This is a genomic window from Pseudonocardia terrae, from assembly GCF_021343995.1.
Lineage (GTDB): Bacteria > Actinomycetota > Actinomycetes > Mycobacteriales > Pseudonocardiaceae > Pseudonocardia > Pseudonocardia terrae.
In genome coordinates this window covers 1-42,586 of sequence record NZ_JAJTTE010000058.1, presented here as the reverse complement: position 1 = coordinate 42,586, position 42,586 = coordinate 1, and the positions used below count along the sequence as shown (strand labels likewise).

The 42,586-nt window shown below is 74.8% G+C and carries 44 protein-coding genes and 3 pseudogenes; 33 read left to right on the top strand and 14 right to left on the bottom strand.

The genetic code is table 11. The annotated features are described in order from the left end of the window. Positions 1-62: 62 nt before the first annotated feature. From LWC33_RS28680 to LWC33_RS28670, 3 genes are read right to left on the bottom strand one after another with little or no spacing between them, the layout of a single operon-like run. Entirely contained in the window at positions 63-836 is a 774-nt protein-coding gene (locus LWC33_RS28680; protein WP_233307809.1) for a DUF3618 domain-containing protein, read from the bottom strand. Between the two features lie 9 nt (positions 837-845). Next, positions 846-1,454: a phage holin family protein gene (locus LWC33_RS28675; RefSeq protein WP_233307808.1), complete on the bottom strand. Its 609-nt coding sequence runs from the start codon at positions 1,452-1,454 to the stop codon at positions 846-848. Then, entirely contained in the window at positions 1,451-2,374 is a 924-nt protein-coding gene (locus LWC33_RS28670; protein WP_233307807.1) for a hypothetical protein, read from the bottom strand. Before LWC33_RS28670 ends, LWC33_RS28675 begins: the two co-directional genes overlap by 4 nt. Positions 2,375-2,627: 253 nt before the next feature. On the opposite strand from LWC33_RS28670, the gene fdh reads away from it, so the two are divergent. The 3 genes from fdh to nrfD are packed head-to-tail and all read left to right on the top strand — an operon-like array spanning position 2,628 to position 8,025. Next, positions 2,628-5,906 (top strand): formate dehydrogenase, encoded by a 3,279-nt coding sequence (gene fdh, locus LWC33_RS28665; protein ID WP_233307811.1) that lies wholly within the window; start codon positions 2,628-2,630, stop codon positions 5,904-5,906. Next, complete coding sequence (locus LWC33_RS28660) at positions 5,903-6,973, top strand: 4Fe-4S dicluster domain-containing protein (protein ID WP_233307806.1); 1,071 nt, start codon at positions 5,903-5,905, stop codon at positions 6,971-6,973. The genes fdh and LWC33_RS28660 overlap by 4 nt, the downstream gene beginning before the upstream one ends. After that, positions 6,970-8,025 (top strand): NrfD/PsrC family molybdoenzyme membrane anchor subunit, encoded by a 1,056-nt coding sequence (nrfD, locus tag LWC33_RS28655; protein ID WP_372476713.1) that lies wholly within the window; start codon positions 6,970-6,972, stop codon positions 8,023-8,025. Before LWC33_RS28660 ends, nrfD begins: the two co-directional genes overlap by 4 nt. A gap of 47 nt (positions 8,026-8,072) precedes the next feature. Here nrfD and LWC33_RS28650 read toward each other — a convergent pair whose 3' ends face one another. Further along, positions 8,073-8,459 carry an STAS domain-containing protein gene (locus LWC33_RS28650; protein WP_233307805.1) on the bottom strand — a complete coding sequence of 129 codons (387 nt, stop codon included), beginning with the start codon at positions 8,457-8,459 and terminating at the stop codon, positions 8,073-8,075. 345 nt (positions 8,460-8,804) lie between these two features. On the opposite strand from LWC33_RS28650, the gene LWC33_RS28645 reads away from it, so the two are divergent. From LWC33_RS28645 to LWC33_RS36290, 4 genes and pseudogenes are all read left to right on the top strand, one after another. Further along, on the top strand, positions 8,805-9,824 hold the full coding sequence (locus LWC33_RS28645; RefSeq protein WP_233307804.1) for an NAD(P)/FAD-dependent oxidoreductase: 1,020 nt from the start codon (positions 8,805-8,807) through the stop codon (positions 9,822-9,824). A gap of 105 nt (positions 9,825-9,929) precedes the next feature. Further along, positions 9,930-10,340 carry a pyridoxamine 5'-phosphate oxidase family protein gene (locus tag LWC33_RS28640; RefSeq protein ID WP_233307803.1) on the top strand — a complete coding sequence of 137 codons (411 nt, stop codon included), beginning with the start codon at positions 9,930-9,932 and terminating at the stop codon, positions 10,338-10,340. Positions 10,341-10,420: 80 nt separating this feature from the next. Further along, positions 10,421-10,801 carry an STAS domain-containing protein gene (locus LWC33_RS28635; protein WP_233307802.1) on the top strand — a complete coding sequence of 127 codons (381 nt, stop codon included), beginning with the start codon at positions 10,421-10,423 and terminating at the stop codon, positions 10,799-10,801. A gap of 7 nt (positions 10,802-10,808) precedes the next feature. Continuing rightward, positions 10,809-11,648 (top strand): annotated as a pseudogene (locus LWC33_RS36290) (GAF domain-containing protein); the annotation flags it as partial. A gap of 161 nt (positions 11,649-11,809) precedes the next feature. On the opposite strand, the gene LWC33_RS36285 reads toward LWC33_RS36290, so the two are convergent. Next, the gene (locus LWC33_RS36285) at positions 11,810-12,001 is read right to left on the bottom strand and encodes a hypothetical protein (protein ID WP_233307801.1); all 192 of its coding nucleotides are present in this window, start codon (positions 11,999-12,001) and stop codon (positions 11,810-11,812) included. Here LWC33_RS36285 and LWC33_RS36280 point away from each other — a divergent pair. The 7 genes and pseudogenes from LWC33_RS36280 to LWC33_RS28590 all read left to right on the top strand — a co-directional run. Continuing rightward, positions 11,940-12,224, top strand: a pseudogene (locus tag LWC33_RS36280) (PP2C family protein-serine/threonine phosphatase); the annotation flags it as partial. The gene LWC33_RS36285 and the pseudogene LWC33_RS36280 overlap by 62 nt on opposite strands. 241 nt (positions 12,225-12,465) lie before the next feature. Then, positions 12,466-14,010, top strand: a complete 1,545-nt coding sequence (locus LWC33_RS28615) for an FAD-dependent oxidoreductase (RefSeq protein WP_233307800.1) — start codon at positions 12,466-12,468, stop codon at positions 14,008-14,010. Positions 14,011-14,016: 6 nt separating this feature from the next. Then, the gene (locus LWC33_RS28610) at positions 14,017-15,639 is read left to right on the top strand and encodes an ATP-binding SpoIIE family protein phosphatase (protein ID WP_233307799.1); all 1,623 of its coding nucleotides are present in this window, start codon (positions 14,017-14,019) and stop codon (positions 15,637-15,639) included. Further along, a complete protein-coding gene (locus LWC33_RS28605) occupies positions 15,636-15,959 on the top strand; it encodes an STAS domain-containing protein (protein ID WP_233307798.1) in 324 nt (107 codons plus the stop codon). Before LWC33_RS28610 ends, LWC33_RS28605 begins: the two co-directional genes overlap by 4 nt. A gap of 136 nt (positions 15,960-16,095) precedes the next feature. Next, entirely contained in the window at positions 16,096-16,539 is a 444-nt protein-coding gene (locus tag LWC33_RS28600) for an Hsp20/alpha crystallin family protein (protein ID WP_233307797.1), read from the top strand. A 284-nt stretch (positions 16,540-16,823) separates the two neighbouring features. Continuing rightward, entirely contained in the window at positions 16,824-17,318 is a 495-nt protein-coding gene (locus LWC33_RS28595) for a hypothetical protein (RefSeq protein ID WP_233307796.1), read from the top strand. 270 nt (positions 17,319-17,588) lie between these two features. Further along, on the top strand, positions 17,589-18,425 hold the full coding sequence (locus LWC33_RS28590; RefSeq protein ID WP_233307795.1) for an MBL fold metallo-hydrolase: 837 nt from the start codon (positions 17,589-17,591) through the stop codon (positions 18,423-18,425). On the opposite strand, the gene LWC33_RS28585 is transcribed toward LWC33_RS28590, so the two are convergent. Continuing rightward, positions 18,322-19,308, bottom strand: coding sequence for a SigB/SigF/SigG family RNA polymerase sigma factor (locus LWC33_RS28585; RefSeq protein ID WP_233307794.1), 987 nt, complete (start codon positions 19,306-19,308; stop codon positions 18,322-18,324). The genes LWC33_RS28590 and LWC33_RS28585 overlap by 104 nt on opposite strands. Before the next feature lie 294 nt (positions 19,309-19,602). On the opposite strand from LWC33_RS28585, the gene LWC33_RS28580 reads away from it, so the two are divergent. After that, on the top strand, positions 19,603-20,007 hold the full coding sequence (locus LWC33_RS28580) for an anti-sigma factor antagonist (protein ID WP_233307793.1): 405 nt from the start codon (positions 19,603-19,605) through the stop codon (positions 20,005-20,007). Between the two features lie 4 nt (positions 20,008-20,011). Here the strand turns inward: LWC33_RS28580 and LWC33_RS28575 are convergent, their stop codons facing one another. Further along, the gene (locus LWC33_RS28575) at positions 20,012-20,221 is read right to left on the bottom strand and encodes a hypothetical protein (RefSeq protein ID WP_233307792.1); all 210 of its coding nucleotides are present in this window, start codon (positions 20,219-20,221) and stop codon (positions 20,012-20,014) included. 276 nt (positions 20,222-20,497) lie between these two features. Here LWC33_RS28575 and LWC33_RS28570 point away from each other — a divergent pair, with 276 nt between their 5' ends. The 4 genes from LWC33_RS28570 (at position 20,498) to LWC33_RS28555 (ending at position 23,096) form a co-directional block, all read left to right on the top strand. Then, a complete protein-coding gene (locus LWC33_RS28570) occupies positions 20,498-21,319 on the top strand; it encodes a SigB/SigF/SigG family RNA polymerase sigma factor (RefSeq protein ID WP_233307791.1) in 822 nt (273 codons plus the stop codon). A gap of 76 nt (positions 21,320-21,395) precedes the next feature. Further along, positions 21,396-21,698 carry a hypothetical protein gene (locus tag LWC33_RS28565; protein WP_233307790.1) on the top strand — a complete coding sequence of 101 codons (303 nt, stop codon included), beginning with the start codon at positions 21,396-21,398 and terminating at the stop codon, positions 21,696-21,698. A gap of 84 nt (positions 21,699-21,782) precedes the next feature. Then, positions 21,783-22,088, top strand: a complete 306-nt coding sequence (locus LWC33_RS28560) for a hypothetical protein (RefSeq protein ID WP_233307789.1) — start codon at positions 21,783-21,785, stop codon at positions 22,086-22,088. A gap of 183 nt (positions 22,089-22,271) precedes the next feature. After that, positions 22,272-23,096, top strand: a complete 825-nt coding sequence (locus tag LWC33_RS28555) for a SigB/SigF/SigG family RNA polymerase sigma factor (RefSeq protein ID WP_233307788.1) — start codon at positions 22,272-22,274, stop codon at positions 23,094-23,096. A gap of 95 nt (positions 23,097-23,191) precedes the next feature. On the opposite strand, the pseudogene LWC33_RS28550 reads toward LWC33_RS28555, so the two are convergent. Beyond that, positions 23,192-23,867, bottom strand: a pseudogene (locus LWC33_RS28550) (manganese catalase family protein). 21 nt (positions 23,868-23,888) lie between these two features. Here LWC33_RS28550 and LWC33_RS28545 point away from each other — a divergent pair. After that, positions 23,889-24,395: a hemerythrin domain-containing protein gene (locus tag LWC33_RS28545; protein WP_233307787.1), complete on the top strand. Its 507-nt coding sequence runs from the start codon at positions 23,889-23,891 to the stop codon at positions 24,393-24,395. Positions 24,396-24,479: 84 nt separating this feature from the next. Here LWC33_RS28545 and LWC33_RS28540 read toward each other — a convergent pair whose 3' ends face one another. Then, the gene (locus LWC33_RS28540; RefSeq protein WP_233307786.1) at positions 24,480-25,283 is read right to left on the bottom strand and encodes a sigma-70 family RNA polymerase sigma factor; all 804 of its coding nucleotides are present in this window, start codon (positions 25,281-25,283) and stop codon (positions 24,480-24,482) included. Positions 25,284-25,443: 160 nt separating this feature from the next. On the opposite strand from LWC33_RS28540, the gene LWC33_RS28535 reads away from it, so the two are divergent. Together LWC33_RS28535 and LWC33_RS28530 are read left to right on the top strand one after the other, a co-directional pair. Then, complete coding sequence (locus tag LWC33_RS28535; RefSeq protein ID WP_233307785.1) at positions 25,444-26,187, top strand: hypothetical protein; 744 nt, start codon at positions 25,444-25,446, stop codon at positions 26,185-26,187. A 118-nt stretch (positions 26,188-26,305) separates the two neighbouring features. After that, positions 26,306-27,022, top strand: coding sequence for an ATP-binding protein (locus LWC33_RS28530; protein WP_233307784.1), 717 nt, complete (start codon positions 26,306-26,308; stop codon positions 27,020-27,022). Positions 27,023-27,085: 63 nt separating this feature from the next. Here the strand turns inward: LWC33_RS28530 and LWC33_RS28525 are convergent, their stop codons facing one another. From LWC33_RS28525 to LWC33_RS28515, 3 genes are all read right to left on the bottom strand, one after another. After that, positions 27,086-27,484, bottom strand: a complete 399-nt coding sequence (locus tag LWC33_RS28525) for a hypothetical protein (RefSeq protein ID WP_233307783.1) — start codon at positions 27,482-27,484, stop codon at positions 27,086-27,088. Positions 27,485-27,512: 28 nt separating this feature from the next. Continuing rightward, a complete protein-coding gene (locus LWC33_RS28520) occupies positions 27,513-29,372 on the bottom strand; it encodes a CheR family methyltransferase (protein ID WP_233307782.1) in 1,860 nt (619 codons plus the stop codon). 82 nt (positions 29,373-29,454) lie between these two features. Further along, entirely contained in the window at positions 29,455-30,573 is a 1,119-nt protein-coding gene (locus tag LWC33_RS28515; RefSeq protein WP_233307781.1) for a chemotaxis protein CheB, read from the bottom strand. Between the two features lie 137 nt (positions 30,574-30,710). Here LWC33_RS28515 and LWC33_RS28510 point away from each other — a divergent pair, with 137 nt between their 5' ends. Beyond that, a complete protein-coding gene (locus tag LWC33_RS28510; RefSeq protein ID WP_233307780.1) occupies positions 30,711-31,709 on the top strand; it encodes a chemotaxis protein CheB in 999 nt (332 codons plus the stop codon). Between the two features lie 62 nt (positions 31,710-31,771). Here LWC33_RS28510 and LWC33_RS28505 read toward each other — a convergent pair whose 3' ends face one another. Continuing rightward, positions 31,772-32,842: a GAF and ANTAR domain-containing protein gene (locus LWC33_RS28505; protein ID WP_233307779.1), complete on the bottom strand. Its 1,071-nt coding sequence runs from the start codon at positions 32,840-32,842 to the stop codon at positions 31,772-31,774. Positions 32,843-32,971: 129 nt separating this feature from the next. After that, the gene (locus LWC33_RS28500) at positions 32,972-33,544 is read right to left on the bottom strand and encodes a DUF6328 family protein (protein ID WP_233307778.1); all 573 of its coding nucleotides are present in this window, start codon (positions 33,542-33,544) and stop codon (positions 32,972-32,974) included. A gap of 142 nt (positions 33,545-33,686) precedes the next feature. Between LWC33_RS28500 and LWC33_RS28495 the strand changes: the two genes are divergently transcribed. The 10 genes from LWC33_RS28495 to LWC33_RS28450 all read left to right on the top strand — a co-directional run bounded on the left by LWC33_RS28495 (position 33,687) and on the right by LWC33_RS28450 (position 41,941). Further along, positions 33,687-34,247, top strand: a complete 561-nt coding sequence (locus LWC33_RS28495; RefSeq protein ID WP_233307777.1) for a CinA family protein — start codon at positions 33,687-33,689, stop codon at positions 34,245-34,247. Continuing rightward, a complete protein-coding gene (locus tag LWC33_RS28490; protein ID WP_233307776.1) occupies positions 34,244-35,347 on the top strand; it encodes a spore photoproduct lyase family protein in 1,104 nt (367 codons plus the stop codon). Before LWC33_RS28495 ends, LWC33_RS28490 begins: the two co-directional genes overlap by 4 nt. 60 nt (positions 35,348-35,407) lie before the next feature. After that, positions 35,408-36,250 carry an oxygenase MpaB family protein gene (locus LWC33_RS28485; protein WP_233307775.1) on the top strand — a complete coding sequence of 281 codons (843 nt, stop codon included), beginning with the start codon at positions 35,408-35,410 and terminating at the stop codon, positions 36,248-36,250. Positions 36,251-36,320: 70 nt separating this feature from the next. Continuing rightward, positions 36,321-36,527, top strand: coding sequence for a hypervirulence associated TUDOR domain-containing protein (locus tag LWC33_RS28480; protein ID WP_233307774.1), 207 nt, complete (start codon positions 36,321-36,323; stop codon positions 36,525-36,527). Positions 36,528-36,621: 94 nt separating this feature from the next. After that, the gene (locus LWC33_RS28475; RefSeq protein ID WP_233307773.1) at positions 36,622-37,425 is read left to right on the top strand and encodes an SDR family NAD(P)-dependent oxidoreductase; all 804 of its coding nucleotides are present in this window, start codon (positions 36,622-36,624) and stop codon (positions 37,423-37,425) included. A 27-nt stretch (positions 37,426-37,452) separates the two neighbouring features. Next, the gene (locus tag LWC33_RS28470) at positions 37,453-37,887 is read left to right on the top strand and encodes a ChaB family protein (protein WP_233307772.1); all 435 of its coding nucleotides are present in this window, start codon (positions 37,453-37,455) and stop codon (positions 37,885-37,887) included. A 94-nt stretch (positions 37,888-37,981) separates the two neighbouring features. Further along, a complete protein-coding gene (locus LWC33_RS28465) occupies positions 37,982-38,542 on the top strand; it encodes a hypothetical protein (protein WP_233307771.1) in 561 nt (186 codons plus the stop codon). Between the two features lie 307 nt (positions 38,543-38,849). After that, complete coding sequence (locus LWC33_RS28460) at positions 38,850-39,806, top strand: SDR family NAD(P)-dependent oxidoreductase (RefSeq protein ID WP_233307770.1); 957 nt, start codon at positions 38,850-38,852, stop codon at positions 39,804-39,806. Between the two features lie 96 nt (positions 39,807-39,902). Then, positions 39,903-40,334 (top strand): SRPBCC family protein, encoded by a 432-nt coding sequence (locus LWC33_RS28455; protein WP_233307769.1) that lies wholly within the window; start codon positions 39,903-39,905, stop codon positions 40,332-40,334. Then, on the top strand, positions 40,331-41,941 hold the full coding sequence (locus LWC33_RS28450) for a phytoene desaturase family protein (RefSeq protein WP_233307768.1): 1,611 nt from the start codon (positions 40,331-40,333) through the stop codon (positions 41,939-41,941). Before LWC33_RS28455 ends, LWC33_RS28450 begins: the two co-directional genes overlap by 4 nt. Positions 41,942-42,586: the final 645 nt, after the last annotated feature.

Sequence of the window (42,586 nt, the reverse complement as noted above, 5' to 3'; positions counted from 1 at the left end):
CCCCCCCCCCCCCCCCCCCCCCCCCCCCCCCGCCCCCCCCCCCCCCCCGCCCGGGTCGCCGATCAGGACGGGCCCGCCTGCTCCTTCACGTTCCGGCTCGCGTCCTGGGCCCGGTCCTGGACCTGGCCGACGGCGGAGCGGCCCTCGTCGGCCACGGTGGAGGCCGCGTCCTGCGCCGTCTCCTGCACCGACTGCACGGCCTGCTGTGCCGGCTCGCGCAGGTCCTCGCCGATCTCCTTGACCTTCTCGCCGGCCTGCTGCGCGAGCGGACGGCCGACCTCCATCGCGGTGTCCTTCGCCCGGGCCGCGATCTCCTCCTCCTTGCGGGTCGCGGGCAGGAGGGAGGAGACGAGCCAGCCCGCGCCGAAGGCGATCAGCCCGGCGGCCAACGGGTTCCCGCGGGTCTGCTGCTTCACCCGCCGCGGGGCCTCGCGCGCGGTGTCGGCGACCGTCGATGCCACGTCGGAGGCCTTGTCGCCCACCGTGTCCGCCACCGAACCGGCCCGGTCCTGGGCCTGCCCGGCGAGGGAGCGGGCGGAGTCCGCGGCCTGGTGGGCGGTGTCCCGGGTGGAACCGGCAGGGTCGCTGCCCATCACGGCGTCCCGCCAGCCCGAGACCCGGTCGCGCACGCGGTCGACCCGGCGCTGCACGATCCGGCCGGGCGTGACCTTCTCGGTCAGGGCGTCGACGTCGCCGCTGAGTCGGTTCTGGGTCCGCTCGATCTCGCGGCGGATCGCGTCGGGGTCGTCGGACCGCGCGGCGGCGTCGTACGGAGCGTCGTACGGAGGGCCGTAGCGGGGGTCGTGGGGGGTGGGGCTGTCGTACGGGGTGGTCATCTGTCCTCCTCACCGGCCCTTGAGGGCGTCGGGAACCTGCTTGAGCGTGTCGACCGTGCGTTCGGGGGTGGGGTGGGTGCGTCGCGCGTTGTTGCGCCCGACGACGAAGGCGATCGCGCCGATCACCGCCCAGACCACGGCGACGATCAGCCCGGCCCAGCCGCTGTCCATGACGTTGCTCAGGCCGGCCCAGAGGGCGACCGACAGGAACAGCAGCACCATGTAGCCGGCGAACCCGGCGGCGCCGAACCCGCCGGCGGCCTTGCCCGCCTTGCGCGCCTCCTGCTTCAGCTCGGCCTGCGCCAGCGCGAGCTCCTGGCGCATCAGGGTCGAGAGGTCGCGCGAGACCCGGCCCATGAGGTCGCCGACCGACACGTCGGAGACGTCGGGCGGGCCGACCGGGCTCGCCCCGGCGGGGGACGGCGCAGGCGGCTGGTCGAACGGCCCCGGCGCAGGGGCCGAGTGCCGGCCCGCTGCGGGGTCCGGCGGCACGTTCGGCGGCAGATCCGGCGGCAGATCCGGCGGCATGTGCGGCGCCGCGTTCGGGGGCATGGTCGGCATGTTCGGGGGGTGGTCCTGCGAGAGGTCGCGCGGCGGGCCGCCGCCCGGCGCGGTCAACGCTCGTCCTGGTCGGTCACGCGCGGGTCACCGCGACGGCCCAGCTCGTCGACGTACTCGCCGACCGTCGTCGATCCCGGTCGGGGCGCGTGCGCCGGTGCCGGATCCGGGGGCGCCTGCGGGGGCACGACCGGCCCGCCGACGGGCGGGGTGGGTGGGTTCGGCGTTCCCCGTGCGATCGGTCCCTGCCCGATCGTGCCCGGCCCCGGCGGCACGGGCGGGGTGGAAGCCGGCCCGGGGGTCACGGGCGGTGGCGGTGGCGGGGCCGCCGGCATGCCCTGGCCCGCCACGCCGTACCCCGGGGGCATGCCCTGGCCCGGCACGCCGTAGCCCGGGGGCACGCCCTGGCCCGGCACGCCGTAGCCCGGGGGCACGCCGTGACCCGCGACGCCGGGGTGCGGTGCGGGGTGATCCGCCGTGGGGCGCGCGCCGTCGGCGTCCGGTCCCGACGACCCCTTCTCGGCCTGGACGACACCCCGCGTCAGCCGTCCGACCAGGACCCCGGCGAGGGCGGCGCCGGCCAGGAACGCCCCGGGGCGGCGCCGGGCCAGCCCGCGGACCTCCTCCACCAGGTCGCCGGGCTCGCGATCCTGCAGCCAGGAGGCGAGCCGCTCGGCCCGCCCGGCCGCCTCGTGCGCCAGGTCGGCGACGGGCCCGCCGTCCGCCGAGCCCGCCATCTGCCGGAGCTGGTCGGCCACTCCGCGGACACCGTCGGCGGCCTGGCGCTGCGTCGACCCGGCCTGCTGCCGGAGCCGGCCGCGCGCCTCGTCGACCAGGTCCCGGGCCTGCCGGCGCGCCTCGCCCGCCACGTGCCGGGCCTCGTCGGCGGCCGTCCCGGCCACCTGCCCGCCCGCCTCGGCAGCGGTGCGCCCGACGTCGGCCCCCTCGGCCCGGACGGTCTCGCTCGTGCTCTCCGCCATTGCGTCCTCCTTCCGTTCGGCGAGGGCGGCGATACCCGAGCCGGTGGCGCACGAACGCGGGTCGCGTCGCCGTGTCGTGAACCCACCCGGATGGCGCAGCGGGCCGGAACGGGGCGTGATCGGACACCTCGAGATGCCGAGGCCGGGCCGGGCGGCGATGATCTCCGGGCGGTTTCGCGCCCGGGGACCCGGGTAGTGACGCCGCAGGGAACGGGAAGGGGACCGGATTGGCGTGCGGACGTGGCTCGGGTCGATCGGGGCCTCGACGCCGTTGGGGTCGTGGCCGGTGTACCGGCAGCTCACGGGGACCGATCGGCTTGGCCGGGGTGCCGCCGCGCAGTCGCCGCAGCACGTCGGCCTGCGCCCGCGGACGGCCTCGGCGGACCGGGTGGCCGGGTCCGTGTGCCCGTACTGCGCCGTGGGCTGCGCGCAGAAGGTCTACGTGCGCGACGAGCAGGTCGTGCAGATCGAGGGCGACCCGGACTCGCCGATCTCACGCGGTCGCCTGTGCCCCAAGGGTTCCGCCAGCCTGCAGCTCGTCACCGGGCCCCAGCGGCTGGACAAGGTCCGCTACCGGGCGCCGTACGCCACCGAGTGGACCGAGCTGGACCTGCACGAGGCGATGGAGATGATCGCCGACCGGGTGGTCGCGGCCCGCGAACGCGGCTGGCAGGAGCGCGACGCGCAGGGCCGGCGGCTGAACCGCACGGTCGGGCTCGCCGCGCTCGGCGGCGCCACACTGGACAACGAGGAGAACTACCTCCTCAAGAAGCTGTTCACGGCGATGGGCGCGATCCAGATCGAGAACCAGGCCCGTATTTGACACTCCGCCACCGTCCCCGGTCTGGGGACCTCCTTCGGTCGCGGCGGCGCGACGGACTACCAGCAGGACCTCGCGAACTCCGACTGCGTCATCATCATGGGCTCGAACATGGCCGAGGCCCATCCGGTCGGGTTCCAGTGGGTGATGGAGGCGAAGGGCCGCGGCGCCCGGGTGATCCACATCGACCCGCGCTTCACCCGCACCAGCGCGGTCGCGGACACCTACGTCCCGATCCGCGCGGGCTCGGACATCGCGTTCCTCGGCGGGGTGATCCGGTACGTCCTGGACAACGACCTCGACTTCCGGGAGTACGTCGCGGCGTACACCAACGGGTCGTTCCTGGTCCGTGAGGACTTCGCGGACACCGAGGACCTCGACGGGCTGTTCTCCGGCTACGACCCGGGAACCGGCACCTACGAGCGCGACAGCTGGCTCTACGAGGGCACCGAGCCCTCGGGGGACGACGACGGGGCGCGGGCCAAGACCCTCAGCGAGCCGTTCCAGGCCGGGGCGAGCGGCGCGGGGGTCGGCGGCGCGGACCGGGCCGAGCGTGACCCGACGCTGCAGCACCCGCGGTGCGTCTTCCAGATCCTGAAGCGGCACTTCGCCCGCTACACGCCCGAGATGGTGGAGCGGGTCTGCGGCACGCCGCGGGAGCAGTTCCTCGACGTCTGCCGCGCCTGGACGGACCACTCGAACCGCGACCGCACCACCGCGCTCGTCTACAGCGTGGGCTGGACGCAGCACAGCGTGGGCGCGCAGTACATCCGGGCGGGCGCGATCCTCCAGCTGCTGCTGGGCAACATCGGCCGTCCCGGGGGCGGCGTGTTCGCCCTCCGCGGGCACGCCAGCATCCAGGGCTCCACGGACATCCCGACGCTGTTCAACCTGCTGCCGGGGTACCTGGCGATGCCCAGCGTGGAGCACACCGACCTGGACACGTGGCTCGCCGACCAGCGGACGGGCGGCCACAAGGGCTACGGCTACGACGTCGACGCCTACATGGTCTCGTTGCTCAAGGAGTACTTCGGCGACGCGGCCACCCCGGAGAACGACTTCGGGTTCGACTGGCTACCCCGTATCAGTGGCGACCACGGCACCTACCGCACGGTCATGGACATGATCGACGGCAAGGTGTCCGGCTACTTCGTGCTCGGCCAGAACCCCGCCGTCGGGTCGGCCCACGGCAAGCTCCAGCGGCTCGGCATGGCGAACCTGGACTGGCTGGTCGTGCGGGACCTCAACGAGATCGAGACGGCGACGTTCTGGCGGGACTCGCCGGAGATCGAGACCGGCGAGATCGTCCCCGAGCGGTGCCGCACCGAGGTGTTCCTCATGCCCGCGGCCTCGCACGTGGAGAAGGAGGGCACGTTCACCCAGACGCAGCGGATGCTGCAGTGGCGCACCAAGGCCGTCGAGCCGAGCGGCGACCGGCGCTCCGAGCTGTGGTTCGCCTACCACCTCGGCCGGCTGGTCCGGGCGCGGCTGGCCGGGTCCACACAGGAGCGTGACCAGCCGATGCTGAACCTGGCCTGGGACTACGCGACCGAAGGTGAGGGCGAGTGGGTCGAGCCGTCGGCCGATGACGTCCTGCGCCGGATCAACGGCCACGACCTCACGACCGGTGAACTGCTGCCGGACTACCTGGGGCTCAAGGCCGACGGCAGCACCTCCTGCGGGTGCTGGATCTACAGCGGGGTCTATGCCGAGGGCGTCAACCAGGCCGCGCGCCGCAAGCCCCACACCGAGCAGGGGCCCTACGACGCCGAGTGGGGCTGGACCTGGCCGTCGAACCGGCGTGTGCTGTACAACCGGGCCTCGGCGGACCCCGAGGGCCGGCCGTGGAGCGAGCGGAAGAAGCTCGTGTGGTGGGACGCCGACGAGCGGGCGTGGACGGGGCACGACATCCCCGACTTCCCCCGGACCACCCCGCCGGGGCACCAGCCTCCCGACGGCGCCACGGGGCCCGAGGCCCTGTCGGGCGACGACGCGTTCATCATGCAGCCGGACGGGAAGGCCTGGCTGTTCGCGCCGCACGGCCTGCTCGACGGGCCGCTGCCGACGCACTACGAGCCGCACGAGTCGCCGGTGCGCAACCCGCTGTACCGGCAGCAGGGCAATCCGACGCGGAAGGTGTACGGCCGGCCGGACAACCCGTCGAACCCGGCGCCGCCCGAGAGCGGGAGCGACGTGTTCCCGTACGTCCTCACCGCGGCGCGGTTGACCGAGCACCACACGGCGGGCGGGATGAGCCGGCAGCTGCCGTACCTGTCGGAGCTGCAGCCCGCGCTGTTCGTCGAGGTGTCGCCGGAGCTGGCCCGCGAGCGAGGGCTGACGCACCTGGGCGACGCCCACGTCGTCACGAGCCGGGCGGCGGTGCAGGCCCGGGTGGTGGTCACGGACCGGCTGGCACCGCTGCGGGTCGACGGCCGGGTGGTCCACCAGGTCTGGCTGCCGTACCACTTCGGACACACCGGCCTGGTGTCCGGCGACGTCGTCAACGACCTGTTCGGCGTCGTCGAGGACTCCAACGTGTTCATCCAGGAGAGCAAGGTCGCCACCTGCGACGTCCGGCCGGGGCCGCGGCCGCGTGGGCCGGCGCTGCGGGCGCTGCTCGACGAGGTGCGGGCCGCCGCCGGGATCACCGTCGCCACGGGGACCCGAATCGCCACCGCGCACGACGTGCGGCACACCGAGGAGACTTCATGAGCCGGTTGTACGGCCCTCTCGACGACGTCGCCGGCGACGCCGGGCACGTGGAGCACCCGCCGCGCGTCGGCTTCTTCACCGACACCTCCGTGTGCATCGGCTGCAAGGCGTGCGAGGTGGCCTGCAAGGAGTGGAACGCCGTCCCTTCCAGGAACGAGAACGACGGGGCCGGCCTCGACCTGCTCGGCATGTCCTTCGACAACACCGGGATGCTCGGGGCGGATTCATGGCGGCACGTCGCGTTCGTCGAGCAGCCGCGGCGGACGGGCCACCAGGAGCCGGGGTTCGCCGGGCTGCCGACCGGCCCGAGCGGGATCCCGGAGACGGCCGGTGCGGTCGAGCCGCGGCTGCAGGAGGCGCCGCGCGGGGGATCCGAGCTGGGCACGAATCCGTTGCCGACCGGCGCGCCGGAACCGCAGGAGCTGCGTCCGACCGAGAACCTGGGCATGCCCGGCTTCTCCCGGCCGGGTGACCTCACCGGGGCCGAGAGCCGGACCGACTTCCGGTGGCTGATGGCGTCGGACGTCTGCAAGCACTGCACCCACGCCGGCTGCCTCGACGTCTGCCCGACCGGCGCGCTGTTCCGCACCGAGTTCGGCACGGTCGTGGTGCAGCAGGACATCTGCAACGGCTGCGGGTACTGCGTCTCCGGCTGCCCGTACGGCGTGATCGACCGCCGGCAGCACGACGGGCGCGCCAACAAGTGCACCCTCTGCTACGACCGCCTCGGCGACGGCCTCGAACCGGCCTGCGCCAAGGCGTGCCCCACGGACTCCATCCAGTTCGGCGAGCTCGACGAGCTGCGCGAGCGCGCCGACCGCCGGCTCGCCCAGCTGCACGACCTCGGGGTGTCCGAGGCACGGCTGTACGGGCGCGACCCGGACGACGGCGTCGGCGGCGACGGCGCGTTCTTCCTCCTGCTCGACGAGCCGGAGGTGTACGGCCTGCCGCCGGACCCGCACGTCCCGACCCGGGACGCGCCGGCCATGTGGAAGCGGGCGGGACAGGCCGCGGCGGCGTTCCTGCTGGCGGGCCTGGCGGCGTTCGTGGCGGGAGGCCGGCGGTGACGGGCCCCGATCCCGCGGAGCTGCCCAGCGACGCCGGCGGCAGCGCCGCACGGTCCGCGGAGATGTTCCAGGGCGTCGGCCGGCGCGGTCGGCACCGACGCCGTGGTGGCGAGCCGACGGTCGTTCCCGAGGCGGAGTTCCGCTCGTACTACGGGCGCCCGGTGCTCAAGGCGCCGGTGTGGGAGTGGAAGATCGCGGCCTACCTCTTCTGCGGCGGACTCGCCGCGGGCTCGTCGGTCGTGGCCGCGGGTGCGGACCTCACCGGGCGGCCCGCGCTGCGACGGTCGAGCCGGCTCGGGGCCCTGGGCGCGCTGCTGGCCAGCATGTACTTCCTGGTCTCGGACCTGGGGCGGCCGGCGCGCTTCCACCACATGCTGCGGGTGCTCAAACCGACCTCGCCGATGAGCGTGGGGACGTGGATCCTCAGCGCGTTCGGCGCCGGGGCGGGCGCGGCCGCCGTCGAGGAGATGGTGCCGCGGCGCTGGCGTCGCACCTGGCCCGCCCGGCTGTTGCGCCGGCTGGCCCGGCCGCTCGGGATCAGCGCGGCCGCGACGGCCCCCGGGGTGGCGTCGTACACCGCGGTCCTGTTGTCGCACACCGCCGTTCCCGGATGGAACCAGGTGCGCGACGAGTTGCCCTTCGTCTTCGTCGGGTCCGCGGCGGCCAGCGGGGGCGGGTTCGGAATGCTGTGCGCGCCGGTCGCCGAGGCGGGCCCCGCGCGGGCGTTCGCGGCGGTCGGGGCGGCGGGCGAGCTCCTCGCGTCACGGGTGATGGAACACCGGCTCGGCCTCGTCGGCGAGGTCTACCGCGAAGGCCACGTCGGGCGGCTGCGGAAGGCCTCGGAGGCGCTGACGGCGGCGGGACTCGCCGGGACGCTGCTCGTCGCCCACCGGAGTCGGGTCGGCGCCGCCGCCTCGGGCCTGGCGCTGCTCGCGGGCAGTGCGCTGCAGCGCTTCGGCGTGTTCGAGGCGGGCGTGGCGTCCACGAAGGACCCGAAGTACGTCGTGGTCCCGCAGCGGCAGCGGGTGGATGCGAGGAACACGGCCTCCTGAGGCCCGAAGGGCCTCGCCCTCCGCGTTATGACTCCACAGTGGAGCGGTCAGAGGGCGCGGAGGGCGGCGTCCAGGCTCGGGTAGCGACTCGTCCGGCCCACGAGCTGGCGGGCGGGGAGGGCGAGGCGCCCGGCGACGGCGTCGAACCCCACGAGGTGCAGGCCCAGCCCGTAGCGCTCCGCGGTTCGGGCCGCGCGGGCGAGCGTCTCGACGGCGGCGGTGGTGGCGGAGTCGACCGCGCTGAGGTCGAGGACGATGTGCCGCGTCGTCGCGCCGCTGACGCCACGCAGCCGGATCCGCGCATCGACCAGGCGCAGGAGACGGGTGCTGACGACCGGGTCGAGCGCCCCCGCGAAGGCGATGACGTGCACGTCCGGCCGCGGGCCGGAGATCGCCAACCGGCCGGGTCGGATCGGGGCGGCAACCACACTCACGGACTGCTCCTTTCCTCGTGCCTGTCCTCGGCGTTCCCGTCGCGGAGGACGTTCATGCCTCTTCCGCGCGTCCCGGCTCGAACCGATCCGTCCCGCTCGATCCGTCCCGCTCGATCCGCCCTGCTCGACCGCCCCGCCGCCCCGCTGCGCCGCCGCCCCGCTGCGCCGCCGCCCCGCTGCGCCGCCGCCGCGCCGCCGCGCCGTCGCGCCGCTGCTCCGTCCGCGAGTCGGGTTCCGTTCGTCGTCCCGCGGGCCGGACCTCGCACCTGCTCCCTTGCTGAAGCGGCAAGGGAACTTGCCACTTGAACCTCTCCGCGCGCACTCTCGCCACCGGAGGTGGTCGAGATGACCGATGAACTGGGGACGGACTACGACGTCGTGGTGATCGGCGGCGGGGCCGCGGGCCTGAACGGTGCGCTGATGCTGGCGCGATCGCGCCGGTCGGTGGTGGTGATCGACGCCGGCGAGCCCCGCAACGCGCCGGCGACGGGCGTGCACGGGCTGCTGGGCCGGGAAGGGATGCCCCCGGCCGAGCTGCTGGAGCGGGGCCGCACGGAGGTGCGCGGGTACGGCGGCGAGGTGGTGACCGGCGAGGTCGCCGAGGTGACCCGCGACGGCGACGAGTTCCGCGTCGTCCTCGAGGACGGCCGGATCACCTGTGCCCGCCGGTTGCTCGTGACGACCGGCCTGGTCGACGAGCTGCCCGATGTGGCGGGGCTGCGGGAGCGCTGGGGTCGCGACGTGCTGCACTGTCCCTACTGCCACGGCTGGGAGGTGCGGGACCGCGCGATCGGCGTGCTGGCGACGGGCCCGATGTCGGTGCACCAGGTCCTGCTGTTCCGGCAGCTGAGCGACGACGTCACGTTCTTCACCCACGCCTCGTCGCCGCTGACGGACGAGGTGGCCGAGCAGCTGGCCGCGCGCGGCGTGACCGTCGTCGACGGCGAGGTGGCGTCGCTGGAGGTCGTCGACGACCGGCTCGCCGCGGTGCGCATGGCCGACGGCCGCAGCGTCCCGCGCGAGGCGCTCGCGCTCGCCACGCGGATGGTGGGGCGGGCGGGCTTCCTCGAACGGCTGGGCCTGCGCACCGTCGAGCACCCCAGTGGGGTGGGCGAGCACCTGCGGACCGAGGCCGCGGGTCGGACCGAGGTGCCGGGCGTCTGGGCGGCGGGCAATGTCGCCGACCCGAGCGCGCAGGTCGGGGCGGCCGCGGCGGCGGGCGCGCTCGCGGGCGCGCACATCAACGCGGACCTGGTCGCCGAGGAGACCCGGCGGGCGGTCGAGGCCCGGCGCGACCCCTTCGTCGTGGGCTCGGAACGGCAGGTCGCGGCCCTGGTGGCAGGGGACCGTCGGCACGGTCTCTGAGGGACCTGTGACCAGAGTCACCAAAGGCGAAGTAAGGGCTTTCGACCCCTGCCGCACGATCGGTCGGTAGCGAGAATCGCGTCTGTGCCGGACTCCTCAACAGCCGTGACGGACGGCAGGGCCGATCTCGTGGAGATCGACCGTGCCGAGTGCCTGCGGCTGCTGGCGACCGCCGATCTCGGTCGGGTGATCTACACCGAGGGCGCCATGCCCGCCGCCCATCCCGTCAGCTACGTGCTCGACGGCGAGGAGATCGTCTTCCGCTCCGCGGGCGGGGCGACGCTGATCGCCGCCGCCCGCGGGGCGGTCGTCGCCTTCCAGGTCGACCGGATCGACGCCCAGGACCACACCGGCTGGAGCGTCCTCGGCATCGGGCAGGCCTACGAGGTCACCGACCGTTCGCGGCTGTCCGCGCTGGTCCGGTTGCTGCACGCGCCCTGGCCCCCGAGCCGGCCCGGGCACACGATCAGCATGCCGCTCGCGCGCCTCACCGGGCGCCGGCTGGTCGCCCGCTGACCGCCGGCCTCCCGGCGCACGCGGACCTCCCCCTGGCGCTCCGGGTCGTGACCGCGACCCCGGCACGGGACGATGCCCGCATGACACGACCCGAGCGGGCGGCCGGAGGCCCGTTCGACGACGAGCCCGCGGGCTCCGTGCGCCTCGACCGGCTACCGGAGGGCGTCGTGCTCGCCGTCAGCGGCGCGCTCGATCTCTCGCTCGCGCCCTTGCCACGGCGGACCGTGGAGCGCGCCGCGCGGCTGCGCCCGGCCCTGCTGGTGATCGACCTGACCGGCGTGTCCTTCCTGGCGTCGGCGGGCATGGCCGAGCTCGTCCGCGCGAACCGGCAGCTGCGCGGCGAGGTCCCGGTCCGCGTCGTCGCGACCGGCCGGCTCGTGCTGCGCCCGCTCGAGCTGACCCGGCTCACGGACGAGCTCGCCATCCACCCGACCCTCGCCGACGCGCTCGCGGCCGGGTGAGCTGCCGATGACCGACGAGAGGGGCGGGACGGACGGGGTGAGCCCGGAGACCCACGCCCTGCTGGCCGCCCTCGCCTCCGCGTTCACCGCACCCGACGGGCGGCCCGTGCCCGTGGAGCGGCGCGTGCTCACCGCGGCCGAGCTCGCCGTGCTGCACCGGGAGGACGGCGAGGCCGTCCTGGTGCCCGACGCCGCGCAGCTCGCCGCGCTGCTCCCGGGCGCGACGGGGGCCCTCGTGGTGCTCGACGGCGACGGCGCGCAGAACGGCGACGGGACCGCTGCACCGGAGGCCGTAGCCGTCGCGCTGGTCACCCGGGCCCCGGTGGGCCGCTCGCACCTGCTCGCGGCCGAGGCCGTCGCCGCGGCGACCGGCGGCCTCCGCCGGGCCGTGGGCGCCCTGCGCACCGAGGCGGCGGTGATCGACGCCCTGCACTCGGTCGGCCGGCGACTGACCGCCCAGCTCGACATCGGCCGCCTCGTGCAGGAGGCCACCGACGCGGCGACCACGGCGGTCGGGGCGGCGTTCGGCGCGTTCTTCTACAACCTCGTCGACCAGCTCGGCGAGTCCTACACGCTCTACACGCTGTCCGGGGTGCCGCGGGAGGCGTTCGCGCGGTTCCCGATGCCGCGCAACACCGAGGTGTTCGCCCCGACCTTCGACGGCAGGGGCACGGTCCGCAGCGAGGACATCACCGCCGACCCGCGGTTCGGGCGCAACCCCCCGTACCACGGCATGCCCGAGGGTCACCTGCCCGTGCGCAGCTACCTCGCCGTGTCGGTGATCAGTCCGACGAGCGGCGAGGTGCTGGGCGGCTTCTTCTTCGGCCACCCCGAGCGCGGCCGCTTCACCGATCGCCACGAGTACGTGGCGGAGGGCATCGCGGGCTACTCGGCGATCGCGCTGGACAACGCCCGGCTGTACGAGCGGGAGCGTGACTTCACCCGCGAGCTGTCGCGCAGCATGCTGCCCGGGACGCCCGCGGTCCCGGGCCTGGACCTGGTCACCCGCTACCTGCCCGCGGCGACCGGACCGAAGATCGGCGGCGACTGGTTCGACGTCATCCGCCTGGGACCCGGCCCGGCGTCCGGCCCCGCGTCCGGCTCCGGGTCCGGCTCCGGGTCCGGCGCGACGGCCTTCGTGATCGGCGACGTCGTGGGGCACGGGGTCGCCGCCGCCACGGTCATGGGGCAGGTGCGCACCGCGATCCGCTCCTACGCCCTGCTCGGGCTGCCGCCGTCGGAGGTGCTGCGGCACGTCTCCGCCCTGCTCGACAGCTTCGCCGACCGCCCCTTCGTCACCTGCTTCTACGCCGTGCACACGCCCGAGGACGGCCTGGTCTTCGCCAACGCCGGCCACTTGCCGGCGCTCCTGCGGCGCCCCGACGGCACGATCGAGCAGCTCGGTGAGGCGCTGGCCCAGCCGCTCGGCGTCGGCACGACGTTCCCCGAGCGCACCGCGGAGTTCCGGCGGGGCGACGAGCTGCACGTCCGACGCCAGCGCCACCGTGCACCGCGACGACGGCACGACCGCCACGATGAGGTGGCGGCTCGGGCCGGTTCGAGCGCGCCACCGCCCCGTCCCGAGGAGCACGACCTCGGGCCCCTCGGGCCGACGCCACGGAGTCGCACGTGTTGGGACGGGCGGACGCGGGTACGGCACCCGGGTGGCCGACCACCCGCGCGCGGACCGAGCCGTACCCACCACCGCCGAGACCGGCTCGCCCTGGCTCACCGACCGCACCGGCGTCCGCTACACGGGGCCGACGACCGAGCGGCACTTCGACGTGCTCGTGCTCGGCGGCGGGATCACCGGCCTGACCACGGCCCACCTGCTCACGCAGCGCGGCGCGCGGGTCGCCGTCGTCGAGGCCGACCGGGTCGCCTCCGGGGCGACCGGCAACAACACCGCGAAGGTCACCGCCCTGCAGGCCACGATGCTGTCCCGCATCCGGTCGGCCCGTGGCGCGGAGGCGGCGGCCTCCTACGCCGAGCACAGCCTGCGCGGCGTGGAGCTGGTGGCGGCCACGGTCGACGAGCTGGGGATCGACTGCGACCTGCGCCGCCGGGACGCCTGCACGATCGCCGCGGACCGCTCCGAGCGGGCAGCGGTGGAGAAGGAGTTCGAGGCCGCACGCGCGGCGGGGCTGCCGGTGGAGTGGACGGAGGAGACCGACCTGCCCTTCCCGGTCGCGGGGGCGGTCCGGCTGGCCGGCCAGGTCGAGCTGCACCCCGTCCGGTACGCCCGGGCGCTGGCCGCGGCGGTGCACGGCGGCGGCTCGGCGGTCTTCGAGCGCACCCGTGCGGTCGCGCTCGCGGAGGAGAAGCCGGTCCGGGTCGAGACGACGCGGGGGACGCTGACCGGCGAGCAGGTCGTCGTCGCGACGCACTACCCGGTGTGGGACCGCGGCGGGTACTTCGCGCGGATGCAGGCCGTGCGGGCGTACTGCGTGGCCGCCAGGGTCCGCGGCGGTCCACCCCGGTCGCTGTCGATCACCGCCGGCTCGCCGAGCTGGTCCTACCGCTCCCTGGGCGACCAGGTGATCGTCTGCGGGCAGGACCACCCGGCCGGCGAGCGGGGCGTCGACCGGAGCCGCTTCGGCGTGCTCGAGGAGCACCTGCGCCGCCACTTCACCGTCGGACGGGTCACCCACCGCTGGTCGGCGCAGGACGCCCTGCCCTACGACCACACCCCGATGATCGGCACGTACACGCCGGTCTCCTCCCGGGTGTTCGTCGCCGCCGGCTACTCGAAGTGGGGGCTCTCCGGCGGCAGCGCGGCGGCGGCCGTGCTCGCCGAACAGCTCGCGGGCGGGCCCGGTTCCCCGGTGTTCACCCCGCACCGGATCAGCCCCCGGGCGCTCCCGACGCTGGCCCGGGCGAACGCCAGGGTCGCGCTCGACCTGGTCGGCGACCGGTTGCGGCCGGGTGAGGCGGGGTCGGCCGCCGGGATCCCCGCGGGGGAGGGGCGCATCGTCCGGTCCGGCACCGACCGCGCCGGCGTCTACCGCGATCCCGACGGCGGCCTGCACGCCGTGTCCGTGCGGTGCACGCACCTGGGCTGCCTGCTGCGGTTCAACGGGGCCGAACGCAGCTGGGACTGCCCGTGCCACGGCTCACGGTTCGACGTCGACGGCGCGGTCCTGGAGGGTCCCGCCGTGCACCCGCTCGAGCGCAGGCCGGTGCCGGGCGCCTCCGGCCGGCACACCTAGACTCCGATGGTGCGACCCGCCGAGAGAGCGGCCACGGACATCGGCACCCACACGACCGGTGACCGGCTCCGCCGGATCCAGACCCTCACGGACACCGAGCTCGCGCGGCTCGGCGTCGACGAGATGCTGGCCGAGATGCTCGAGCGCGTCCGGGACCTGCTCGAGGTCGACACGACCGCGGTGCTGCTGCTCGACCCGTCCGCCACCTTCCTGGTCGCCACGGCCACGCGCGGGCTGGAGGAGGAGACCCGCCAGGGCGTGCGGATCCCGCTCGGCAAGGGGTTCGCCGGGAAGATCGCCGCGCAGAAGCGGCCCGTGATCATCGACCAGGTCGACCACTCCAACGTCATGAACCCGATCCTGCGGGAGAAGGGGATCCGGTCGCTCCTCGGCGTCCCGCTGCTGGTGGGGGGTGACGTCATCGGCGTGCTGCACGTCGGCACCCTGGTCCCCCGGGCGTTCACCTCGGAGGACGCCGAGCTGCTCCAGCTGGCCGCGGACCGGATCGCGCTGGCGACCCGGGCCCGGATGACGCAGGCCGAGCGGACGGCCGCGGCCGCGCTGCAGCGCAGCCTGCTGCCCGGGGCCCTGCCGTCGGTACCGGGGCTGGAGCTCGCCGCCCGGTACGTGCCCGGCGGGGGCGGCGAGGTCGGCGGCGACTGGTACGACGTCTTCGACCTCCCGTCCGGGCGGTTGTGCGTGGTGGTGGGCGACGTCGTGGGGCGCGGCCTGCAGGTGTCGGTCGCGATGGGCCGGCTGCGCAGCGCCGTGCGCGCCTACGCCCTGCTGACCGAGGACCCGGCGGAGCTGCTGCGCAAGCTCGACGTGCAGGTCCAGCACTTCGAGCGGGACGTGATGGCGACCGTCCTGTGCGCGGTCGTCGAGGTCGACCAGAGCGTGGCGTGGGTGGCCTCGGCCGGGCATCCGCCACCGGTCCGCGCCCTGCCGGGACAGGCGGGCGAGCTGGTCGCGGTCGACCCCGACCCGCCGATCGGGCTGGTGCCGACCCGGCGCCGCGGCGCCCACGCCGTCGAGCTGCCCGTCGGGTCCTGCCTGGTGCTCTACACGGATGGTCTGGTGGAACGCCGGCACGAGCCCCTCGACGTCGGGCTGGAGCGGCTCACCGACGCCGTACGGCCCGGGCCCGCCGAGCAGCTCTGCGCCCGGATCATGGGCAGGCTCATCGGCAACGAGACGTCCGCCGACGACGTCGCCCTGCTGGTCGTGGTCCGTCCGGGCGACGACGCGACGGCGCCGCTGCGGCTGGCCGAGCCCGCCGAGCCGCGGTCCCTGCGCACGGTGCGGCAGGCCCTGCGCAGCTACCTCGGCACGGTCGGGGCCTCCGCCGAGGAGATGTCCGACCTGGTGCTGGCCGTGGGGGAGGCGTGCGCCAACGTCGTCGAGCACGCCTACGGGCCGGGTGGCGGGCTGCTCGAGGTGCACCTCGAGATGCACGGGCAGCGGGTGAGCGCGACCGTCCGGGACACCGGCGCATGGCGCGAGGCGCGCGGGGTCAACCGCGGGCGCGGGACCACCCTGATGCACGGGCTCGTGGACGAGGTCCACGTGGATCGCGACGCGACCGGAACCCGGGTCGTGCTGGAGAAGACCCTGGGGGGGAAGCCGTGACCGAGCTGAGCGTCGACGCACGCGAGCCCGAGCCGGGCCGGTGGGAGATCGCCCTCGCCGGGGAGGTCGACCTGGACAACGCCGGCGCCGTCGAACAGCGGCTGCAGGACCTGATCACCAACCGGGCCCGATCGGTGGTCCTCGACCTGGGCGGGCTGACCTACCTCGACAGCGCGGGGCTGCGCACGCTGTTCACCCTGGCGAACCGTCTGGAGCTGCTCCAGGTCGGGCTCGAGATCGTGGTGCCCGCGGACTCCCCGGTCCGCAAGGCCGTCCAGCTCGTCGGGCTGGGCGAGGTCGCCACCATCCGGACGGACTGAGCCCGGACGATCCCGCCGCGGCGGACTTGCGCGCGCCGAAACCTGCAGTGCATACTGCAGATATTCCGACCGGAGCCCGGAGCTCCCGGTCGGTGGGCATCGCCGACCAGTGCCGATCAGGAAGGAGCGACCAGCGATGCTGATGCGTACCGACCCGTTCCGCGAGTTCGACCGCCTCGCCCAGCACGCCCTCGGCGCGACCACCGGGACGTGGTCCCGCCCGGCCGCCATGCCGATGGACGCCTACCGCCACGGCGACGAGTTCGTCGTCGAGTTCGACCTCCCCGGCGTCGACCCCTCGGCCGTCGAGCTCTCCGTGGAGCGCAACGTCCTCACGGTCCGGGCCGAGCGCCGCCCGACGCTGCGCGACGAGCACGTCGAGATGCAGGTCTCGGAGCGACCCCTGGGCGTCTACTCGCGCCAGCTGTTCCTCGGCGACACCCTCGACACCGACCACATCCAGGCCGCGTACGACTCGGGCGTTCTCACCCTCCGCATCCCTGTCGCGGAGAGGGCCAAGCCGCGTACCATCACCATCTCCACCGCGAACGATCCGGGGCGCCGCGAGATCGACGCCTGACCGTCCGTCCGACCGGGTCACCCGGACCCGGCCGGCTCTCCTCGGAGCAGAACGCAGGTGAGCCCGATGAGCGCACGCGACCTCGGCGGGCCCCCCGCCGCGCGCGGGCGCGCCGGGATCCCCCACGCCCTGCCACGAGAGCGGTCGCCGCCTCCGTCCGCGTCGCGCCGCGCGGGTGCCGTGCGCACCCGCGCGGTCGCGGACCCTCTCGTGCCGCCGTGCCGTCACGTCCCTCCCGCCCCTCCGCACGGCAGGCCGAGCCCCGTCGCACCCCAGGAGCCCCTGTGAGCCTCGCCTCCGTCTGGCTGCAACTGCACGACGGCAGCCTCGTCCGGGCCGACCAGGCCACCGAGATCACCATGCACCCGACGCCGGCCCTGTCCGGGAAGGCGGCCCACTGGCTGCTCACCGTCTCCGTCCCCGTGTCGGTGGGCAGCGGCGACCGCGGGGGCTGGCGCACCGAACAGTTGCACCGCACGCTCGCGCAGACCTCCTCGCCGCCGACCGACGCCCCGGTCGTCCTGGCCCGGCTGCTCGCACGGCTCGACATGGCCGACGCCGCCGGCGTCGTCCGCGCCGACACCTCGCACGCGCGACACGCGCCCTGTCCGGACCACGCACTCGCGGCCGGCGAGATCTGCTTCGGCTTCACCGCCTTCATCGGCGCCGGCCCCGGGACGGCCCTCGACGGCGTCGTCACCCCCGACGACCCAGCGGAGGTCGCCGGCGACCGGTCCCGCCGGGCCGCCCTCGCCGGGAGCGGCCCCGGCCCCCGCTGACACGACGTCATCCCGCACCGGCCGCACGGTCGCCGCCACGGGGCATCGGACGGCCGACGATCCATCACCGTCCACCACGACCGAGAGGAGGGCACACCCGGCGAAACCACACGGAGACGAGATCGGATCACCCACCGGGCCGGACGGCGGGAGCACGGCGCTGCGGACGCACGTCGTCACACCACCTCCCGCCGCCCGGCCCTCGACATGCCCGGGCGCCGGGTCCCGAGGCGGGGGAGTGGCCGGGCTGAGACGGGGTACCGCCTCCCGATGGCTGCACCTGCGGACCCCGGCCCCGACGCCTCGTCGCTGACCTTCGTCGGCACGGCGACGACGCTGCAGCGGCTCGGCCCCTTCACCGTCCTCACCGACCCCAACTTCCTGCACCGGGGCGAGCGGGCCTACCTCGGGCACGGCCTCACGAGCAGGCGCCGCACCGAGCCCGCGCTCGGGCCGGACGAGCTGCCCCCGCTCGACGCCGTCGTCCTGTCCCACCTGCACGGCGACCACTTCGACCGGCGTGCGCGGCGCGGGCTCCCGCACTCCGTGCCGATCGTGACCACCCCGCACGCGCAGCGCCGGCTGCGGCGGCAGGGGTTCCGGGCCGCCGAGGGGCTGCGGACGTGGGAGAGCTGGGAGACCACGCGCGGCGACGCCGTGTTGCGCGTGACCGCGGTACCGGGGCAGCACGGGCCGGCCCTGGTGCACCGCGCCCTGCCGCCCGTCATGGGCGCGGTGCTGGAGCTCGAACGGGCCGGACGCACCGTCCTGCGGCTCTACCAGACCGGCGACACCCTGATGCGGCCCTTCCTGCACCGCGTCCACGAGCGTTTCGGCCCGCCCGACGTCCTCGTCGCGCACCTGGGCGGTACACGGGTGGCCGGGATCCTGGTGACCATGGACGCGCGGCAGGGCGCCGACCTGGTCGAGGCGTTCCGCCCCGGCACCACCATCCCGGTGCACTACGACGATTACGACGTGTTCCGGTCCCCGCTGAGCCACTTCACCCAGGAGCTGTACGACCGCGGGCTGTCGGCGGGGCTGCGGGTACTCCACCGGGGCGAGACCGCGGCGCTGGAACCGGCCGCCGCGCCAGTGCCCGGCTGACCGGGCCACGCGGCTGCCCGGCGTCGGACGGCTGCCCGGCCGCGGGCCGGTGGTCGTCGACCAATCCGCGGCGGAGCTCGGCGAGGGTCCGCGCGAGCAGCCGGGAGACGTGCATCTGGGAGATGCCCACCCGTTCCGCGATCTGCGTCTGGGTCATCTCACCGAAGAAGCGCAGCAGGATGATGGTGCGCTCCCGCTCCGGGAGCCGGTCGAGCAAGGGGCGGAGCGCGTCGCGGTCCTCGACGAGGTCGAGCTCGCGGTCCAGCTCGCCGAGCCGGTCGGCCAGCGGGTTGTCGCCCTCGCCGTCGCCCGCGACCGCGTCGAGCGAGCCTGCACTCTGGTTCGCCTGCGCGTCGAGGGCCTCGATGATCTCCTCGACGCCCGCGCCCAGGTGGGCCGCGAGCTCGCTGGGCTTCGGCGCCCGGCCGAGCTGCTGGGACAGCGGGCCGGTCGCGCGGCGGATGGCCACGCCCAGGTCCTTGAGCCGCCGCGGCACCCGCATGCTCCAGGTGCGGTCGCGGAAGTAGCGCAGGATCTCCCCGCGCACGCAGGGGATGAGGTAGCCGAGGAACTCGCCCTGGGCCCGCTCGGGGTCCCAGCGGTCGATCGCCGAGATCAGCCCCACCGTGGCGACCTGCACCAGGTCGTCGAGCCCACCGGGGTAGCCGCGGCTGTGCTTCCTCGCCAGGTGCCGGGCGACCGGGAGGAAGCCGAGGACGAGCTCGTCGCGCAGCGCGCGGCGACGGGGATCGGCCGGGTCCAGCTGCGCGTAGGCGTACAGGCGGGGCATCAGGTCGACGTACTCGCTGTCCGGCGGCACCTCGCCGGGGCGCTCCTCGTCCCCGGTCCCGCCGGCCGGCGGCGTGCGGAGTCCGGCGGTCACCGGGCGCCCCCGGGACACGGGTGCGGTGACGCGACGGGTCGGTCGGCTCGGGGCCCGACGGTCACGTGGGGCGCTCCCTCCGTCGTGGGGTCATGCGGTTCGACGGGCGGACTGTTTCACCCCGGCGCCGGGACGCCGCGGCGAACGCTACCCGGGCGGCCGGTCGCCCGCAGGGCGGGAGCAGAGGGAGCCGGCCGAAGCGGGAACGCCTGCATGTCGGATGTGCGGGGCAGTGTGCCGGGGAGCACCGCGCGCCGGTGTAACGCCTCCGGCCCCCGTTGCGCTGACACCCCGGTGAGCACGTTCGAATGGCGGGAGGTCGACCTCCGGGTGGACGGTGCGCGGGTCGACGGGGTGCGGGTGCGGACGGCCGAGCCGGCGCGGGGCACGGTGGTCCTGGCGGTCGCCGGCGAGATCGACGTCGCCCAGGCCGACGCCGTGCGCCGGGCCGCGGAGCCGTGCCTGGGCCGCGGTGTGCGGCTGGTCCTCGACCTCTCGGACCTGACCTACCTCGGCTCGCACGGGCTCGCGGTCCTGGCCGATCTCGACGGCGCGGCGCGCGACCGCTCGGCCGCACTCGTGGTGGTGACCGGCGCGGAGAACAAGGCGGTGCTGCGGCCCGTGGCCCTCACCGCGATGGACCAGGTCCTGCGGCTCGCCCCCACCCTCGACGCGGCGCTGGAGGGCCCGGCGGCCTGAACCGCTACGGCCGCGCCTCCACCAGGTACGCGGCCATCTCCCCGCGGACCTCGCCACGTCCGAGCAGCGCGGTCATCGTGCCGCGCACCGTGCGGAGCGCGGCCGCCGACCCGCCCCGCTCCGCGATCTGGACCCGCAGCGTCGGCCTGCTCCCAGCGAACCGTCGGGCGTCTCCAGCCCGTCCGCGTAGGCGTCGGGCATCGAGTCGACCCACGCCCGGTCCTCCGCACCCGCCATCGGACGACGGTAGGGCGGCGGGCGCCGTCGTGGTGCCACCGGACGGGGCGGGTCGCGGCCGCCCTGTGAGCCGGGACACCGGGTGTTTGGAGTTTCCGCCGGGGTGGGATCCGCGGATCACGAGGGTCGAGACCGACGGCCTCTCCCGGCGAGCCGGCCCCCGAGCCGCGGTGTCGTGCGGGTCCCCGTCGGGCGACCCCTGCGCAGCCCACCGCTCCGGCCCGCCGGTCCCCGACCTGGCGAGGAGCGAACCGTGTCCGTGCACGCCCTTCCGGAGTCCGGCCACGAGCCGGACCCGCAGCTCACCCGGCCCAGCGAGTACGTCGACGAGATGCCGAGGCTGCGCCGCTTCGCCGCCCTCCCGGAGGGCTCGCCGGAGCGGGCGCGGCTGCGGTCCGAGCTGATCGTGGCCTTCCTGCCCGTGGTGCGGAACCTCGCCAAGCGGCACGGCGCGGGCTACCGCGGCGGGCAGGAGGACCTGGTCCAGGTGGGCACGGTGGGCCTGATCAACGCGATCGACCGGTGGGACCCCGAACGGGCGCAGGGCGAGTTCCTCGGCTTCCTCATCCCGTCGGTCCGCGGCGAGATGCTGCGCTACTTCCGCGACCGCACCTGGTCGGTGCGGGTGCCCCGGCGGCTCAAGGAGCTCAGCGTCGAGATCACCCGGGCCACCGGCCCGCTGTCGCACCGGCTCGGCCGGGCCCCGAAGCCGAGCGAGCTCGCCCGGCACCTGGGCGTCGACGTCGGCGAGATCGTCGAGGCGCTGACCGCCAAGGCCAACCAGCACACCTCCCCGCTGGAGGCGGTGGCCGGCGACGAGCCCGGCACCGGCGTCGTCGACACCCTCGGCGATCTCGACCGGAACCTCGAGAAGGTGGAGGACCGCGAGGCGCTGCGCCCGCTGATCGCCGAGCTGCCGGAGCGCGAGCGCGGCATCCTGACCATGCGCTTCTTCGGCGACCGGACGCAGACCCAGATCGCCGAGCACTTCGGCATCTCCCAGATGCACGTCTCCCGGTTGCTCGCGCGCACCCTGGCGCGGTTGCGCGAGGGGCTGACCGAGGACCGCGGGTGAGAGCCCGGACGCGGGTGTCGGGCCGCAAAGACGATTGGGAACCTCATCCACCGGCAATACGGGCGGTGTGGCCGGGATGAGCGACGACGGGGGAGAGCGGGCACGGGCGGCGGAGACGATGCGCTCGGCACCGGCCCTGCGCGCGGGCTTCGCGCTGTGCGAGCTCGGCCTGCGCGACCTCTGGACGGCGCAGGTGGCCCTCGGCGGGATGCTGAGCGAGGACGAGCTGCGCGAGACGCTGGAGCTGCGCCGCGAGCCCACCTGGGCCGAGCACGACGTGATCGCGGCGGCGCTCAACGAGTGGTTCACCGAGCGCGGTCAGAACCATCCCGTGGCCTACTCCGAGGAGCTCCGGAACGAGGCCGCCGAAGGCCCGTGACGGACGGTTAGGGACGGGCCCGGCCGGGAACCCGTTCTCCGATCGGGTGATGCGCCCGGACCGACGGACCCACGGGGAGCGACCATGACCTCGACCGACCGGCCGACCACGCAGCGCCGGGGCAGCGACGACGGCAGCGACGACGGCGCCACCGCACGCCCGCACCCGCGCGAGATGTTCATCGGCTTCCTGCTCGACACGGTGCGCCAGGACCCGTTCCCCAGCGGCACCCAGCTCGACATCATCGAGGAGTCGATCCCGGCGCACATGGTGCCCGAGTACGTCGAGGTGCTCATCCAGAAGTCGCGCGAGGGCTGCTTCCCGAGCACGGACGTGCTGCGCCGGATCCAGCGGATGTCCGCCGGGCCGGGCCCCGCGCCGCGCTGCTGACCCACCTCCGGGGCCGTTTCCGCAGGTCCGGGCAGTTCGACGCGCGCACAGCAGGGGTGCGGCCGTACCGTCGACAGTGCTCGCCGCGGCGGGCCGGGGTGAAGCAGACCGCCCTCGTCGGAACGATCGGCGGAGGGAACCCCCTGTGCGCCCCACGACCGTCCCCCTTCCCGGACCGCGCCCGTGACCCCCGAGGTGATCGCCGAGCCCGAGGGGCAGGCGACCGCGAGCGAGTACATCGGGCTCATGCCCGCCCTGGAGCGGTACGCCTCGCTGCCCGCCGACCACCCGGACCGCGTCCGGCTGCGGGAGGAGCTGGCGCTGGGCTTCCTGCCGGTGGTCCGGAACATCGCCGCCCGGCACGCCCGCGGCTACCCGGGCGGCCTGGAGGACCTGGTGCAGGTCGGCACGGTGGGCCTGCTCAGCGCGCTGGACCGCTGGGACCCGGAGCTGGCCCGCGGCGAGTTCCTCGGCTACCTGGTGCCGTGCGTGCGCGGGGAGATCCTGCGCTACTTCCGGGACCGGACCTGGACGATGCGGGTCCCGCGCCGGCTCAAGGACCTCGCCGTGGCGATCCGCCAGGCGACCGGTCCGCTGTCGCAACGGCTCGGGCGGGCTCCCCGGCCGAGCGAGCTGGCCGCGCACCTCGACGTGCCGGTCGACGAGATCATCGAGGCGCTCGACGCCGAGGCGAACCAGCACTCCGGGTCGCTCGACGCCGTGCTCGGCGAGGACGACGCCGACAACCCGATCACGAACCGGCTCGGCGAGCTCGACGGCGCGCTCGAGCTCGTCGAGTACCGGCACGCCCTGCGCCCGCTGCTGGACCGGTTGCCCGAGCGGGAACGCACGATCCTGCTGCTCCGCTTCTTCGGCGAGATGACCCAGACACAGATCGCGGAGCGGATCGGGATCTCGCAGATGCACGTGTCACGGCTGCTCGCCCGCACCCTCGAGCGGCTGCGGACCGAGCTTCTCGACGACTTTCCCGCGAACGCCGCCGGGTGAGCACGGCGCCGGCCGCGCCGGATGAGCACGGCGCCGGCCGCAGGTTCCGCAGCAGCCGGCGCCGTGCTCACGGCAAGGGGCTCAGGGGAGTGGGCTCATTCCTTGTTCAGCGTGTCCTGGGCCAGACCGGCGGCCTTCTCCATCGTGTCGGGCAGCTCGGTGGTGCCGTAGAAGCGGCTGTCCGGGTGGGTGGGCGGCGGCATCGGCACCGACGACGTCGGGCCCTCGTGATAGGTGAACTCCCCGTTGCCGTCCGGGCTCGGGCCCTTGGCCCAGCGGCCCTCGCCGGCCCGGGCGCCGTCGGAGAAGTTGAGGTACTGGTAGGAGAACTCGGTGGCCTCCTTGCCCTGCGGGAAGTTGCTGGGTACGGGCATCTTCTCCGCGCCGGTCTCCTTGAGCTCCTCGGCCGCGGCGAGCCACATGTTCTGGTGCATGGTGTCGCGGGCGAGCAGGAAGGACAGCAGGTCGCGCACGCCGGGGTCGTCGGTCATGTGGTAGAGCCTCGGTGGTGCCCAACGGCGCCGTCTCCAGCAGCTGGGCGATCATCGTGGCGAGCATCTCGACGTGCCCGATCTCCTCGGACGCGATGCCGAACACCAGGTCGCGGTACTTGCCGGGGGTGTGCATGTTCCAGCCCTGGAACATGTACTGCATCGCCACGGTGATCTCGCCGTACTGCCCGCCCAGCACCTCCTGCAGCTTGCGGGCGTACACGGCGTCGGGCTTCTCGGGGGTGGCCTTGAACTGCAACTCCTGACGGTGCAGGAACATGCGGGCTCCTCAGGGGCTTCGGTGGCGCCGCGGCTGCTGGAGGCCATCCCCGCGACACGGGTGGCCCAGGAGCGCCGGGACATGGCCGACACCGCCATCGCCGAGATCGTGCGGCACTCGGTGGCCGAGGAGATGTACGTCTACCCGGCGATGTCCGATGCCCTCGACCACGGCGGCGACACCGTCGAGCACGACAAGGAGGAGCACAACAAGCTCGAGCGGATCATGAAGGACCTCGAAGGCGTCGACGGCGACGACCCGCAGTTCGGCATCCTCGTGGCCGACATGACCCGTGCGCTGCGGCACCACGCCGAGGAGGAGGGCCAGCAGTTCCCGAAGATGCGGGAGCGGATGTCGAACGAGACGCTGCTGGAGCTGCGGCGCAAGGTCGAGGCGGCCAAGAAGATCGCGCCGACCCGCCCGCACCCCGACGCGCCGAACGCGGAGCTGTTCCACAAGCTGGCGGGCCCGGGAGTGGGTCTCGTCGACCGCCTCCGGGACCGGCTCACCGGTCGCGAGAGCGGTTGACACGGCCGGGACCCCGTCGACGTCCGGGCGTCGCGATCGCGCCCGGGCGTCGCCCGCCGCCCGGACGCGGGCAGGGGTCTCCGCTCAGCCGCCGAGCTGGGCGCGCAGGTGCGCCAGCGTGCGCGCGAGCAGCCGGGACACGTGCATCTGCGAGATGCCGACCTTCTCGGCGATCTGGGTCTGGGTGTGCTCGCCGTAGAAGCGCAGCAGCAGGATCGTGCGCTCGCGCTCGGGCAGCTCGGCGATCAGCCGGCGCAGGTCACCGCTGTGGTCGACGAGATCGAGGCCCGCGTCGGACGCGCCGAGCCGGTCCGCCGCGGTGAATCCCGTCTCGGACTCGGGCTCGTCGAGGCTGTCCGCGCGGTGGCCGGCCAGGGCGTCGAGGGCCTCGACGACGTCGTCCAGCGGCCGGTCCAGCTCGAGGGCGAGCTCGCTGGGCCGTGGCGCGCGGCCGAGGCGTTGGGTGAGGTCGACGGAGGCGCGGTTGACGGCGACCGTGAGGTCCTTGATCGCGCGCGGTACCCGCAGGGCCCAGGTGTGGTCGCGCAGGTGGCGCAGCATGGAGCCGCGGATGCTCGGGACGAGGTAGGCGAGCGGCCCGCCCGCCGTGACGTCCGGGTCGTAGTTGTCGATGGCCCGGATCAGCCCGACGACCCCGGCCTGCTCCAGGTCCTCCGCCGCGGCGGACGTCGAGTACCGCTTGGCGAGGTTGTGCACCAGGGGGAGGAACTGGGTGATGAGGTACTCCCGGCGGGGCGCGTGCTCGGGGTCCTCGGGGCCGGTCCCGGCGTGCTTGCGCAGCACGGGCTCCAGGTCGTCGTACGCGTGCGGACCGTCACGGGCCTCGGCGGGGGCACGCCCCGGCACGGTGGGTGTGGTCGTGGGCACGGGCTCGCCTACCCGGGTGGTCCGAGGACAAACGGCTCGCGCGGCCGTGCTCGGCGAACGGCGGGGCGCCACCCGCCGCCCGCTCGGACGTTGCGGGCGGACGCCGGGGCGGGGAAGGTGGCGGAGACACCCCGCGCGACACTGTGACCGGAGGACAGCCATGCGGGACGGGGCGGCCGGACCGGGCACGGATCTGACGATCACGGCGAGCGAGGCGGCAGGGGCGCGCGTGCTCGCCGTCACGGGGACCCTCGGGACCCGTACGGCGCCACAGCTCGACCGGGTCCTGCGCAAGGAGCTCCTGGATCGCGGCCGGCTGCTGGTCGACGTCTCCGGGTTGGGTCTGTCGTCCACCGCCGTGCTGGCGTCCTTCCCGGCCGCGCTGGCGGCGACGGGTGGGTGGCCGGCGTCCCGGCTGGTGCTGTTCGGGCCCGGGCGGGTCGTCGAGGACATGGGGCAGGCCGGGCGGCACCGTGAGGTGCCCGTGGCCGGCGACCTCGTCGATGCCTGCACGCTGCTGGAGCGGCGTCCCGCGAGGGTGCGGCGCACCACGGACCTGCCCCACGGACCGGAGGCGGCCCCCTTCGCCCGCCTGATGCTGCGGGCGGCGTGCGAGGACTGGGAGATCCCGGCCGACGTCGCCGACCGGGCCGCGATCGTGGTGAACGAGTTGGTCAGCAACGCGGTGCAGCACACCCTCGGACCGGGGGAGTTCGGCCTCGCCCACTCCCGGCGCGGGCTCTGGATCTCGGTGCGGGACGGGTCGTCCGCGCGTCCGGTCCTGACCGCCGAGTCGGAGGGCCTCGGGCTGCGTGCCGTCGCGGAGCTCAGCCGGGCCTGGGGCGTGACGCCGCTGGGCAGCGGCAAGTCCGTCTGGGCGCTCGTCGACGACGGGCCCGTCTGAGGCGGGCGGGCCCGACGCGGAGAGGGGGCATCATCCGGTGACGTCCGGTTACCCGTACCGACCCACGGGCCCAGCAGGGGGCCCGTCCGGGGTTCCACCACGACCACGGGGAGCGGGCTTGCTCCGGAAAGAGCTGACGTGCCACGTCGAGGACGGGCCGGTCCCGGTCCTCGTCCTCGTCGGGCCCCTGACCGTACGCACGGCCTCGCAGGCGGAGACGGCGGTGCGCAAGCTGCTGCTCGACCGGGGTTCGCTGCTGGTCGACGTGCGGGACCTCGAGCCGGTCGTGCCGTCGCTGCTCGCGTTCTTCAGCAGCACCCTCTCCGGGGTGGGTGGCTGGCCGGTCGCCCGGCTCGTGCTCGTCGCGCCGCCCGGCCCGCTCTCCTCCGCGCTCCGGCGCAACGGGGTGCTCCGCGAGGTCGGTCTGGCCGAGGACCGCGACCGGGCGCTGGGCCTGCTCGGGCACCGGCCGGAGCGCGTCCGCCGGCGCACCGGGCTGCCCGAGACCGTGGTTGCGGTGCGGTACGCCCGGGTACTGGTGCGCGACGCCTGCCAGGAGTGGGAGCTGGCCGGGGGGATCCCCGCCCGCGCCGAGCTGCTCGCGGACGAGCTGGTGGCCAACGCCGTCGTGCACGGCGGCGGGCGCCGCACGTTGGTGCTCACCCTCGACGACGCCGGGCTGCGGGTCGGGGTGCGGGACGAGGGGATCGGCGTGCCGGACCCGGACACCGCCACCGGGCAGGGCCTGCACGTGGTCGCCGAGCTCTCCGACGGCTGGGGCACGAGCCGGCACGCCGTGGGCAAGACCGTCTGGGCGTTGCTGCGCAGAGGGTGACGGGCGGGGCGTGACGGCCAGGGCGTGACGGGTCCGGGGCGGTCCCGTCCTTCGCCCGCCGGATCAGTCCTGCCCGGCCGGGTCCCGGACGGTCCCGCCCTGCTCCCGTTCCGCCGCGGCCTCGGCCAGGGACCGCTCGGCCGCCCCCCGGGCCTCGATCGCGGCGCGGCGGTGTCGCTCGGCGGCCTCGAGGACGCCGGCCGCCATCAGGGTCGTGGCGGCGTTCTCGTGGCTCTCGGCGGCGAGCAGGTACCGCCGGGCGGCCCGCTCGTGCGCCGTCTCGGCGTGCCGACGCGCCGCGAGCGCCCGCTCCTCCGCGGACTCCACGTCCGCGGGGGTGGAGCCGCGCCACCCGCGCTTCGCGATCTCGCGCCGCCGGGCGCGCAGCTGCTCGAGCCGCTCGTCGATCTCCGCACGGCGGCGCTCGACGGCGGCCAGGAAGTCGGCCTCCTCCTCGTTCACGCCCGCCCCTCGCCGTGTCGACGGGCCGCTAGCGGGCCGGAACGCCTTCGGCGCCCGCCGACTCCTCCATCGTCAGGATCGCGCCGACCACCGTCTCGCCGTCGCCGCGCAGGGGGCTGGCGATGACCCGGACGTCGATGCTGCGGCCGCGTCGGTTGATCGCCGGCAGGGTCACCTCCTGCGGTCCGTCCTCGCCGGCCAGGGTACTGCGCACGACCGGCCGCACGAGGTCCAGCGGCAGGCCGATGTCGAGGTTGAGGAAGTGCTGGCCGACGGCCTCGTCGCGGCGCAGCCCCCACAGCTCCTCCGCCTGGTGGTTCCAGACCTGCACGTGCAGCTCGGTCCCGACGACGACGACGCCGGCCCGCAGGCTGGTCAGGATCGTCTCGAGGAACTCGTTGGTCCGGTCCAGCTCGCCGGTGCGGTCCTGCAGCTCGTCGTTGATCGTCTGGAGCTCGTCGTTGGTCGACTGGAGCTCCTCGTTCATCGTCTCGAGCTCCTCGTTCGTGGACTGGAGCTCCTCGTTGGTGGTCTCCAGCTCCTCGACCGTGGACTGGAGCTCCTCGTTGGTCGTCTCGAGCTCCTCGTTGGTGGACTGGAGCTCCTCGTACGCCGTCTCGAGCTGGCGGTTGGCCTGCTCGAGCTCGTCCTGCAGCCGGCGGAAGTCCGTGACGTCGTGGAAGGCGAGGCTCACGCCCTGCACGTCGGTGCCCGACCCGACCAGCGGGCTGACCTGCACCTCGAGGTGGATCGTCTCCGGCCCGCGGTGGTAGGTGACGTCCGTGACCCGGACCGTGCGCCGCTCGCTCTGCGCCTTCTCGATGTGCCGGCGCAGCTCCAGCGGGCGGTAGGAGAGCTCCAGGTCGCGGAAGGGCCGGCCGACGTCCCGCGTCGAGACGCCGAACAGCACCTCGGCCTGCCGGTTGACCACGGCGATCACACCGTCCTCGGTGAGGACGACCTGGGCCAGCGGCGAGGCGAGCACGGCCTCGTTGCGCAGGACGTCGATGCCGGTCAGCGGGGCCCGGTTGAGAGGGGGCGGGGCCTCGGCGAACAGGGTGCCGTTCTGCGGGGTGACCCGCGGCGCCTTGCGGAACGTGCGCCGCTTGAGGTCGATCGGCAGGAACAGCGCGCCGTGGCTGAGCAGCATCTCGGCCTTGCCCAGGAACAGCACGCCGGGCTCGGAGAGCGCGAAGTGGAAGCGGGTGAGGATCCGGGCCTGGGTCTCCGCGTTGAAGTACATCAGGGTGTTGCGGCAGACCAGCAGGTCGATCCGGGAGATCGGGGCGTCCTGCACCAGGTCGTTGCGGCCGAAGATCACCGAGCGGCGCAGGTCCTTGCGGAAGGCGAACCGGCCCCCGGTCTGCTCGAAGTACCGTTCCAGGAGCTCGGGCGGGATGCCGCGTACCTCGCGGTCGGAGTAGGTGCCGTGCCGGGCGTGGGTGAGCGCCTCCTCGTCCACGTCCGTGGCGTAGATCTTCACCCGGTCGCGGAACTCCGCGGTGCCCAGCATCTCGGCCAGCACGATCGCGAGCGTGTAGGCCTCCTCGCCGGAGGCGCAGCCGGCGCTCCACACCCGCAGCGGCTCGGTGGGGCCCTTGGTGGCCAGCAGCGCCGGCAGCACGTCGGTCCGGAGGTACTCCCAGGCCTCGGCGTCCCGGAAGAACCCGGTGACGTTGATCAGGATGGTGTTGAACAGCGCCGTGAACTCCTCGGCGTGCAGCTCGAGGTAGTCCAGGTACTCCGCGTAGTCCGGGACGCCGACCTGCGACATCCGCCGGTCCACCCGCCGGATCAGGCTCGACCGCTTGTACCCGGTGAAGTCGAAGCCGCGGCTGACCTTCAGGTGCTGGAGCAGGGCCTCGAAGGCCGGATCCGGCTGCGACAACGACGTACTCCCGCTCCCCTCGGCCGACGCGCCGCCGGGCGGGGCGCGCCGGGAGCCTAGCCGATCCAGGCCCTCCACCCGTTCATTCCTCTGGCAGGTCGCGGGTGAGCATCCGCCGTAACGTCGCGGCCTCGGACCCGGTCCGATCGGCCTTGCGCCGGTGCGACCGCGCCGCGTGCGGCCGGTTCGCCGCCTCGGCGGTGTCGGCGAGCCAGCGTTGCAGCGCCGCCTTCTCCTCCAGCGCCCGCAGCGCCGCCCACAGCACGACCTCGGCGGCGTCCGACTGCTCCGCGGCGAGGCTGCCGGGGGACCAGGCGTGGCCCACCCGGCAGCGAAAGCGGGGGGCGGGAGCGCCGTCGAGCAGGAACAGCACGCCGTCGCAGTCCGGGCAGGACAGGGGCGAGGGCTCGCCCAGCTCGACCTGGGGCGCGAGGCCCGGCACCGCGTCGGCCACGTCGGCCTCCTCGGCGGCGAGCGGGTCGGTCGGATCCGCGGGGTCGGACAGGTCCGGATCGGCCGGATCGTCGGGCGGGTCGTGCAGGAGCTCGGCGACGGCCGCGCCCAGCTTGGCCGCGGGCAACGCCCGGACCCCCGGCACGTGGTCGAGGGCGCTCTGCGGCATCCCGGTGTACAGCGCCTCCGCGGGCTCCTGGACGAGGGCGGCCCCGCCCTGCCGGGCCAGGACCGCGAGGCCCGCGGTGCCGTCGTCGCGGTTGCCGGACAGCACAATCCCGATCGCGTGCGACCCGAAGTCCACGGCCGCGGAGCGGAAGAGCGGGTCGATGGACGGCCGGTGCCCGTTCTCCCGCGGCCCGCGCGAGAGGTGCAGGTGCCCGTCGGCGACGAGGACGTGGTGGTCCGCGGGTGCGGCGTAGATGTGGCCGCGTTCCAGGCGCATCCCGTGCCGCACCGTCACCGCCGGCAACGGCCCGGCCCGGCCGAGGATCGCGGCGAGTGCGCTGGGCGCGTCGCTCGGGATGTGCAGGACCACGACGACCGCCGCCGGCAGCCCCAGGGGCAGCCCGGCGACCATGGTGCGCAGTGCCTCCACCCCGCCGGCCGAGGCTCCGATCACCACGAGGTCCGTGACGACGGCGGCGGGCACGCGCGCGGGTGCCTCGCCCGGGGCGTCACCGTGCGGGACGGTCACACCGCCCGCCGGTCCGTCCGGGAACGGTCCGACCGCGGACACGTCCGGCACGGGAACCGCCTCTCGAGTCGGGCATCGGGCAGGCGCCGGACGGGTACCGTCCGGGCCTCGCCGAACCGTACCCCTTCCCGGCCGGATCAGCGGTCCGCCGGGCGGTTGGACCGGCCAGGACCGGGAAGGCGGCGCGGATGGCCGACGACGCGTTGCTCGTGATCGGTGCCTCCGCGGGAGGCGTCGAGGCACTCGTCGACCTCGTCGCCGGCCTCCCGGGCGACCTTCCCGCCGCGGTCCTGGTCACCGTGCACACCGGGGACCGGCCGCGCAGCACGCTGCCGCAGGTCCTCGCCCGCGCCGGGCCGCTGCCGGCCGACCAGGCGGCGGACGGGGATTCGCTGCGCGTGGGCCGGATCCTGGTGGCCCCGCCGGGCCGGCACCTGCTGGTGGGCCGCGACGGCGTCGCCGGCGGAGACATCGCGGTACTCAGCGCGGGACCCAAGGTGAACCGGCACCGCCCGGCGGTCGACGCGATGTTCGCCTCGGCCGCGCGGGCGCGAGGGCGCCGCGTGGTCGCGGCGGTGCTCTCCGGCGCCCTCGACGACGGCGCGGTGGGCGCCGCCCTCGTCGACCGGGCGGGCGGCCGGGTACTGGTGCAGGACCCGGCGGACGCCCTCTTCGACTCGATGCCGCGGGCCGCGGCGGCGACCGTCCCGGACGCGCGGGCGGCGGCCGCCGCCGAGCTGGGCCCGCTGCTCGCGACGACGGTGCACGAGCTTCCCGTGGGAGGTGACGGCATGCACGACACGCCGGATGTCCCGGCCGACGACGAGGGCATGGCCCGGAGCCGTGATCCGGCCTATCTCCGGCCGGACGAGAGCGCGACCACCCGGATGGCGTGCCCCGAGTGCGGCGGCGGACTGGCCCGGATCGACCTGCCGCGCATCGGCTTCTACCGGTGCCATGTGGGTCACCAGTACAGCCCCCGCTCGCTCGAGGCCGCCCAGCGCGAGGAGGTGGAGGCGAAGCTGTGGACGGCGATCGCCGCCCTCGAGGAGCACGCGGCGCTGGCCCGGTTCCTCGAGCAGGGCGTGGACTCCGATCCCTCCTCGGACTTCGCCCGGCGGGCCGAGCACTCCGCCGAGACGGCGAGGCTGATGCGGGAGCAGTTGCTGCGTGGGCACACCACCTGAGCGCATCCGCGCAGCAACCGCCCGGGCGCGACGCCCCGACCACGGCCTCCTGAGGACCGCCGTCAGTCCGTGGCGCCCGCGACGGTGCGGCGGGCGACCTCCACGAGCTTGGTGTTGGTGTTGCGGGAGGCGTGTCGCAGCAGCTCGAACGCGGCCTGTTCGTCGATCCCGTGGGTGTGCATGAGCACGCCCTTCGCCTGCCCGATGAGGTCCCGGCTGCCCAGCGCCCGGACCAGGTTCTCGGCCTGCAGCGCCCCGGCGAGGGCCATCGCCGCCTGCGCCGCGCACAGGCGGCCGCGGGCGAGCTCGGCGGCGCCGAACGCGCCGGGGACGGGGGCGAACAGCACCAGCGCGGCCGCGGGCGGCCGCGAGTCCGCGACCAGGGGGAACGCGGCCACCGACGTCACCCCGTGCCGGGTGGCCGGGCTCGCGAAGCCGGGCCACCTCGAGGTGGCCTCCGCCGTGCCGAGGTCGTGCACGACGATCGGTGCGCCGTCGTGGAGCGCGTCGGGCCCCGGGCCCTCGCCCAGCCGGCCCTGCAGCGCACAGACCAGCTCGGCCGTCCGGTCGGTCGCGGCGCGGACCACCGCCTCGTCGTCGCCCCCGGCGAGCAGGAGGCCGACGTGCGGGGCCGCGGGCACCGCGCGCCGGGCGGCCTCGACGGCGGCGACGCAGACCCCGTCGGTGTCACGCCCGGTCAGCAGCGTGCGGGTGGTCTCCTCGAGCAGCTCGACCAGGTCCGGCGGGTCCTCGACGGCCGCCGGGGCGAGGTCCGGGGCGGGCGCGGGGTCGACGGTGTGCCGGAGCAGCGCACCGGACTCCCGGCGAACCCGCGCCACGTGCGCGTGCAGGCTGCCGGACCGCTCGACCAGCTCGGCCTGGCGGCGGCGCAGCTCCACCGCGCGGGCCCGGGCGAGCCGGGCCGCGGCGAGCCGGACCGCCCGGTTCTCCTGCGCCTCGGGGCCCGAGCCCCGGACCGAGCCCGCGCCCGAGCCGTCGCCCGGAGCGACCCCTGGGGCGCCCACGATCCCCAACTCCTCGTCGAGCACCCCGAGGGTGCGCTCGACGAGGTCGAAGGCCTGCGCCAGCTCCGCCCAGCGCACGGGTACGTCGGCGGTTCCGCCCTCCGGCACGTCGTCCCCCTTTCGCGGCTGACCTCGACGCTAGCGCCGGGTGCACGCGGTGGCCATCGCAGCGGTCGTGGCGGTCGGCACGCGCCACCGTGGGCCCACTAGCGGGCTCACCGGTCAGCTCGGGTCCGCTCAGCCGTCGCCCAGCCGACGCCGGATCACAGTCGGCACGAGGACCCAGAGCACGCCGAGCAGGACCAGCGCCACGCACGCCGCGATCACCCCGGCCACCCCGCCGAGGACCATCGCGAAGATCAGCTCGACGACCCCGACGACGGCGAGCCCCAGCGTGGTGAGGCCGGCGATCGCGAACCGCTGGCTCGCCCGGACGAGCGGACGCCGCGCGTGCAGGCGGAAGAGCACCCGGTGCAGGATCACGGGCGCGATGAGCAGCCCGGTCGCGATCACCGACAGGGAGGTGGCCACGAGGTAGACCCCCCGCTGGTGCGGGGCGAGCTCGGGGAACCGGGCCTGGAACGGGACGGTCAGCAGCAGCCCGGTGAGCAGCTGCACGCCGGTCTGCGAGACCCGCAGCTCCTGCAGCAGGTCGGCCCAGTTCCGGTCCAGCCGCTCGGTCGGGGTCTCACTCCGCTCCCGGCGGTCCCACTCGGCGTCCGGGTCGGTCTGCTCGACCGTCCCGCCGTGCCCGTCGTGCTGCTCGTCGGCGTCGGGATCACCGGGGGAGTCGGACCGCTCGGGCTCCACGTGCCACCTCCGCTGCGTACGCTGGGAGCAGAGCGTGCCACGGCCGGCCGTCGTTTCGCAGTCGCCGCGAGGGGTATCGGCCCCGCAGGTCGGACGACCGCCCTGACACCGTCCCCGAACGATCCGCGAGGCACGACATCCCATGAACGAACCGACTCCCGACGACATCGCCGCGACGATCGCGGAGCGCGCCTCGGCGGGCGGCCGCACCGTGGCCGTCGCCGAGTCGCTGACCGGAGGCATGGTCGCCTCCGCCCTGGCCCGCGCCGAGGGCGCCTCGACATGGTTCCGCGGCTCGGTCGTGGCCTACTCCAGCGAGGTCAAGCACGACCTGCTGGAGGTCCCGGAGGGGCCGGTCGTGAGCGAGACGGCGGCCCGGACCATGGCGGCCCGGGTGCGCGCCCTGCTCGGCGCCGACCTCGCCGTGGCCCTCACCGGCTCCGGCGGCCCGGACCCGCAGGACGGCCAGCCGCCGGGCACGGTCTACATGGCCGCCGCCGGCGAGCCCGGCGGCGAGGAGGTCCTCCGGCTCGACCTCGAGGGCGAGCCCGCCGAGATCTGCGGCGCCGCCGCGAAGGCGGCCCTCGAGCTGATCGCGGCCCGTCTCGAGGCGGAGCAGGAATCGGAGCAGGAACCCGGGCAGGAATCGGGGCAGGCATCGGGGCAGGAGCCGGTGGGCGCAGCGCGCGGCGGCACGGGATGACCGACGTCCCGGCGGGCACGCTCACCGGGACCCCGACGCCGGCACAGCGCCTCCTGCAGGTCCGCACGATCTACGCCGAGCCCGAGGCCCGGGACTCACCGCGCGGCCGGCAGGTGCTGGAGCGCTTCCCGGGGGCGGAGATCGTCGAGGTCCCGTCGCACTGGCAGATCCCGGAGCTGCACGGCAACGCCGGCAACGTCGACCGCTGGGTCCGCGTGAAGACCGAGACGCTCGTGCTGGGCGTGAAGAAGTCGTTGTCCGCGCGGCCCAACGGGCGGTCGTCGGACTTCATCGCGCCCTCCACCGCCAACGGCTGCGCCATGGCCTGCGCCTACTGCTACGTCCCCCGGCGCAAGGGCTACGCCAACCCGATCACGGTGTTCACCAACATCGAGCGGATCACGAAGTACCTGCGCGGGCACGTGCAGCGCCAGGGTCCCAAGCGGGAGCCGAACCAGGTCGACCCGCACGCCTGGGTCTACGACATCGGCGAGAGCTCCGACGTGTCGGTCGACGCCCTGGTCAGCGACAACGTGGCGGACCTGATCGGGACCTTCCGCGAGCTGCCCACGGCCAAGGCCAGCTTCGCCACCAAGTTCGTCAACCGCGCGCTGCTCGACCTGGACGCGCGGGGCCGCACCCGGATCCGCTTCTCGCTCATGCCCGAGCGCGACTCGAAGCTCCTCGACGTGCGCACCAGCCCGGTCGCGGAGCGGATCGCGGCGATCGACGACTTCGTGGCCGCGGGCTACGAGGTGCACCTCAACCTCTCGCCGATCGTGCTGCGCGAGGGCTGGGAGCGGGACTGGGCGGAGCTGCTCGAGCGGCTCGACGACGAGCTCGGCCCGGCGTTCAAGGAACAGGCCGCCGCGGAGATCATCATGCTGACCCACAACCGGGAGCTGCACGAGGTCAACCTGGGCTGGCACCCGAAGGCCGAGGACGTGCTGTGGCGGCCCGAGCTGCAGCAGGCCAAGCGCAGCCAGAGCGGGATGTGGAACGTCCGCTACCGCAACGTCCCCAAGCGCGAGGGCGTGCAGGCCGTCACCGACCTCATCACGCGGCACGCGCCCTGGCTGCGGGTGCGGTACGCCTTCTGACCACATCTGCGCACACGCCGCGCGTACAGTGCCCGCACACCTCGCCCGAGGAGGTCACCGATGAGCGTCGACGCCGCCCCGCCGGTGGACCACGGCCTGTTCGGACCGGCGTCGGTGACCTGGCGCGTGCACCTGGAACCCGTCATGTGGGTCGCCGGGATGCGGGCGCTGCTGCTGCAGTCCCTGCACCCGTGGGTGATGCGCGGGACCTACCAGAACAGCGCGTTGTTCGACCCGGCCAAGGCGTGGCCGCGGTTCCAGCGGACCGTGGAGTTCGTCGGCACCCGGACCTTCGGCTCGCTGGCCGAGGTGGAGGTCGCCGGGGCCCGGGTCCGGCGGTTGCACCACAAGCTGCACGGCACCGACCCGGACAGCGGCAGGCGGTTCCCGATCGACGCGCCCGAGGGCCTGCTCTGGGTGCACTGCGGCGAGATCGACTCGTACGTCGACGTCGCCCGCCGCGCCGGGATCGTCACCGCCGCGGAGGCCGACGCGTACGTGGCCGAGAGCGTCCGCGCCGCCGAGGTCGTCGGCCTCGACCCGGCCGACGTGCCGGCCTCCCGGGCGGAGCTGGCGGCGTACTACACCCGGATGCGGCCCCGGCTGCGGGTCACCGACGAGGCGCGGATCGCCGTGGGCGGGCTGCTCGCGCCGCCGGCGGGGGCACCCGCCTGGACCCGGGCGGCGATCTCGGCCACCGCGACCGCCGCAGTGGCCACGCTCCCGCGCTGGGCCCGTCGGATGTACGGGCTGCCCGGCCTGCCGACGACCGACCTGGCCGCGTCGGCGCTGCTCGGCGGCCTGCGCCGGGCCACCGACCTGCTGCCGGACCCGCCCGCGCCGCCCGAGGTCCGCGAGGCGCGCCGGCTCGTCCGCGAGGCCCGCGCCGCCCGCCCGGTGTGAGACGCGGTGTGAGGTGCGCGGCGTGCGGGGTATCGCCGTGTGGACCGTTCGCCACACACGGGAGGCCAGGATGAGCGAGTTCAAGAAGGGCGACAAGGTCCGCTGGAAGAGCCACGGCGGCTGGGCCGAGGGCGAGGTGCTGAAGAAGATCACCGAGGACACCGAGGCCGGCGGGCGCACGGTGCGGGCGTCGAAGGACGAGCCGCAGTACCTCGTCCGCAGCGAGAAGAGTGACAGCGAGGCCGTGCACAAGCCCGGGGCGCTGGAGCGCTGCTGACGGTCGCCCCTGACCCGCCGCCGGCTCCCCGCTGATGGTTCGGCGCTGCGTCGGCGCCGACGGTTCGGCGGGGGCGGGACGGGTAGTCGAGGGCATGACGACCCGAGAACTCGCCCTGGTCACCGGGGCTTCCAGCGGGATCGGGCTCGAGCTCGCCCGCGAGCTGGCCCGCCGCGGCTACGACCTCGTCGTCACCGCGGAGGACGCGGCGCTCGAGACCGCCGAGGGGAAGATCCGCGAGGCCGGCGACGGCACCGACGTCACGACGGTGCACGCGGACCTGCGCCGCCGCGAGGGCGTCGAGGAGGTATGGGCGGCCGTCGGCACCACGGGCCGCCCGCTCGCCGTCGCCGCGCTCAACGCCGGGTTGGGCCTCGGTGGTGCGTTCGTCGAGAACGACCTCGAGGCCGAGCAGGACATCATCGACGTGAACATCACCTCGACGGTCCGCCTGGCCAAGCACGTGCTGCAGCACATGGAGGCGCGGCACCAGGGCCGCGTGCTGGTCACGTCGTCGATCGCGTCCCAGATGCCCGGCACCTACCAGGCGATCTACAACGCCTCGAAGTCCTTCCTGCAGTCCTTCGCACAGGCGGTGCAGGCCGAGCTCGAGGCGCGGGACAGCGGCGTCACGGTGACGTCGCTGATGCCCGGGCCCACCGAGACGAACTTCTTCCACCGCGCCGAGATGGACGACACGAAGATCGGCGCCTCGGACAAGGACGACCCGGCGCAGATCGCGCGGCAGGGGATCGACGCCCTGCTCGACGGCAAGGACAAGGTCGTCGCCGGGTCGCTGTCGACGCGGGCGCAGAGCATGGCCAACGACGTGCTGCCGGACAAGCTGAAGGCCGGGGCGCACCGGAAGATGGCCGAGCCCGGCTCGGCCGAGAGCTGATCGAAGCCGATCGGGGAGGAGACGGAGATGGCCGGGAAGCACGAGCAGGCCGAGAAGATGCGCGACGACGTGCCGTCGACGATCGCGCGCTCCGACGACAAGGCCGTGCGCACCTACAAGAAGACGCTCGAGTCGGCGGAGGACAGCTACGGCGACGGCGAGCGCGCCCACCGCGCCGCCTACGCCGCGCTCAAGCACACCCACGAGAAGGTCGGCGACCACTGGGAGCCGAAGGACGAGCCCGGCCCGTCGGACGAGCAGGCCGAGAAGAGCGCTCCGCAGTCCCGGTCCGACGACGGCGACACCGCCGGCGGCGTCGACGCCAACGCGAGGAAGAGCCACCTCGTGGAGGTCGCGCAGAAGCTCGGCATCGACGATCCCGACGGCAAGAACAAGGACGAGCTGGTGAAGGAGATCGAGAAGGCCAGCGACCGGGAGACGGCCCGCGCGCGACGCAAGTGACCGGGATCACATCAGATTGGTGACACGCGTTTGACCGGCGGTGACGGGAGGAATACCGGGCGGAACCCCCATCGCGTCCGCCGAGGAGCCTGCTGTGACCGACGTGCACCCGGAGGGCCTCGTCGCGGCCCCCGTCCGGGTCCGAGCGCGCCCCCGCCTCGGAGCCCCGCTGTGGCTCTGGGCGACCATCTCCGCCGTCTGCTCGCTGGTCGCGGTGGCCGCCTTCGTGCGGTGGGACCCGCTGGGCGGCACCGGCACGGTCGCGGACACCAGCGCCGCGAGCGGGCTCTCCGCCGGCGGAACCACCCTGCTGCCGCTGGAGCGCGCCTCCGGGCCGGGCGGGGACCTCTCCGGGTTCGCCGGTGACACCGTCACCGCCGAGGGCGTCGCCGTGCAGTCCGTTCCGGCAGGCGACGGGTTCTGGCTGGGTCCCGAGCCCGACCAGCGGGTGTGGGTCCGGCTCGCGACGCAGCCGGGCGAGTCGCCGCTCGCCGTCGCGGCCGGCGACCGCGTGTCCTTCACCGGCCGCATGGTGGCGCACTCCGACGCCTTCGCCGGCCAGGTGCTCCCCGGCGACCCGGCCGCGTCGGCGTTGCTGTCGCGGCAACGGGCCCACGTCGAGGTGGCGCGCTCGGACGTGGAGATCTCGTCCTAGGCGTCTCGTCCCGGGAGTGGCCGGGCCCTGGAGCCGCGCCGAGGAGTGAACCGGCCGCACGTGGGCACGCCCCGGACCTGACCGGACGCGACGACCACGACGACACCATGCCCGAGCAGGTCCTCAAGGAGGCGACCACCACCGGGGCGCCCGGCAACGAGCCCGACACCGCCCCGGAGGAGCCGCAGGGGGCCGGCGGGGAGACGATGCCGGGCTGAGACGCGGGCCGGCCGCGGTGCCCCGGGGGGGCGGCGCAGGTGGTGGCGCGGTCAGGTGTGGCCGCGCGACCTGCGGGTAGCAGCCCACCGTGGAGATCGCGGGGAGCGTCGTGGTGGTGACCGGCGCGTCGAGCGGCATCGGGCGCGCCACCGCACTCGCGCTGCTGCAGCGCGGGGCCACGGTCGTGGGAGTCGCGCGGGACGCCGGGGCCCTGAGCGAGCTGGCGGGTCGGGGCCTCGTCCCGGCGCCCGCCGACGTCACCGACTTCGCCGCGGTCGAGGGCGTGGTGCGGGAGACGACCGAGCGGTTCGGCCGGGTCGACGCCTGGGTGAACTGTGCCGGCGTCATCCAGTTCGGGGCGTTCCTCGACGTGCCCCTCGACGACGTCCGGCGCGTGCTGGACGTCGACCTCATGGGCTACGTCCACGGCTGCCGGGCGGTGTTGCCCGGGATGGTGGAACGCGACCACGGCGTGATCGTCAACGTGGCGTCGATCCTCGGGATCGTCGCACTGCCCTACGGCGCCGCCTACTCGATGGCGAAGTTCGCGATCCGTGCGCTCGCCGTGAGCCTGCGGCAGGAGCTGCGGACCTCCGGCGTGCGCGGGGTGCGGGTCGGCACGGTCCTCCCGGCGGCGATCGACACCCCGATCTGGCGCGACGCCGCGAACCACAGCGGTGCACGACCGCGGCTGGCGGCGCCGACGTACAGCCCCGAGCGCGTCGCGCGGACCATCCTGAACCAGATCCGGCGGCCGCGCCGGGAGGTGGTGGCCGGGGGCATGCTCGGCCGGCTGCTCCTGCTGCAGCACAAGGTCTGGCCGGAGAGCGCCGAGCGGCTGTTCGCCGCGGAGGTGGGCCGGTACGTGCTCGTCCGCGGCGGCGGCCCCGTCGACGACCCCGGCAACCTGTACGACCCGCCCGACCGCCCCCGGCGGGTGCACGACGGCTGGAACGGGCTCCGCCGCGAACGGGCGCGGCGGCTCGCCGCGGGGCTGGGGCTCGCCGCCGCCGTCGGGGCGGCCGTGGGACTGGCCCGGCGCTGAGCACCCGGCCGAGCGCGGGGCTGAACACAGCGCTGGGCTCGGAGCCGAGCGCACGGTCGAGCACGGACACGGATCTACGACTACGAGGGGAGCGCGATGGAGGTCGATCGGTTCGTGCCGGCGGAGCCGGCCAAGGTCTGGCAGGTGTTGTCCGACGGCTGGAACTACCCGCTGTGGGTCGTGGGCGCCACGCACATGCGGGCGGTCGACGAGGGCTTCCCGGCCGTCGGCACCCGGCTGCACCACAGCGTCGGGGCCTGGCCCCTGCTGATCCAGGACCGGACCGAGGTCGTGGCCAGCGAACCGAGGTCGCTGCTCGAGCTCACGGCGCACGCCTGGCCGTCGGGCGCGGCCCGGATCCGGATCACCCTGCGGCCGGAGCCGGGGGGCACCCGGGTCGTGATGGACGAGCATGCCGAGTCCGGGCCCGCGACGCTCCTCCCGGACCTCGTGCAGCAGGCGCTGCTGGTGCCGCGCAACAAGGAGAGCCTGGCCCGGCTCGACGCCGTCGTGCGGAAGCGGTCGTGAGCGGGGCCGCCGCCGACGGCTCGGAGGCCGTCGACGCCGTCGTCGTCGGGGCGGGACACAACGGCCTGGTGGCCGCGAACCTGCTGGCCGACGCCGGGTGGCAGGTCCTCGTCCTCGAGGCCGCCGAGGCCCCGGGCGGTGCCGTGCGGACCGCCGAGATCACCGCGCCCGGCTTCCGCAGCGATCTGTTCAGCGCCTTCTACCCGCTCGGCGCGGCCTCGCCGATCCTGCGCGACCTCGGCCTCGACCGGTACGGCCTGCGCTGGCGGCACGCCCCCGAGGTCGTCGCGCACGTCACGCCGGACGACCGGTGCGTCGTCCTCTCCCGCGACCTCGACACCACGGCCGACGCGCTCGACGCGTTCGCCCCGGGCGACGGGGCGGCCTGGCGCGCGCTGGCGGAGGAGTGGGCGCGGATCCGCGACCCGCTGCTGGAGACGGTGCTGCGCCCGTTCCCGCCGGTCCGCGGCACGCCGCGGCTGCTGCGCGCGCTCGGGACGGCCGACGCGCTGCGGTTCGCACGGACCGTCGTTCAGCCCGTCCGGCGCTTCGCCGAGGAGCGGTTCGCGGGCGAGGGCGCGAAGCTGCTGCTCGCCGGCAACGCCCTGCACACCGACCTCGGGCCCGACATGGCGGGCAGCGCGGTCTTCGGCTGGCTGCTGTGCATGCTGGGCCAGGACGTCGGCTTCCCCGTGCCCGAGGGCGGCGCCGGCCGGATCGTCGACGCCCTGGTGGCCCGGCTGCGCGAGCGCGGGGGGCGGGTCGAGTGCGGCCGGCCCGTCCGCGAGATCCAGCTGCGGTCCGGCCGCGCGGTCGGGGTGCGCGACGCCGAGGGCACACCGGTCACGGTGCGGCGCGCGGTGCTCGCCGACGTCCCGGCCCCGGTGCTGTACCGGGACCTGGTGGGGGAGACGCACCTGCCGCCGCGGTTCGTCCGCGACCTCGACCGGTTCCAGTGGGACACCGCGACCGTGAAGCTCGACTGGGCGCTCGACAGCCCGGTGCCGTGGACGGCGCAGGGGGCTCGTCGGGCCGGGACGGTGCACCTGGGCGCGGACCTCGACGGCCTGCGCGGCTACGCCGCCGACCTCGCCGCCGGGCGGGTGCCGCAGGAGCCGTTCCTGCTGTTCGGGCAGATGACCACCGCGGACCCGTCGCGCTCGCCCGCCGGCACCGAGTCCGCTTGGGCCTACACGCACGTGCCCCGGGGGCTGGGCTGGGGCGAGAACGACCTGCTGCGGCACGCCGAGCTCGTCGAGCGGACGGTGGAGCGCAACGCCCCGGGGTTCCGCGACCTGATCCGCGCGCGGAGCGTGGCCGGGCCCGCGGACCTGCAGCGGCGCAACCCGGGGCTGGTCGACGGCGCGATCAACGGCGGCACGGCGGCGGTGCACCAGCAGCTGGTGTTCCGGCCCGTCCCGGGGCTGGGCCGGGCGGACACCCCGGTCGACCGGCTCTTCCTCGCGGGCTCCTCGGCACACCCCGGTGGGGCGGTGCACGGTGGGGCGGGCGCCAACGCGGCCCGCGCCGCCCTCGCCGCCTCCGGCCGCCTCGGCCCGCTCTACCGCGGCGCGATCCGCGCCGCCCACAAACGCATCTACTCCTGACCCGCCCAGGGCCGCTCGCGGACCCGCTGTCTCAGTGGTCTTGCGCCCATGATCATTGCGAGCGTTACGGGAGGGTCCTTCGAGCAGCGCTCCCGTGACTCTCGCGCGGATCACTGCCTCGCGCCCATGATCGCTACGAGTGGTACGGGAGGGTTGCTCGAGCAGTGCACCTGTGACTCTCGCGCGGATCACTGCACTCGCGCCAATGATCGCTGCGAGCGGTACCGGACGGCCCCTGGGACAGCACTCCTGTCACCTTCGCTCCGATCAAGAGTTCATGATCGGAGTGAGCGGTACGGGAGGGTCCTGCGAGCAGCGCTCCCGTTACGCTCGCGCAATTCACGGCCTCGCGTCGATGATCGCTGCGAGCGGTACGGGAGGGCTCTTCGAACAGCACTCCTGTGACTCTCGCGCGGATCACGGTCACGCGCCCATGATCGCTACGAGCGGTACCGGACGGTCCCTGGGACAGCGCTCCTGTGACTCTCGCGCAATTCACGGCCTCGCGTCGATGATCGCTGCGAGTGGTACGGGAGGGTTCCTCGAGCAGTGCTCCTGTGACTCTCGCGCGGATCACGGCATTTGCGCCCATGATCGCTGCGAGCGGTACCGGACGGCCCCTGGGACAGCACTCCTGTCACCTTC

Excerpts from the sequence above, each read along its gene's own strand:
- LWC33_RS28680 (WP_233307809.1), bottom strand. The coding sequence starts at position 836 with ATGACCACCCCGTACGACAGCCCCACCCCCCACGACCCCCGCTACGGC.
- LWC33_RS28670 (WP_233307807.1), bottom strand. The coding sequence starts at position 2,374 with ATGGCGGAGAGCACGAGCGAGACCGTCCGGGCCGAGGGGGCCGACGTC.
- LWC33_RS28660 (WP_233307806.1), top strand. The coding sequence starts at position 5,903 with ATGAGCCGGTTGTACGGCCCTCTCGACGACGTCGCCGGCGACGCCGGG.
- LWC33_RS28645 (WP_233307804.1), top strand. The coding sequence starts at position 8,805 with ATGACCGATGAACTGGGGACGGACTACGACGTCGTGGTGATCGGCGGC.
- LWC33_RS28635 (WP_233307802.1), top strand. The coding sequence starts at position 10,421 with ATGACACGACCCGAGCGGGCGGCCGGAGGCCCGTTCGACGACGAGCCC.
- LWC33_RS28610 (WP_233307799.1), top strand. The coding sequence starts at position 14,017 with ATGGTGCGACCCGCCGAGAGAGCGGCCACGGACATCGGCACCCACACG.
- LWC33_RS28600 (WP_233307797.1), top strand. The coding sequence starts at position 16,096 with ATGCTGATGCGTACCGACCCGTTCCGCGAGTTCGACCGCCTCGCCCAG.
- LWC33_RS28590 (WP_233307795.1), top strand. The coding sequence starts at position 17,589 with ATGGCTGCACCTGCGGACCCCGGCCCCGACGCCTCGTCGCTGACCTTC.
- LWC33_RS28565 (WP_233307790.1), top strand. The coding sequence starts at position 21,396 with ATGAGCGACGACGGGGGAGAGCGGGCACGGGCGGCGGAGACGATGCGC.
- LWC33_RS28560 (WP_233307789.1), top strand. The coding sequence starts at position 21,783 with ATGACCTCGACCGACCGGCCGACCACGCAGCGCCGGGGCAGCGACGAC.
- LWC33_RS28535 (WP_233307785.1), top strand. The coding sequence starts at position 25,444 with ATGCGGGACGGGGCGGCCGGACCGGGCACGGATCTGACGATCACGGCG.
- LWC33_RS28510 (WP_233307780.1), top strand. The coding sequence starts at position 30,711 with ATGGCCGACGACGCGTTGCTCGTGATCGGTGCCTCCGCGGGAGGCGTC.
- LWC33_RS28495 (WP_233307777.1), top strand. The coding sequence starts at position 33,687 with ATGAACGAACCGACTCCCGACGACATCGCCGCGACGATCGCGGAGCGC.
- LWC33_RS28490 (WP_233307776.1), top strand. The coding sequence starts at position 34,244 with ATGACCGACGTCCCGGCGGGCACGCTCACCGGGACCCCGACGCCGGCA.
- LWC33_RS28485 (WP_233307775.1), top strand. The coding sequence starts at position 35,408 with ATGAGCGTCGACGCCGCCCCGCCGGTGGACCACGGCCTGTTCGGACCG.
- LWC33_RS28480 (WP_233307774.1), top strand. The coding sequence starts at position 36,321 with ATGAGCGAGTTCAAGAAGGGCGACAAGGTCCGCTGGAAGAGCCACGGC.
- LWC33_RS28475 (WP_233307773.1), top strand. The coding sequence starts at position 36,622 with ATGACGACCCGAGAACTCGCCCTGGTCACCGGGGCTTCCAGCGGGATC.
- LWC33_RS28470 (WP_233307772.1), top strand. The coding sequence starts at position 37,453 with ATGGCCGGGAAGCACGAGCAGGCCGAGAAGATGCGCGACGACGTGCCG.
- LWC33_RS28455 (WP_233307769.1), top strand. The coding sequence starts at position 39,903 with ATGGAGGTCGATCGGTTCGTGCCGGCGGAGCCGGCCAAGGTCTGGCAG.